Origin of the sequence: Nonomuraea purpurea (assembly GCF_042650645.1) — a bacterium.
GTDB classification, from domain to species: Bacteria; Actinomycetota; Actinomycetes; order Streptosporangiales; family Streptosporangiaceae; genus Nonomuraea; species Nonomuraea purpurea.
On sequence record NZ_JBHSBI010000003.1, the window covers coordinates 170492 to 226303 of the forward strand.

Genomic DNA, 55812 nt, shown 5'->3' on the forward strand with positions numbered 1-55812 from the left:
ACGCCGTCTATCAGCCGATAGAAACAAACGCTTTGACCTGCGCAAATCCCCCGGCGGACAGTGGAATCACCACAACCGACGAGGAGCAGGAACCATGGCGAAGGTGCTGTGCGTGCTGTACGACGACCCGATCGACGGATACCCGGCCTCCTACGCGCGAGACGGCCTGCCCGATCTGGCCGGCTACCCGGGCGGCCAGACGCTGCCCAGCCCGAAGGGCATCGACTTCACCCCCGGCCAGTTGCTCGGCAGCGTCTCGGGCGAGCTGGGGCTGCGCAGGTTCCTGGAGGGGCGCGGCCACACGCTGGTGGTCACCTCCGACAAGGACGGCGACGACTCGGTGTTCGACCGCGAACTGGCCGACGCGGACGTGGTGATCTCGCAGCCCTTCTGGCCCGCGTACCTGACGGCCGAGCGCATCGCCCGCGCGCCCAAGCTGAAGCTGGCCGTCACGGCCGGCATCGGCTCCGACCACGTGGACCTGGACGCGGCGATCGCCCGCGGCATCACGGTCGCCGAGGTCACCTACTGCAACAGCATCAGCGTCGCCGAACACGTCGTCATGATGATCCTGTCCCTGGTCCGCGACTACCTGCCCGCCCACCAGACCGTGCTGGACGGCGGCTGGAACATCGCCGACCGCGTCGCCCGCTCCTACGACCTGGAGGGCATGCACGTCGGAACGGTGGCCGCCGGCCGCATCGGGACGGCGGTCCTGCGCCGGCTCAAGCCGTTCGACGTGCACCTGCACTACACCGACCGGCACCGCCTGCCGGCCGAGGTCGAACAGGAGCTCGGGCTCACCTTCCACCCTGACGCCGCCGCCATGGTCCCGCACTGCGACGTGGTGACCGTCAACGCGCCGCTGCACCCCGAGACCGAAGGACTGTTCGGCGACGCGCTGATCGCCACGATGAAGCGCGGCGCGTACCTGATCAACACGGCCCGCGCGCGGATCGCCGACCGCGACGCGATCGTGCGCGCGCTGGAGAGCGGCCGGCTGGCCGGGTACGCCGGCGACGTCTGGTACCCCCAGCCCGCGCCGTCCGACCACCCCTGGCGGACGATGCCGCACCACGGGATGACGCCGCACATCTCCGGCTCGTCGCTGTCGGCGCAGACCCGTTACGCCGCGGGGACCCGCGAAATCTTGGAGGCGTGGCTGGACGGCACGCCGATCCGCGAGGAGTACCTGATCGTCGAGGGCGGCGCCCAGGCGGGCGCCGGCGCCCACTCCTACAGCACCAAGCGCTCATAAGCGACCCGGACCCAGCGGGAAAAACGCCTGAACACCAAGCGGGGCTCCTCACAAGTGACTGGCCACGCGTTCGTGGCCGGGGATCTCCACGACGACGTTGGTGGACTTGATCACGGCGACCGCCACCACCCCCACCTCCAGGCCCAGCTCGTCGGCGGCCTGGCGGCTCATCAGCGACACCACGCGGAACGGCCCGGCAGCGATCTCCACCTGCGCCATCACCGCATCGCGGATCACCTCGGTGACGATGCCGCGGAAGCGGTTGCGCGCCGACGAACGCCCGCCTTCGCCGGTCGACTCGACCTGGGCGCGGGCGAAGGCGGCCAGGTCGGCGCCGTCGACCCGGCGGTGACCGTTCTCGTCCCGCTCGGCCGTCAGCCGCCCCGAGTCCACCCAGCGGCGGACGGTGTCGGAGCTGACCCCGAGCAGCGCGGCGGCCTCGCTGATCCGAAATGTCGTCACAAACCTCACCATACCCTTCGCACCTGCCATCCTAGAAACGGCTATTCTGCCGCAACAGCGGCGTCATCAGCGACTCTGTCATGGCATCCACGAGGGATCGGCCCAGCGGATCAGTCATCTGTTCGACCGGAAGTGGTGCGCGACCGCGTAGGCGGCGACTTTCTTCCCGATTTTCGCGCCCTCCACGTCCGCCGTCCGCGTGTGGATTCCGCCCCAGATTCGGGCCTCGATCACCTCGGCGACCGCCTGCGAAAACCCGCGGAAATGCCGGGTGGTGCCCGAGTCGGCGCTGTATCCGCTGAAGGGGATGTCGTCCCGGCCGAAGAAATGCCTCAGCGCCGACATGCTGGCCGCGGTGAAGCAGGCGTGCCCGGAGGTGAAGTCGGGGTGTGGCGGCGTGACGAGCAACGGCGTCCAGGCGGAGTCGGCCTCCGTCGCCGGGTTGCCGTCGGTGTCGGCCAGCCGGATCGCGGTGACCGGCCGCCAGAAGGTCCACGCCGCCTTCTCGTTGAAGCAGGCGGTCGTGGCGTCGGCCTCGGCCAGGTCGACCATGGCGAACATCCGCGCCGTCTGCAGCGTGCTCAGCCGCTGTTTCGTGGCGAGGTCACGCTTGATCTGCCATTCGGCCAGGTGCCGGTCGTGCCACCAGATGGCCGCCTGCGTCTGGTCGGCGGTTCTCACCGTGCTGGCGGCCGCGCCGATCGTTTTGACCTCGTTGAAGTCGCGGGCGTACTGCCGGCTGGTCAGCGGGGGCGGGCCGGAGGTACGGAACATGGACGCGCTCGGGATGAGGAACGGCTTGAGGCCCGCGACCCACGCCCCGTCGGAGGCGAAGGCGGGAGGCGCGGGCCGCCACTGGCCTGGCCGGGTGCCCACGGGCCAGTTCGGGTCTCCGAACGCCCCGTCGTTCTCCCGCGCGGCGATCATCGCGTCGGCCGCCTGGGCGCCCACGGCGATTCCGCGCTGTTTGGCGGTGCCGTCGGAAATCGCGGCCAGCGCCTCGTCGTACTGCGTTTTCAGTCTTTCCCGCTGGGCGGGGAACAGCGCGTTCAGCACGCGGAAGCCCGCGGTCGCCACGGCCGCGTCCGTCGATTCGCCTCCGTTGGCGGTCGGTGCGATCAGGTACGGCTGGTACGGGGTGCCGGCGATGGCGTTGACCGCGTCGTAAACGGCTCCGTGCACCATCGCGAAACTCCGCGCCTGGACCTGCGGTTGCTGGCCCGCGACGTCCCAGATCGCGGTCTGGGCGTTTCTGTCCCAGACGATGACGGCATTGGGGGTGCGCGCGTGCGCGGTTGTGACACCCAGTCCGATCGGCGATGCGGCGGCGATGACCAGGCACGCGGCCAGGCGCGATAAGCGCGCAGCAGAAGATTTGACCATCAACGGAAAGTACTATGCGGGCCGCGTGCGTTACAGCGGCCGAATAGGTCGGAAACCCGCTAATGACATAACCGGAAACCGGCATTTCTCAGGCGGCGGGGCCGCTCCTGCCGGATCCGGTGGGGAGAGCGGGCCGGGCGGCGTGGCTGCCTTATTCGCGCCGTATATACGCTCAGAGTATAGTCAGCGATCATGAGCGTCCCCCTTGCGCTGCTCGGCCTCCTGGAACGGGAGCCGAGCCACGGATACGACCTGAAACGCGACTACGACACCTACCTCGGCGGAGGCAAGCCTCTGCCGTTCGGCCAGGTGTACGCCACGCTCGCCCGCCTGGCCAGAGACGGCAAGGTGAGCGCCGGGCAGAGCGAGCCGGGCGACGGCCCCGACCGCAAGCGCTACGCCATCACCCCGATCGGCAGGAACGAGGTCGGGGCCTGGCTGGCCGAGCCGGTGGCGGCCGAGCCGTTCCTGCAGACCGTGCTGTTCACCAAGGTCGTGCTGGCGCTGATGCTGGGCCGCGACGCGGCGGGCTACCTCGACGCCCAGCGCTCCACTCACCTGCGGCGCATGCGAGAGCTGTCCGAGGTCAAGCGGGGCGGCGCGCTGATCGACACGCTGCTGGCCGACCACGCCATGTTCCGCCTGGAGGCCGACCTGCGATGGATCGACGTCACCCAGGCCCGGCTGGGGGCGCTGGCGGAGAAGGTGCGCGAACGGTGATCGCCGACGCGCTGCTGCGGGCCGAGAACATCACCCGCTCGTACGGCAACACGCCCGCGGTGCGGGCGGCCAGCCTGTCGGTGACCGCCGGCGAGGTGCTGGCGATCATGGGGCCCAGCGGCTCGGGGAAGTCGACGCTGCTCCACTGCCTGGCCGGGATCTTCACCCCGGACAGCGGCGAGGTGTGGTTCGACGGACGCCGGATGGACACGCTGGACGACGCCCGCCGCAGCGAACTGCGGCGCACCGCCTTCGGGTTCGTCTTCCAGTTCGGCCAGCTCGTGCCCGAGCTGACCGTGACCGAGAACGTGGCGCTGCCCCTGCTGCTCGGCCGCGCCAAACGCAAGGACGCCCACGCGCGGGCCGCCTCCTGGCTGGAGCGGCTGGACCTGGCGAAGCTGGGCGGCCGCCATACCGGGGAACTGTCCGGCGGGCAGGCGCAGCGGGTGGCCATCGCCAGGGCGCTGGTGACGCGGCCGAGGGTCGTCTTCGCCGACGAGCCGACCGGCGCGCTCGACTCGCTCACCGGCGAGCACGTGATGGAGCTGCTGGTGGGCCTGGCCCGCGAGGAGGGCGTCACCGTGATCGTGGTGACGCACGACGCCAGGGTGGCCGCCGGCGCCGACCGGGAGGTCGTCGTCCGCGACGGCAAGGTGACCGACCCGTACGCCACCGGAATCGTGCGATGATCCTGCTGGGCCTGCGCCTGTCGCTGCGCGGCGGCCGTGAGGCGGCAGCCAGGCTGACGTTGATCGTCGCCGGGGTGGCGGTCGGCGTCGTGGTGCTGCTGGCCACGCTGTCGCTGTTCAACGCCTTCCAGGCCACCGGCGCGCGCCCCTGCTGGGAGTGCACGCGCGGCACCGCCCCCAGCGGCTGGGCCCTGGACGCCACCGCCGCCGGCGCGCTGTGGAACCTGCGCGAGGACTTCTACGCGGGCCAGACCATCAAGAGGCTGGACGCCGCCACGCTCGGCGCCTCGGGGCCGGTCATCCCCGGCCTGTCCCAGATGCCGGGCCCCGGCCGGTACTACGCCTCCCCCGCGCTGGCCAGGCTGCTGGACTCGGCGCCGCGCGAGCAACTCGCCGACCGCTTCCCGGGAACGCGGGCGGGCCTGATCGGCCGCGCCGCGCTGTCCGGGCCCGACGAACTGGTCATCGTCGTGGGACGCACGCCGCAGCAGGTCTCCGCCATGCTCGGCACCCGGCAGGTCGGCACGGTCGCCGGCGAGCCCGCGCGCGACGAGGGCGCGGAGGTCTACCGGTTCGGGTTCGGCATCGCCGCCGTCGGGCTGATCGTCCCGCTGCTGGTGCTGGTGGGCACCGCCACCCGGCTGGCCGCCGCCCGCCGCGAGACCCGCTTCGCCGCGATCAGGCTGGTCGGCGGCACCATCCGGCAGGTGAACACGCTGGCCGCGGTGGACGCGGCCGTGGGCGCGCTGCTCGGCGCGCTGGCCGGCGTCCTGCTCTTCCAGCCGCTGCGACCGGCCGTGGCCGAGGTGCGGATCACCGGTTCGCGCTTCTTCCCCGACCTGGCCGCCCCGAGCCTGTGGCAGTACGCGGCCGTGCTCGTCTGCGTGCCGCTCGTCGCCGCCGGCGCGGCCCTGTGGTCGCTGCGCCGGGTGCGGATCTCACCGCTGGGCGTGGCCAGGAAGACCGCGCCGCCGCCGCCGAGGGCGTGGCGGGTGATCCCGCTCCTGGCCGGGCTGGGGCTGTTCGCGGGACCGGCGTTCAAGGAGGGCAAACCCGACGCCCTGGTGGCCGACACCGCGATCGTGCTCATCATGGTCGGGCTCGTGCTGGCGGGGCCGTGGCTGACGCTGGTGGCCGCGCGCCTGACCGCCCGCCTGACCCGCGGCGCGGCGACGCTGCTGGCCGCGCAGCGGCTGGCAGCCGATCCGAAGACCGCTTTCAGGTCGGTGAGCGGGCTGGTGCTGGCGGTGTTCATCGGGACGGCGATCGCGGCCCTCGTGCCGGCGGTGGTCCAGGGCCAGCGGGCGGTGGCAGGGGGCACGCTCAACGACGTGCTGGGCGCCACGTTCTTGCGGCCGGGCAGCGCGGGACTGCCGTCGCGGGCGGGGGCGGAACTGCTCGAACGGCTGCGCGCCCACCCGGGCGTGAGCGTGATGCCGATCTACGCGCGGGCGGACCGGGACGCCGTCCTGCCGCCGCGCGATGACGGCCCGCCGCCGGCGACGTCCGTCGTCGAATGCGCGAGCCTGGCCCGCCACCCGGTGCTCGGCAGCTGCCCCGAGGGCGCGCGGGCCGTCATGGGGAACTTCGCCCGCGTCATCGGCGCCGACAACCCGCTCACCGTCGACAGGCTCCTCCCACTGGCGGGCCCGGCCAGCCCGCCCGCCTCCACCACCGCCGGGCTCGACCTGGAGGCCGTCCTGGTCAGCACGGACGAGGCGGCGACGCTGGAGCGGCTGCGCACCCTGCTGGCCGGCCACACCACCGAAGCGCCGATGACCTTCGCCGAGATCGCCCAGGTCAGGGCAGAGCTGTACACGCGGGCGGAGAACGTCGCCCTGGCCATGGTCGCGCTCACCCTGGTCACCGGCGGCTGCAGCCTCGTGGTCGCGGTCGGGGGCGGGCTGGTGGAGCGCAGGCGGCCGTTCACCCTGCTGCGCCTGGCCGGCACGCCCACCCGCACCCTGGCCGCGGTGGTGCTGCTGGAGTCGGCGCTGCCGCTGATCCTGGCCGCCGTACTCGCCGCCGGCGCCGGCTTCGGCGTGGCCGAGCCGGCCATCGGCCAGCTCGCGATGAAGGGGGCCACGCCGGCGATGCCGGGGCCGGTGTACTTCGCGGCCGTCGGCGCCGGGCTGGCCACCTGCCTGCTGGTGATCCTCACGACGCTGCCGCTGCTGCGGCGGCTGACCGCGCCCGACAACGCACGCTTCGAATAGGAGTCGCGATGAAACTCATCTTAAGACTGGCCATGGTGCTCGCCCTGGCCGCCGCGGGGGTGGTGCCCGCCGAGGCGCCCGCCCTGGCCGACGACGGCCGCTACACCGCCGAGATCCGGCGCACCGAGTACGGCATCCCGCACGTGTCCGCCCGCGACTACGGCGGGCTCGGATTCGGGTACGGCTACGCCTTCGCGCAGGACAACCTGTGCGTGCTGGCCTCATGGGTGGTGACCCTGCGGGGTGAGCGGTCCAGGCACTTCGGGCCGCAGGCCCAGTCCGACGACCCGGCCGGCCCGGTCGCCAACCTGGTCAGCGACGTCTACTACAAGAGCGTCGCCGACTCGGGCGTCGTGGCGCGGCTGCTGGCCCAGCCCGCGCCGGTGGGGCCGGGCCAGGAGCTGCGCGGGCTCGTCGACGGCTACGTCGCCGGGTACAACCGCTACCTGGAGGAGACCGGCGTGGCGAACCTGCCGGACCCCACGTGCCGGGGCAAGTCCTGGGTCGGCCCCATCACCGCCACCGACCTGTGGAACAACCTCCTCGACCTCAACCGCATGAGCAGCGGCGCCCGGTTCAAGGAGGAGATCGTCGGGGAGAGCGCGGCCGAGGGGCCGCGGCGCCGGATCGCCGCGGGCAGCAACGCGTGGGCGCTCGGCCGCGCGGCCACCCGCGACGGCGGCGGCATGCTGCTGGCCGACCCGCACTTCCCGTGGAACGGGATCCGCCGCTTCTACCAGGTGCAGCTCACCATTCCCGGCGTGCTCGACGTCTCCGGCGGCAGCCTGTACGGCACGCCGGTCGTCCAGATCGGCCACAACGCGACCATGGCCTGGACCCACACCGTCTCCCACGCCCAGCGCTTCACCCTCTACCGCCTCGACCTCGTGGCAGGCGATCCCACGAGCTATCGGGTGGACGGCGGGACCGAGCCGATGGGCCGCCAGGAGGTGCAGGTCACCCTGCGGGACGGCACCGTCGCCGGCCGCACGCTCTACACCTCGCGTTACGGCCCCGTGCTGGCCGCAGGGCGCACCGGCGAGGTCGCCTACGCGCTGGCCGACGCCAACGCCGCGAACCTGCGCGCGGCCGACGAATGGCTGGCCATGGCCAGGGCGAAGGACCTCACCCAGCTTCGCGCGGCCCAGGACAGGTATCAGGGCATGGCGTTCGTCCACACGCTGGCCACCGACGTCGGCGGGAGCGCCTCCTTCGCCGACGCCTCGGTCGTCCCCCACGTCACCGACGCCCAGGCGGAGCGCTGCGCCAAGCCCTCCCCCGTCCCGGGCCTTGAGGAGTACGTCCTGGACGGCTCGACCTCCGCGTGCCTGTGGGGCAGGGACGGCGACGCCGTCGTGCCCGGCATCTTCGGGCCGGCCGCCCAGCCGAGGCTGACCCGCGCCGACTACGTGGCCAACTCCAACAACACCTTCTGGATGACGAACCCGGCGGCGCCGCTGACCGGCTATGCGCGAGTGTGGGGCAAGGCGCGTACCGAGCCGGGGCCGCGTCCCCGCGTCAGCCTGGACATGATCGCCCGGCGGCTGTCCGGGGCCGACGGGCTCGGCGCGCCCGGCTTCACGCTGGAGACGTTGCAGGCCACCTCGGCCTCCAAGCGCAACCACACCTTCGAGCTCATGCGCCGGGACCTGCTCGCGCTGTGCCGTACCAGCACCGAGCTGGCCACGGCCTCCGGCGAGCGCGTGGACGTGCGTGCCGCCTGCGCGACGCTGCGCGACTGGGACGGGCGCGCCACGCTGGACGGCGAGGGGGCCATCCTGTGGCGCGAGTTCTTCACCCGGCTGGGGCGGCCCACCAGGCCGGGAGACCCCGTCTACAGCCCCTGGCGGGTGCCGTTCGACCCCGAGCGTCCGCTGAGCACGCCCCGGGGGCTCAAGCGCGACGACCCGGTGGTGCGGCAGGCGCTGGCCGAGGCCGTGTTCTCCTTCCAGAGCCGGGGCATCCCGCTGACCCTCACCCCGGGCCAGGCACAGCGCTACTCCGCGATCCCGATCCCCGGCTGCACAGAAGGCGAGGGCTGCTTCGACCGGGTACGCATGCGCGGCCCACTCGGCGCCGACGGGCGTTATCCGGAGGTGGACACCGGTTCCAGCTTCATGATGGCCGTCGACCTCACCCGCGGCGGCCCCCGTACGCGCACGATCTTGACCTATTCGCTGTCGGCCAACCCCGAATCGCCGCACCACACCGACCAGACCGCGCTGTTCTCGCGCGGCGGGTGGGTCACCGAACGGTTCACCGAGGCCGAGATCGCCGCGGACCCGCAACTGAAGAAGATCACGGTGAGCGGGGCGCGCGATTAACGAACGGGCGTCGTGGTAGGTGAGGCCTGGAGGTGGACGATGTCGCGAATTCTGGTGACCGGCGCCGCCGGCAGCGTCGGAGCGGTCGGCCGGACCGTCGTGGAGACGCTGCGACGTCAGAAGCTGCCGGTCCGGGCGCTGGTCCATCGCGAGGACGCACGCGCCGAGGCGCTGCGGGCCACGGGCGCCGAGGTCGTCGTCGCCGACATGACGCGCGCCGCCGACGTCGTGCCCGCCATGCGCGGCGTGGGCCGGGTGTTCTTCAGCATGAGCGTCTCGCCGTCCTATCTGGAGGCCGCCGTGGTGATGGCGACCGTGGCCCGCGAGAACCCGGACATCGAGGCGTTCGTCAACATCTCGCAGATGACCGTGTCCGGGATGACCACCGCGAGCACCGAAGAGTCACGCCAGCAGCGGCTGCACTGGCTGGCCGAGCAGGCGCTCGCCTGGTCGGGGCTGCCGCTAGTCGTCGTCCGGCCCACGGTGTTCCTCGAACATCCCTTCTTCACCCTCTTCGCCGCCGCCTCCATCGCCGGCCGGGACGAGATCCGCCTGCCGTTCGGGACGGCGCGGACCTCCCCGGTCGCGGCCCGCGACGTCGCGGACGTCGTCTCGGTCGTCCTGGCCGACCCGGCCCCGCACGTCGGGAAGGTGTACGAGCTGACCGGGCCGCGTTCTGAAGACATGAACGCCGTGGCGGCCGAGTACTCCGAGGCGCTGGGGCGGCCCATCACGTACGTGGACATGCCGCTGGAGCGGTGGCTGCAGGAGGACCTCCGCGCCGCGCGACTGCCGGAGCACCTGGCCGAGCACATCGCCACCATGGCGCGGCTGCACGCGCGCGGCCGCTACGCCCGCCTCACCGACGACGTCGAAACCATCACGGGACGGCCGGCGACGAGCATCCGGGACTTCGTCGTCGGCCACGCCGCCCTGTTCGGCGGGCGCGGAAATGGAACCAGGCCGGGCTGAGGCGCCGGTGGCGGCGTCCGCGCCGGAGTTCACCGCGGACGCCGTCCCGCGTCAGGGCGTCGCGATGCCGACCTGGGCCAGAACGCGCAGGTCCGCCAGCGTGTCACGAGGGGTGTCGGCCAGCGCCTGCACGCAGACGTGGTCCGCGCCCGCGTCCAGGTGGGCGCGGACCCGTTCGATGATCGTGTCTGGTTCACCCCAGGCCACGATGGCGTCGACGAGCGCGTCGCTGCCGCCGCCCGCCACGTCGTCCTCGCTCCAGCCCAGGTCGCGCAGGTTGTTGGTGTAGTTCGGCAGCCCCAGGTACAGCTTCATGAAGCGGCGGGCGGTCCGCCGCGCCCGTTCCGGGTCGGTGTCGAGCACGACGGTCTGCTCCGGCGCCAGCACGGGATCGGGGCCGAGTGCCGCACGGGCACGGGCCGTGTGCTCGGGCGTGACGAAATAGGGGTGCGCGCCGTGGGCGCGCTCGGCGGCGAGCTCCAGCATCCTGGTGCGCAGCGCCGCCAGCAGCCGGGGTGCGGGCTGCGGCAGCGGGCCCTCGTACTCGGTCGCGTCCATGGCGTCGAGGTAGGCGCGCATCGCCGACACCGGCTTCTCGTAGTCGTGTCCTCTCGCCGACACCGCCGGCGCGTGGCTCACTCCCAGGCCGAGCACGAACCTGCCGTCATACGCCTCGGCCAGGGCGCTGGCGCCGTTGGCGGCGGCGGTGGCGTCGCGGGCCCAGATGTTGGCGATGCCGGTCGCGATCGTCAGTCGTCGCGTGGCGCCCAGCAGGATCGCCGCGTGGGTGAGCGCCTCCTTGCTCTTCGGGGTCTCACCGATCCACAGCGCCCCGTAGCCGAGGCTTTCGAGCTCGGCGGCGGCCTCCCGTTCGAACGACGCCGGCTCCCCGCTCAACGTGCTGGTCCAAACCCCTACTCGTCCCAAACGCCGCTTCAGCGCCGCGATCTCGTCCCTACCGGCCATCACGCCTCATCACCTCTCGACACCTGCCATCTCACAGGTTTCACGATAGGAAGCTCATCGTCTGGGCCGGTCAACGCCCGATTCATGACTTTCCGTGTTCTCGGAGGGCGTCCAGGAGGATCTCGGTCATCCGGCCGGCGGGCCGGTCGGCGTCACGGGCGTGGCGTTCCATGGTGAGCGCGCCCGACAGCAGGACCCGCAGGTCGACGACGTCGATGCCGGCGCGGATGGCGCCGGCCCGCTGAGCTTCGCCGAGCAGGACGGAGAAGGCGTCCCAGATGTCGCCCTGGACGCCGTCGGACGGCTTGGCGGGCGAGCCCGCGGCCTCCAGGGCGTCGCACAGCGCCTTGTTCAGCATCGCCTGCTCGATCACCTGGGCCACGAACCTCTGGAACGCCTCTCCTGGCCGCTCGGCATCCGTGAGCGCGCGGGCGTCCTCGGCGAGTTGCCGGAGCCGGTCGTGGATCACCGCCTCGAACAGCGCCTCCTTGGTGGGGAAATGCCGGTAGACCGTGCCCGCGCCGACCCCCGCCCGGCGGGCGATCTCGTCCAAGGGCACCATCATGCCCTCGTCCGAGAACGCGGCCTCGGCGGCCTCCAGCACGCGGGCGCGGTTGCGGCGGGCGTCCGCGCGCAAGGGTTTGTCGGACGTCATCAGCGGGGTTCCCTCCACCCGGGCAGACAAACGGGGCGCACGTTCCGACTCTATTCCACCGTGGGATGCCCCGAGGGGCCCCGTTTCGCGGCTCCCATCCAGGTAAGTGCAGATTTCGATGAGGGGAGACGGCATGCCAAGGGGATCGAGCCAGAAACGGGAACGCCAATACGAGCACATCAAGGCCAGCGTCAAACAGCGGGGCACGAGCGAAGAGCTGGCCGAGGAGATCGCCGCCAGGACCGTGAACAAGGAACGCGCCAGGGCCGGCGAGTCGCGAACCGCCAGCCGCACCTCTGTCGAGGACATCTCCTCGAGCCGGCGCGGCGGCCTGCGCTCGCACTCCGGGGCGGGCGGCCGCACCCGCGACCAGCTCTACGCCGAGGCCAGACGCCGCAACATCAAGGGCCGCTCCAAGATGAGCAAGACCCAGTTGGAGAAGGCGCTCGGTTGAGGCGCTAGGCGCGGCGGCGGGCGCGGTAGGCGCTGGCCTTGGCGCGGTTCTGGCAGGACAGGCCGCAGAACCGGCGTGAGGCGTTCCTGGTGACGTCGAAGAACACGAGCTCGCATCCGCCCGCCTCGCACGTACGCAACCGGACACCCTGGCCGACGCCGATCACCATGGCCAGCGCCGTCCCGGCGTCGGCGGCCCAGGCGTCCACGAGGTCCGCCCCCGGGGCGTGGAAGGCCAGGATGGGCGGGTCGCCGTGCAGGTTGGGGACGGCGCCATGGCGTACCAGGAGCTGGTTGAGCCCGTCGGCGGCGCCGGTGAAGATCGGCCGGAGCTCGGCGGCCACCTCGGCGAGCCGATCAGCCTCTGCGCCGGTCAGCGCCGGCGGCCCCCCACCGCTGCCGGAGGCGGTGGTCGTCGGGGTCCAGCCGTGGGCGGCGAACGCCGACTCCAATGCGGCCCGGCGATCCGTGGGCGGGGGTACCGGGCGGCCGCGGGCGTGGGTGACGGCGAGTTCGTTCACCAGGAGGACGGCGAGCTCCGCCCACCTCCCGACATAACTGTCTATTTGCGATTGACCAGTGATGCGCCAAGCCTCTATCGTCACTGGCATAGCTTATCTAGACAGTGAGAGGGATCGCCATGAGCGCATCGTCCAGGCTCGCCCGCCGCATGTGGCACCAGCTCGAACCGGTCCACGCGGTGCTGTACTTCTCACCGCAGGCGTTCGCGGAGGCAGGGGCCCTCGGGTACGACGTGGAGTCGCGCTGGCCCAGCTACTTCGCCTACCGGACGGCCCCTCTCGGCCGGGCGGGGACGCGGCTGGCCATGGCCACGTACTACAGCTTCAGCCCTCAGATGATCGCCGAGCACGTCCCCACCGTCTGGGAGGTGGCCTCGCCCGAGCAGGTGCTGCGGACGCGGCTGACGGCGGTCGACCAGACCTATCGCCACCTGCTCGGCGGCAAGGTCACCGGGCCGGAGGCGGCCGAGGCGGCGGAGCTGGCCAGGCGGGCCGCCGAGAGCGTGACGGTGGCAGGACGCACGTTCGCCGCGGCGAACCTCGACCTGCCCTGGCCCGACGAGCCGCACCTGGTGTTGTGGCAGGCGGCCACCGTCCTGCGCGAGCACCGCGGCGACGGCCACCTCGTGGCGTTGCAGGCGGCCGGGCTGGACCCGTGCGAGTCTCTGGTGTCGTTCGCGGCCGTCGGGGCCGCCCCCGTGGCGAACTTCGCCGGACGCGGATGGAGTGACCAGGAGTGGGCCGCCGCCAGGGAACGGCTGGCCGCGCGCGGCCTCGTCGACTCCGAGGGGCGGGCCACCGACGAGGGGCGGGCGCTGCGCGATCAGGTGGAGCGCATGACGGACGAGCTGGCGGCGCAGCCGTGGCGACTGCTCGGCGAGGAGCGGTCCGAACGGCTGGCGCAGCTCAACTCGCCGTTCCTCGGCGCGGTCTTCGAGGCCGGGCTGCTGCCGATGACCAGCACCCTCGGCATCGCCACCGTGAAGGCCCCCGACTGACTTCCCCTTGGGTTTTGCCCAGGCCATTCCCACGCTCGCCACCGCACCTCCTCCAAGATTCCCGCCGCCCGACCTTCCGGATCCCCCGGACTGGCCGCCGGCCGTCCCGCGCCTATGAGGGGTTCGCACCTCCTATGCGAAGCCAGGCGCGGGCTCCCAAAGGCTGATGACCGTCCCCTGGTCGTCGGTGCAGGAGCAGCCACGTCCCGACTTGCTGCCGTGCACGTCGCTCGTACTGCCGCCCAACTCGCCCACCCGCTTCACCGCGGCGTCGACGTCGGTGACGTGGTAGTAGAGGTTCGGCTGCGACGAGGGCCCGTCCGCGACGAACCCCATCGGCACGGCGGTGTTGGTGACGTGCAGGTACCTCTCGTGCTCCCGCTTGAACTCCCAGCCGAACAAGCCCCCGTAGAAGGCGGCCGCCCGGTCGAGGTCGCGTACGGACAGGGTGTAGTAGCGCAGTTCGACAGCCATGTGCGTACCTCCGCAATAATTGCCTTTAGCGTTAAGCATCAACAGCCTAACGGAAGCAGGCAAATATTAACACCAACGTTAATGATCTGGACGCCACGCTGGCCGCGCTCGCCGACCCCACCCGGCGCAAGGTCATCGACCTGCTGCGCGAAGGGCCGCGCCCGGCGGGAGAACTGGCCCAGGCCGTACAGATGAGCGCCCCCGCACTGAGCAGGCACCTGCGCGTGCTGCGGGCGGGCGGCCTCGTGCAGGCCGAGGCCGGCGGGACCGACGCCCGGCAGCGGCTTTACACGCTGCGCCAGGAACCCTTCACGGCGCTGCAGGCGTGGCTGGACCAGGTGCAGGCGTTCTGGGCCGAGCAGCTCGGCTCGTTCAAGGAGCACGTCGAACGCAGCCACGCGGCCCACGCCGAGGAGACGGGCCCATGAGCGCGGCACCCGGCGACTCCGTGCAGGCCAGCGTCACCGTTCCCGTCGACCCCGCGACCGCGTTCCGGGTCTTCACCGACGAGATCGACCGCTGGTACGTACGCGGGCGCCACAGCTGGGTGAACCCCGCCCGCGCGGTGGGCATCCGGTTCGAGGACGGGTACCTGCGCGAGCTGTGGTCCGACGGCGGCCACGTCGACACCGGCAGGATCCTCACCTGGGAGCCGCCGCACCGCCTGAGCTGGGCCGACCTGATCAACGACACGGGGGCGATGGAGATCGAGGTGGCCTTCAGCCCGGTCGAGGGCGGCACCGAGGTGATGCTGGAACACCGGGGCCTCGACACGCTGCCATCGGAGGTGGCCGGGCGGATCAGACGCGGGTTCTCGTGGAACATCACCCTGCGGTGGTACGCCGACCAGTGGAAAGACGCCTGAACGACCGGTTGGCGCCAGAAGAACCACGGGCGGGCTCCGCCGAAGACCGGCCAGGGCATGGGCCCGTGCAGGAGGTGGGCCTAGCCTCGGCCGTACTTCTTGTGGACCGCCTGTTTGCTCACCCCGATGGCGTCGGCGATCTGCGACCACGCCAGCCCCGCCACCCTGGCCCGCCGTACCTGGACCGCCTCCAGACGCTCGACCTCGCGGCGCAGCGCGGTCGTGGCGTGCAGTGCCAGCAGCGGGTCGTCGTCCTGCGCCTGCCTCATGAGGGTCGCCAGGTCGTTCGTCATGGACCAAAGGTAGTCCAGACCGGCCGCGATCACCGCGTCTCGATCACCAGCCGGACGCCGAGCGCGATCAGCACCACGCCGGAGATCTGCTCCAGTCGCCGCCGGACCGCGGGCCGGCCGAGCCACTCCTTGGCCTTGGCGACGGTCCAGACGAGCAGGCCGTACCAGAGCAGGTCGACCAGCACCCACACCACGGCCAGCAGCACGAGTGTCGCGGGGACGTTCTGCCCGGCGGGAACGAACTGCGGCAGGAACGACATCGCGAACACCGCCGCCTTCGGATTGGCCAGGCACGTCCCGAGCCCCGCCAGGTACGGCCCACGACGGCCGGCGGCCACCGCCTCGTCAACCGGTGGCGCCCCCTTGCGGGCCTGCCACAGTGCCTGCGTGCCCATCACGACCAGCACCACCGCACCCACGACGCGCATCATGTCGTAGGCGAGCTGCGAAGCCGCCAGCAGTGCCGACAGGCCGAACGCGGCGGCCAGGCCCCACAGCAGGATCCCGGTCTCGTTGCCAAGCGTGGCGGCCATCCCGCTGCCGCGCCCGGCGCGCAGGGTCTGGCGCAGGATGATGGCGGTGCTGACGCCGGGGACCATGGCGATCAGGACGCACGAGCCGATGAAGGCGAGGAGGTACACAGGAGCATGTTGACAGAGCAGCACCCCCATATCGCCTGATTTAGAGGTCGCGCAGATAGGCCGGTTCGGATATGACCAGGTACGGAACGGCACAGACATCAGTCAGTGGTCATGAAGCCCGGGCAGCGGTCACAACCGGACGCTGGGCAGTATTGTGCGGTGCCATGACCGACTCCACACCGCCGCCGTGGGTTGATGATCTCTTTCCGTTTCCCACCCCGCCCGCACTCCGTGCGCTGGTGGACATCGCCTGGCAGCATGCTTACGACTTTTACCTGGACAATGAGTCCTACGATTACGGTCTGTTGGAAACCCACTACGATTTCATCTTCGACCTGGACATGTTTCCCCGCCCGCCCGATGGCTGCGACATCGATCCGGAGTTCTTCCGGCAGCCGTCAACGCCGTTGTATGCCACGCCGGAGTTCGTACCCTTCGGTGCCCTGGGCGACGGCGGGTACGTCGGCTGGCTGGTGCCCGCGCCGGAACTCGGGCGGCTGGATCATCCGGTTGCCCTGGCCAGCGGCCATGACTACGGGGTGACCCTGATCGGGGCGGACACCCGTTCCGGTCTGGAGTTCATGTTGTCGTGGGCGTTGCGGCGGTGGCGCGAGCGGCCGGCCATGGAGCCGCCTGCGTGGCGCGATCCGGATGTGTGGCGCGCCCAGAACCAGTACCGCATCGATGCGCGCGCCGAGGACCGGCGACTCCTCGATCGGCTGGCCGCCGAACTCGGCGTGCAGCCGAGCCCAGATCGGACGTACCCCGGGTCGTCCTGGCACGGCTCTAGCGTCTCGGAGGACACCGAGTTCGAGATCGTGTTCGACGTACTGGAGGGGTGGCGGCACGAGCCCGGCGAGGACGGCATCGGCGTGCTCGCCCCAGCCACCACGTACGCCGATCGGAAGCCGGTGGTCGTGGAGGACCCGCCGCTCGAACCAGAGCTGATCACCGCCGCACACTGGCTCGATGCCGGACAACCGGCGACCGCGTTGCTCGGGCTCAAGGACACGTTCGTCAACGGACCGAGCTGCTACTTCGCTGACCTCAAGCCGTTGTGGGCACGCGCGTACCGAGATCTCGGCCGGCCCGAATACGCGGAGCGCCTCGACCTGATGACGCCGATGTACCAAGATTCGTGCTACTGCCGCACCCCGCACTGACAAAAGGTCAAGGAGGACGGGTTGTGGATCATGGGCGTCGGTTAGGGCGCTTATCCCAGCGGTAGCGGGTCCATGCCTGCTTGATCAGGCGGCGTAGGGTGATAATCGCATCGGCGAGGTCGAAGAACTCGTCGATGACTCGTTCGATGCGTTCGTAGCAGCGTTGGAGCCGGTTGAACGCGTTGTGCCAGACATTCGTGCGCTCGACGTGCCAGCGTTGACCCACCTGGATAGGCGCCTTGTCTCCCTTGTGGGCGATCTCGCCGGTCAGGCCGCGCTCGGCGAGGGTTTCGCGGGTGACCGCGGAGTCGTAGCCGACATCCAAATGTACGGTGACCCGCTCCGGCAGCGGCCCCAGATCATCAAGCTCGTCGAGGGTAGGGGCGAGCAGCGGAGAGTCGTAACGGTTCGCTCCGGCCAGGACCCGGTCCGGTGGAATACCGTGCCCGTCGACCATGCTGGAGCGTTTCATGCCTGCTTGCCCCGGTCGACCGGGGATCGGCCAGCGACCTGGCCACCACCGGGCGCCTTGGTGATACACCCATCGACGGAAATCTCGCCAAGGATCAGACCGACCATCCGATCACAGGAGTCCAACACGATCGCTTTGAGCTGCGCGAATACGCCGAGTTGGATCCACTCGTCACGGCGGTTGCGGATCGTGCTGGCCGAACACGTCGTGTCCGCGATCGACTGGTAGGAGCATCCGAAGCGCAGGACCTGGATGAGCTTGTCGAACACGATCCGGTCCGATATCCGCCGGCGGTGGCAGCCCAGAGGGTGGGTTGGGTCGACGGCGGGTCGGCGGGGAAGCAGCGCGGCGAACTGGTCCCACAGCGGGGTAGCCAGCCATGATGGGACAGCGGGCACAGACCCTCCATCAATCACCAAGGCGTAAGTATCTTCATGATCACTGGCGGTGTGTGCCCGTTCCCGCCTGAGTCGGCCTATCTGCGCGACCTCTTATCCACCTAAAACAGCCGCCAGCACGTTCACCCGTACAGCTTGCCGAGGGCGGCGACCGCGTCCGCCATCAGCGTGCGCAGTTCCGGTGGCTCGAGCACCTCCACGTCGGCTCCCATGCGCAGCAGCAGCCACCGGGCGTGCGTGAGCGACTCCACCGGCACCGTGAGCGTGCGCCACCCCTCGGGGTCGGGCTCCGGCGCGGCGGCGAGCACGGCGCCGACGACGTCGGCGCCCATCGTGTACGCCAGCAGGTCCTCCCTGCCGGGGGCGAGCCTGATGACGGCCTCGGCGGTGTACATCCGCTCGCGGAACTCCTTGGCGTACTCATGCCAGAACCCGCCCAGATCAAACCCTTCAGGCCGCGGGAAGTGCCCGGACAGCGTCTCGAGGGTCAGGATGCGCGACACCCGGTACGTCCGGGGATCGCCGTCCGGCGGGGCCGCCACCAGGTACCAGGAGCCGCCTTTGAGCACCAGCCCGTACGGATGCACCACCCGATCGACCTCCCGTGGCCCCCACCGCCGGTAGGTCATGTGCAGCGGCCGCTGCGACCACACGGCCTCGGCCACCTGGCTCAGATGCGGGACGTCGTCGGCCGAGCGGTACCAGCCCGGCACGTCCAGCAGGAACCGCTCCCGCATCCGCGAGGCTTGCGAGCGCGGCTCGGGCGGCAGCGCGGCCAGCAGCTTCAGCTCGGCGTTGGCCGCCACCTCGGCCAGCCCCAGCTCGGCCGCGGGACCGGGCAGCCCCGCCAGGAACAGCGACGACGCCTCCTCGGAGGTCAGCCCGTTGAGCCTGGTGCGGTAGCCGTCGAGCAACTGGTAGCCGCCGGCGGGACCGCGGTCGGCGTAGACGGGGACACCGGCCGCCGACAGCGCCTCCACGTCACGGTAGACGGTGCGTATCGACACCTCCAGTTCCGCGGCCAGTTCGGGCGCGGTCATACGCCCGCGCGTCTGCAGGAGCAGAAGCAGCGAAAGCAGGCGGCTGGCACGCATACCGACCATTGTATTGCGAACATAGTTGGTGTTTGTATGAACACATGCAACGTTTGATGTCCATCATGAACGCCTTGCGCACCCAGGACAGCGTGTCGGTCGCCGAGCTGGCCGCCGAGCACGGGGTGTCGGAGATGACGATCCGGCGCGATCTGGACGAACTGGCCCAGCAGGGCGTGGTCCGCCGGGTCAGGGGCGGCGCGCTGTCGCTGCTGCTGCGCGGGGAGGAGCCGCCGTTCGGCGTGCGCGAACGCGAGGCCGTCGAGGCCAAGCAGCGCATCGGCGCCGAGGTGGCCGAACTCATCGCCGACGGCGAGGCGGTGGTGCTGGACGGCGGCACGACCGTGCTGGAGGTCGCCCGCTCCCTTCTCGGACGCCGCCTGACCGTGCTGCCGCTGGCCCTGCAGTCGGTGACGATGCTGGCGACGGCGCCGCGCGTACGGCTGGTGCTGCCCGGCGGCGAGGTGCGCCAGGGCGAGCTGAACTTCATGGGCCCCCTGACCGAGAGCTCGATCAGGGCGTTGCGCTTCGACACGGCGGTGATCGGCTGCTGCGGGCTGTCGTCTGAGCACGGGCTGACCGCCCACGACCTGCCCGAGGTCGCGATCAAACAGGCGGCCATCGCCTCGGCCCGGCGGGTGATCGTGGCGTGCGATTCGGGCAAGTTCTCGCGGACGGCGTTCGGGGCGGTGTGCCCGATCTCGCGGCTGGACGTCGTGGTGACGGATTCCGGCATACCGCAGGAGGAACGCGACGCGCTGGTGGCGGCGGGCGTGACGGTCAGGGTGGCCGCATGAGGACCGGCGACCCCGACCCGGCACACGAACACCCCACCGCCGAACCTGACCCGACGTACGGACACGCCAGCGCCGAGTCCGGCCCGGCGCATGAGCATCCCACCGCCGAACCCAGCCCGGCGTACGGACACCCCACCGCACAGCCCCGCCCTGCGCACGAACGCCCCGCTCCCGAGTCCGGCCCAGTGACCGTCGGGTTCCGGGCGTCCGGGCAGGGGGCAGGGAAGCCTCGGCTCATCCGCGAGCGTACGGCCGTCTACCTGCTGTTCTTCCTGGCCGGCGCGGCCATCGGCACCTGGACGGCCCGCATCCCCGCCATCAAGGAACGCCTCGCGCTCGGCGACGGCCAGCTCAGCCTGGCTCTGCTGGCCATCGCCGCCGGCGCCATGATCGGCATGACCGCGGTGGGCCGCCTGGTGGACCGGCACGGCAGCAGCCGCGTCATGATCCCGGCCGCGCTGTTGCAGGGCGTGGTGCTCATTCCGCCCGCCCACGCCCCCGACCTGGTGACGCTGGCCGGGACGCTGCTGGTGTTCGGGGTGGTGCACGGCGTCCTCGACGTTGCCATGAACGCCAACGCGGTGGAGGTGGAGCGGGCCCACGGGCGGCCCGTCATGTCGTCCTTCCACGCCGTCTACAGCGTCGGCGGGTTCGCGGGGGCCACGGCGGGCGGCCTGTTCGCGCACGCCGCTCTGGCGCCCTCGGTGACGTTCCTGTCGGTGGGCACGGTGATCGCGGCGCTGGCGGTCTGGGCGGCGCGCTGGGCGATGCGGTCGGCCCCGGACGGTGGTCCCGTGGCGGCTGGGCCCGCCGGGCGTCCCAGGGGGATCGTGTTCCTGGGCGTGCTGGCGTTCTGCTGCCTGGTGGGCGAGGGTGCGGCGGCCGACTGGAGTTCGGTCTACCTGCGCGAGGACCTGGCGGCCTCGCTCGGGTTCGCGGCGGCCGGGTACGCGGCGTTCTCGGTGATGATGACGGCGGGCCGGCTGGCGGGCGACCGGCTGGCGACCAGGTTCGGGCCGGTGCCGCTGGTGCGCTGCTGCGGGCTGCTGGCGGCCGTGGGGCTGGGGCTGGCGCTGCTGGGCGGGCATCCGGTGGCCGGGGTGGCCGGGTTCGCCTGCTTCGGGGCGGGGCTGTCGTGCATCGTGCCGCAGGTGTTCTCGGCGGCGGGGCATCGGGATCCGGCGTTCGCGGGGCGGGCGCTGGCGCGGGTGGCCTCCATCGGGTACATGGGGTTCCTGTCCGGGCCGGTGGTAATCGGAGGTGTGGCCGAACTGGTGGGACTGCCCCTGGCGCTGGCGGTCCCGGCGGTGCTGGCCGCGTTCGTGGCCCTGACGGCCACGGCCCTACGCGTCCGAACACCCACCGCATGAAGCAAGACCTCGCACGCACACACCGCACAAAACAACAACCCGAACACCCCCCGCATGAAGCAGCACCCCGTACGCGCGCACCGCACAAAGCGAACGCCCACCGTATGAAGCAACGCCCCGTACGCATGCCGCACGAAGCGACACCCCATACGCACACGCCGCTTGAAGGCGCGCGCCCGTGTCCGGGGTCAGCCGAACTGCTGCCAGCCCAATCTGATCACCATGGCCGCCACTACGCACAGCAGGACGACCCGCACGAAGGACGCGCCCCGCCGCAGCGCCATCCGCGCCCCGACCTGTGCCCCGGCCACGTTGCACACCGCCATGCCCAGCCCGAGCACCCAATGCACATGCCCCTGCGCCGCGAACACCGCCAGTGCCCCCAGGTTGGTGCCGATGTTGATGATCTTCGCTGAGGCGGAGGCGGAGACGAAGTCCAGACCGAGGATGGTGGTGAAGGCGATGATCAGGAACGTCCCCGTCCCCGGTCCCATGATGCCGTCGTAGAAGGCGATGACCACGCCCGCCGTCACCACCGCCGCGACCACCCGGGCGTTGGTCCGCAGGTGCGGCACGGGCACGGCGCCCATCGCCGGGCGGAGCGTCACGAACGCGGCCACGCCCAGCAGCACCACCATGACGGCCGGGCGCAGCACTTCGGCCGAGATCGCCGCAGCCGCCCACGCGCCGAGCCCGGCGCTCACCACGGCCATCGCGACGCCGGGCAACGCGACCTGGCGGTCGACCTTGGTGGAGCGCGTGTAGGCGACGGCCGCGGAGGTGGTGCCGAACACCGACGACAGCTTGGTCGTGGCCATCGCCTCGACGGTCGGCATGCCGGTCATCATGACGGCGGGAAGCTGGAGCAGCCCGCCGCCGCCGACGACCGCGTCGACCCACCCTGCCCCCGCCGCCGCGCACAGCAGAACGAGGATCTGCTCCAGCGGCACGCCACTCCCCCGATTCCCCCAAGAAATCCCCGGAAAGTGTACAAGTCACGCTTTATCGATTTTCGCCGCCCTCCCCCGGAACGGCTTTACGCCCGGGAGGCCCCGGCCAAGCCGAGAGCTGGCACGAGGTGCGAGCTGTCGTGAGGCGAGGACCGGTCCAGGCAGGGCCGGTACCACGCAGGACCGGTACCAGGCGGGCGTGCCGGCTCTCAGGCCCGGCGCGCAACCGGGCGTGCCGGACCTGAAAGACGGTCAGCCGGTGACGGCCAGGGTGCGTTTGCGGGAGGCGTAGATGTCGTCGATCAGCCGATAGGTGCGGGCCTGCTCGGCCGTGAAGATGCGATCCCGCTCGATGTCCTTCCTGATCTCCAGAACCCCCCGCCCCGTGTGCCGGGACAGGATCTCCTCCTGCTGGTCACGCATCCGCAGAATCTCCCTGGCGTGGATCTCCAGGTCGCTGCCCTGCCCGCGCCCGCCCTCGGTGTGGGGCTCGTGGAGCAGCACCCGGGCGTGCGGGAGCGCGGCGCGCTTGCCGGGGGTGCCGGCCGCCAGCAGCACGGCGGCGGCCGAGGAGGCCTCGCCGATGCAGACCGTGTGGATCTCCGGCCGGATGTACTGCATCGTGTCGTAGATGGCCGTCATGGCGGTGATCGAGCCGCCCGGGGAGTTGATGTAGATGTTGATGTCCTGGTCGGGGTCGATCGACTCCAGGGTGAGCAACTGGGCCATGATGTCGTTGGCCACGGTGTCGTCGATGGGCGTGCCCAGGAAGACGACCCGGTCCTCGAACAGCTTGGTGTAGGGGTTGAGCTCTCTGACGCCGTAGGAGGTGCGCTCGGAGAACGACGGGAGCACGTAGCGGCCGCTCATGTCAGTTCGTCCCTTCGGCGAGGTGGTCGACGATGCCGTACTCCAGGGCCTCCCGGGCGGTGAACCAGCGGTCGCGGTCGGAGTCGGCCTGGATGCGTTCCAAGGGCTGGCCCGTGTGGTGGGCGATGATCTCGGCCATGCGGCGCTTGGTGTAGATCATGTTGTCGGCCTGGATCTGGATGTCGCTGGCCGAGCCCCCGATGCCGCCCAGCGGCTGGTGCATCACGATGCGGGCGTTGGGCATGGCGTAGCGCTTGCCCTTGGCCCCGGCGGTCAGCAGCACCTGGCCCATGGACGCGGCGAACCCCATCGCCACCGTCGCCACGTCGCACGGAATGAACCGCATCATGTCGTAGAGCGCGAGCCCCGCCTGCACCGAGCCGCCCGGCGAATTGATGTAAAGCGTTATGTCACGATTGGGGTCTTCGGCCGCCAGCAAAAGCAGCTCCCCGCAGAGCCGATTGCAAATCTCGTCGTCGACTTCCTGGCCCAGGACGACGATGCGCTCCTTGAGCAGGCGCTGGCTGAGCTGGTCAGGCCAGACGGCACGCTGGGTCTCCGTCATAACCGATTGCCTTTCTGTGCGGGTATTACTGCGAAAAACGCTAGACCCGGACGGCCGGAATTAAGGACTCTTTTCGCTGGGGGCGCATTTCTCGCAGGGCGCATTCCACCGAGCGCGAAAAATCATCGACATATAATCACGGATGTGAGAGGGAACCTGCCCCGCCGATGGACGTGCCTCGTCCTGGGCGGCGCGCTGCTGATGCCGTACATGATGGCCGGGGTCCTGATCTCGGGCCTGTTGCAGGGCGAGTCGGCCAACCTGCTGATGCCCGTCAACATCGGCGTGTTCGCGGCGGTGCTGCCCGTGGTGGCCGTGACGGGGCTGTTCCTGCCGGTGCGCGCCCTGGAGGTGAACGCGGCCCAGGGCCTGCTCGGCGCGCACGTCGAGACCCCGCCGCGGCAGGCCGGCCGCTCCTGGCAGGAACGCCGCCGCACCGCCGCCTGGTACACGCTGCACCTGGCGATCGGCGGCGTGGTCAGCGGCTGCACGCTGGCGATCGTGCCGTTCACGCTGTTCACCCTGGTGCTGCCGGCCGTGGGCGACACCAAGCCGGTGCTCGGCGTGAGCGTCGAGCCGGGCTGGGGCTGGGTGGGATGGATACTGGCCGGCCTGGCGCTGCTGGTGCTCCTCGTCGCGCTGGCCGCGGGCGCGGGCGGGCTGCTGGCGCGACTGGCGCCGGTCCTGCTCGGCCCGACCCCGTCAGAACGCCTGGCCGCCGCCGAGGAGCACGCCCGCACGCTCGCCGAACGCAACCGCCTGGCCCGCGAGCTGCACGACTCGGTCGGGCACGCGCTCAGCGTCGTCACCCTGCAGGCCGCCGCGGCGGGACGCGTCCTCGACCGCGACCCTGACACGGCCAGGACCGCGCTTGGCGCCATCGAGCAGGCCGCCCGCTCCGCCCTGGACGACCTGGACCACGTCCTGGGCGTACTGCGCCAGGCGCGGGACGACCCCGCCGACCGCGCCCCCCAGCCCACGCTCGACGACCTCGACGACCTCGTCACGGCCTCCGGCGCCCAGGTGAGCAGGGAGGTGGGCGATCTGTCCGCAGTGCCCGCCGTGGTCTCCAGGGAGGCCTACCGCATCGTCCAGGAGGCCCTGACCAACGCCATCAAGCACGGCAGGGGCCCCGTGCGGCTGAGCGCCGCCGTGCAGGACGACGACCTGCGGCTGGAGGTCTCCAACCCGGCCGGAGGCGGCGGCGCCCACTCGGGAGGCCGGGGGGTGACGGGCATGCGCGAGCGTGTACGCCTGCTGCGCGGCGACCTCGAGGCCGGCCCCACGCGGACCGGCTGGACGGTCACCGTGCGCCTGCCGCTACGGTCGAGCCCATGACGCTGAAAGTCGTGATCGCCGACGACGAGGACCTCATCCGCGCGGGCCTGCGCATCATCATCGACGCCGAGCCGGACCTGAGCGTCGTCGGGGAGGCCGCCGACGGCGCCGCGGTCATGCCGGTCGTACGCCGTGAGCGGCCCGACGTCGTGCTGATGGACGTGCGGATGCCCGCCCTGGACGGCATCCAGGCCACCGCCAGGATCGTGGAGCTGGACGACCCGCCCAAGGTCCTGGTGGTGACCACGTTCGAGAACGACGACCACGTCTACGACGCGCTGCGGGCCGGGGCCAGCGGATTCCTGCTCAAACGCACCAGGCCCGACGACCTGGTGCAGGCGGTCAGGCTGGTCGCGGCCGGCGATTCGCTGCTGTTCCCCGCCGCGATCAGGGCGCTGGCCCGGCGCCGCCCCCAGGGTCCGGCGCGGGTGCCCGGCATCGACCGGCTGACCGGACGCGAGGGCGACGTGCTGCGCCTGATGACCAAGGGGATGTCCAACCACGAGATCGCCGCCGAGCTGGTCGTCAGCCAGGAGACGGTCAAGACGCACGTCGGCAACGTGCTGGCCAAGCTGCGCGCGCGCGACCGCACCCAGGCCGTGATCGCCGCCTACGAGTCGGGCTTCGTCTCCGCCCGCGGACGGTGAACGACGGCGGGCAGGTCAGAACGCAGCGGGTCACAAAACATCCTTTTAACCGTCCGAATCGCGGGATATGCTGCCGCCGGAGCCTTTTCGATCATGGCTTCGTGTGACCGATCACCCCCTGTTCATCGAAGGATGGATGACATGCGTGCCACACTCGCCATCGTCTTCGCCGCCGCCGGTATCGCGCTCCTGCCGGCGCCGGCGCAGGCCAGCTTCTGCCAGCCGAACTATTCCTGCACCAGCACGTACTACTCCGACGCCTCGAAGACGGAGGTCGTCGGCCGATACTCCGTCGACTGCCGCGGAACGGTCAGTGAGACCGGCACCCGCACTCCCTATTCGACGTACAACGCCTACCTCTGCGGTCATGGCGTAGGGTAACCGGCCACGTCACGTCCGGCCTGGGCCCGCGCCGTCCGTGCCCAGGCCCGGCGACGACGCCGACCTCACAGCGGCGACTCCTCGCCCTGGTCGTCCCCCGGCGAGCGGCCCGGCGTGCCCCGCCCCGACTCGGTCGGCGACGACGACACCGACGGCGAGGGCTGCGGCTCAGGAGACTGCGGCGTCGGCGGCGGCGTCGGCACGAACACCGTCGGCGGCAACTGCCGGGGCTGCGGCTCGCTTTCGCGCCGGCCCAGCAGCAACAGCAGCAGGATCGCCGTCACGAGCATCAGCAGCAGCACCAGCGCCAGCGCGGCCATCAGCACCCGCTTGCGCGTCTCGGTCGCCGGGTTGCGCCGCCGCGCGGGCGAGGGCAGCGCGGGCGCGCGGTCGGTCAGCCAGTACGGGACGAAGTCGGGCCCGTGTGCCTCCCCGATGAACGTCCCGCCCACCATCACCGGCTCGAGGAACCGCTCCGCGCCCGGCCGCCCCGGCAGGTACGGCACCGCCACCCACGGCGCCGGCCCGTCGGCCAGGTCGAGCACCTCGGGAGCGCCCTCGATCACCGAGCCGCGCGAGCGCCCGGCCCGGCCCAGCCAGGCCCGCACCCCCGACCGCTCGCCCACGGCCTCTCTGGCGGCCGCCAGGAACCGCTCGCGGGCCGCGGCGTCGAGCGCGGCCCCTCGCGTCAGGACGGCCAGCGACACCGCACGCCCGTCGGGCGCCTGGCCGAGGTACACGAATCCGGCGGGAGCCGTCTGCAGGCGCGCCTGCACCACATAGGGCCCCAGCCGGGGTGGATCGCCGTACTGCAGGGGACTTGCCACGTTTGCCATGAAAGCACAGACGTGGCGTCGTGCACGTTTGCGGCGCGTTTGGTGGAATGGCGTCATGAGCGTCGCCGAAGAGTTGCCAGGCGGAACCGACGCGGCACAACTGCGTCAGAGTCTCGACGAGGTCCGGCGGGTCATCGTCGGGCAAGACCATATGGTCGAAAGACTCGTCGTGGCCCTGCTGGCGCGCGGGCACTGCCTGCTCGAAGGGGTGCCGGGCGTCGCCAAGACCCTCGCCGCCTCCACCCTGGCCACCGTCGTGGGCGGCACGTTCGCCCGGATCCAGTTCACCCCCGACCTCGTGCCGAGCGACATCGTCGGCACCCGCGTCTTCCACCCCTCCAACGAGAAGTTCGATGTCGAGCTCGGCCCCGTGTTCGTCAACTTCCTGCTCGCCGACGAGATCAACCGCGCCCCCGCCAAGGTCCAGTCCGCGCTGCTGGAGGTCATGGCCGAGCGCCAGGTCACCCTCGCCGGCATCACCCACCCCCTGCCCAGGCCGTTCATCGTGCTCGCCACCCAGAACCCCATCGAGTCCGAGGGCGTCTACCCTCTGCCCGAGGTGCAGCGCGACCGGTTCCTGTTCCGGGTGCGGGTCCCCCATCCGACCGCGCACGAGGAGCTGGAGATCCTCCACCGCATGAGCGTCACCCCGCCCGTCCCCGAACGGGTGCTCGACCCTGACCGGCTCCTGGCCCTGCAGGAGGCGGCCGAGCAGGTCTCGGTGCACCAGCTCGTCGCCGACTACGTCGTGCGGCTGGTCATGTCCACCCGCAACCCCGCCGAGTACGGCCTGTCCGACCTTGCCGAGACCATCGAGATCGGCGTCAGCCCCCGGGCCACGCTGGGGCTCGTCTCGGCCGGGCGGGCGCTGGCCCTGCTGCGCGGGCGCGACTACCTGCTGCCGGACGACGTCCGCGACGTGGCCGTGGACGTCATGTCGCACCGGCTGATGCTGACCTTCGACGCCCTGGCCGACGGCGTCGACCCGGAACAGGTCGTCCGCCAGATCCTGCAGGCCGTCCCCCCGCCCCTCGTCGTCTGGAACCAGAACCGTTGACCACCACAGCAGAGCAGGCGCTGCGCAGACTGGAGCTGACCGTCACCCGGCGGCTGGACGGACTGCTGCACGGCGCCCACCAGGGCCTGCTGCCCGGCCCGGGCAGCGAGGCCGGCGACAGCCGCGTGTACGTCCCCGGCGAGGACGACGTGCGCCGCATGGACTGGTCCGTCACCGCCCGCACCACCATCCCCCACGTCCGCGACCTGATCGCCGACCGCGAACTCGAGACCTGGGCCCTGGCCGACCTGTCGCCCAGCATGGACTTCGGCACCGCCGACACCGACAAACGCGACCTGGTCGTGGCCGCGATCGGCGCGATCGGGTTCCTGTCGAGCCGGATGGGTGACAGGTTCGGCGCGCTGGTGCTGCACGATGAGTACGTGCACCGCATGCCCGCCCGCACCGGCCGCCCCGCGCTCTACGGGCTGCTCCATTCCCTCATGGACGCCCCGCGCGGCCGCGTCGTGCCCGACCCGCCCGACCTGGCCGAGGGCATCGAGGTGTTGTCGGCCAGCCGGCGGCGGCGCGGCATGCGGCTGATCGTCTCCGACTTCCTCGACGCCCGGCCCGAACTCGACCCCGACGCAGAACGCCCATGGGAGCGCCCCATCAGACGACTGGCCGCCCGCCACCAGGTCCTGGCCGTGGAGGTGATCGACCCGCGCGAGCTCGAACTGCCCGACGTGGGCCGGGTCGCGTTCGCCGACCCCGAGACCGGGAACGTACGCGAAGTGCATCTTTCTCCCAAAGTCCGGCAAGCGTATGCGGAAGCGGCCGCGCTGCAGCGTGATGGCACCCGCCTCGCCCTGCGCCGCGCCGGCATCGCCCACCTCGTGCTGCGGACCGACCGGGACTGGGTGTTCGACGTCGCGCAGTTCGTCCTGCGCCAGCGCCGGATGAGCCACATCGCCCATCGGAGGCCGAGGTGACTTTTCTCGCCCCCGGCTGGTTGTGGCTTTTCCTGCTGATGGGGTTGCTCGTGGCCGGCTACGTCGTGGCCATGTTCGCCCGCCGCCGCTACACCGTGCGCTTCACCAACCTGGCCCTGCTCAACCTGGTCGCCCCCGCGGGGCCCGGCTGGCGGCGTCACGTCGCGCCCGCGCTCTTCCTCGTCATGATGTCGCTCCTGGTCGTCGGCGCCGCCAAACCCGCCGACCAGGTACGCGTCCCCCGCGACCGCGCCACCATCATGATCGCCCTGGACGTGTCCCTGTCCATGGACGCCGACGACGTCCAGCCCGACAGGATCAGCGCCGCCAAGGCCGCCGCGCAGGCGTTCGCCAAGGAGCTGCCCGACCGCTTCAACGTCGGCGTGGTCTCCTTCGCCCGCTCGGCCAACGTCGTCATCTCCCCCACCACCGACCACCAGGCCGTGGTCACCGCCATCGGCAACCTGTCCACCCGACCGGGCACCGCGATCGGCGAGGCCGTCTTCAACTCCCTCGACTCGCTGCGCTCGTTCGACCAGCAGGCCGCCACCGACCCGCCGCCGGCCGCGGTCGTGCTGCTCTCCGACGGCGACAACACCTCGGGCCGGTCGGTGAACGAGGCCATCGAGGCCGCCCAGCAGGCCCGCGTGCCCGTCTCCACCATCGCGTACGGCACCCAGGAGGGCACCGTCAGCATCGACGGCAGGCCGGTCAACGTTCCGGTCAACAAGCAGACCCTCCAGTCGCTGTCCGACGGCACCAGCGGCCGGGCCTACACCGCCGAGTCCGGCAGCGAGTTGCGCGAGGTCTACGAGCAGATCGGCACCTCGCTCGGCTACAAGCTGGTCAACCAGGAGATCACCCAGTGGTTCATCGTGGCCGCGATCGTGGCCGGGCTGCTGGTGGCCGGTGCGGCGGTCATGTTCGGTTCCCGGATCCCGTAACGTTTTGCCACGTGGCCCACTACTTCTCCGAGCGGCCCGAGACCGCGCGCAGGCCGGGCTCGGCCGATCTGGTCCTGCCCGACCTGCATCTGCGGCTGGAGACCGACAGCGGGATGTTCTCGCCCGACCGGGTCGACGTCGGCACGCGGATCCTGCTGGAGACCGTCCCGCCGCCGCCCCAGGAGGGCGACCTGCTCGACCTGGGCTGCGGTTACGGCCCGATCGCGCTGACGATGGCGACGCGGGCGCCGGAGGCGACGGTGTGGGCCGTCGATGTGAACAGGCGCGCTCTGGAGCTGACCGCGAGAAATGCCCAGGCCGCGCGCCTTTACAAAGTAAGGTCAGTACATGTCGATGAAGTGCCAGAAGATGTGAAATTTCGAGCTATCTGGTCTAATCCCGCGATCAGAATTGGAAAGCAGGCACTGCACGACATGCTCACCAGGTGGCTGACGAGGCTCACGCCCGACGGCGTCGCCTACCTGGTCGTCCAGAAACACCTCGGCTCCGACTCCCTGCAGCGCTGGCTCGGCGAGCAGGGCTGGCAGGTCTCCCGCGAGGCCGGCCGGGCCGCCTACCGCATCCTGAAGGTGACCCGATGAGAAGGCAACTGCGCCCCACCGACGTCAAGCGGCTCAACCGCACCTGGCGCAGGAACACCGGCAACCGCGTCGGCCTGATCATCGAGTCGGTCACCGGCCCGTTCAACGTCGGCTCGATCTTCCGCAGCGCCGCGGCGTTCGGCGTGGACGAGATCTGGCTGGCCGGCAACGCCACCCCGCCGACCAACCCCAAGGCCGGCAAGACCGCGCTCGGCACCGAACGCCTGGTCACCTGGCACGAGCCCGTGCCCGCCGTCGAGGCCGTCAAGGCCGCGCGCGAGTCCGGCTACGCCGTGCTGGCCATCGAACTGACCGCCGAGGCCATCCCGCTGCACAGGGCCGATCTCGGCCGCGACGTGTGCCTGGTGGTCGGCAGCGAGGACCACGGCTGCTCGCCCGCCCTGCTCGACGCCGTCGACGGCGCCTGCTACATCCCGCAGGTCGGCCGGGTCGGCTCGTTCAACGTGGCGGTGGCCGCGGCCATCGCGCTGGCCGAGACCCGCCGCCAGGAATGGGAGAATCTCCCTGACTCATAACTAATCCGTTCCGCCACGAAGGGCATACTTCAGGACGTGCTGAGCCGCCGTTTCGCCTTTCTCGACCATCCGGGCCCGCTCGCCTTCGCCCACCGCGGAGGCGCCGCGGAGGGCGCGGAGAACTCCGTCGCGGCCTTCGAGCGGGCGGTGGCGCTCGGCTACACCTACCTGGAGACCGACGCGCACGCCACCTCCGACGGCGTCCTGGTCGCCTTCCACGACCACACCCTCGACCGGGTGACCGATCATCGGGGCCGCATCTCCGAACTGCCCTACCGGGCGGTCAAGCGGGCCCGCATCGGCGGCGTCCACGAGATCCCGCTCCTGGAGGACCTGCTCGGCGCCTGGCCGGAGATCCGGTTCAACATCGACGTCAAGGAGTCCGTCGCCATCGCCCCGCTGGCGCAGGCGATCCGGCGCACCGACGCCTACGACCGCATCTGCCTGACGTCCTTCTCCGACGAGCGCCTGACGCTGGCCAGGGCGGCCATGGGCAGGCAGGTGTGCTCGGCGCTCGGCCCGCGCGGCGTGGCCGCGCTGCGCGCCGCCGCCGCCACCTCCGGCTACGGCCGCCTGCTGACCCGCCTGTCGCGCGCCGGCGTCCCGTGCGCCCAGGTGCCCCTGGGCTTCCGCGGCCTGCGGATGGCCAACAGGCGCCTGGTGAGCACCGCGCACGCCATCGGCATGCAGGTGCACGTGTGGACGGTCAACGACGACACCCGCATGGAGCACCTGCTCGACCTGGGCGTGGACGGCATCATGACCGACAACATCACCGGACTCCGTCACGTACTCGACCGCCGGGGACAGTGGCATCCCGGCGGCCTGGCAGCCTGACAGGTCATCTCGCGCAACGCGGCCTCCCGGCGCTCGCCGAACGAGTTCGTCCCATGACGGCTCCATTGGCAGACGATGGTGGCGTCTTGCCTGCCCGGTTAAACGGCGTCGTACAAGGGGATGATCTCCCCGTTGTCCTTGGCCAGCACTGTCCGCACGTGCCAGCCGATGGCTGCCGCGTAGCGGCCGACCAATTCCATGGTGGCCACGTCGCCCCGCTCGATCTGGGAAACTCGCCCCTTGGTGACGCCCATGCGCTCGGCCACCTGGGCCTGCGTCAGCCCCTCACGCTTGCGCTGTTCGGCAAGCCGATGACCGACCACGTAGGCGTCGATCTCACGCCGCGCCTGCGCCCGTTCCTCCGGCGTGAACTGGGCCGCGACCGCTTCCCGGTCCCACCTGCTGTGTCCGCTCACCGCTGCCCCTCTTCCGCTTCCCGTTCCTTCAAGTACTGCTCGTAGCGCGCTTCCGCCCAGGGGATCCATTCGCGGTACCAGCCCGCCCAGTTGCCGGATTTGTCGCCACCGATCAACAAGATCGCCTCGCGCCACGGGTCGAACGCCTGCGCCCCGGCGATCCCGGCCTTGAGGTTGGCTACCTGAGCGTCCTTCAGGGTATCCACCAGAGGTCGCCCCGGAGCTGGGCCGGTCTCGGCGAGCAGGTCGATGGCCTCGTTGATCGGGGCAGGGGTTGAGCCTTTTCGCCGGGAAGGTGATCATTGTATGGTCATTTGCACGACACACGGATTTCAATGGCGAGCTGCGAAAATAGGCCGTGCGTCACGCTTGATCGACAACGTCACCGGCCCGCGCGACGTGCTGCGGCGTCGCGGGCAGTGGCATCCCGGCCCTCCGGCCGCCTGACAGCACTCTCATATCCCGGCCGTCCGGCCGCATAGGAGCGACACGACACCATGCCCGTACCCGCGCCCCCCGCGGCCCTCGACGACTCCCCCGCAGCACGCAGGCGCGAGCAACGCGGCTGGTACTTCTACGACTGGGCCAACTCCGCCTTCTACACCACGATCATCTCGGTCTTCCTCGGCCCCTACCTGATCCCGGTCGCCAAGACCGCGGCCTGCGCCCAGGACTTCCCCGGCGTGGCCTCCGAGACCTGCGTGCGCGACTTCGACAAGCTCGCCGCGGCCAGCCCGGGCCTGGGCTACGTCGACGTGCTGGGCGCCGACATCAGGCCGGCCGCCTTCTTCGGGCTGACGCTGACGATCGCGGTGTTCCTGCAGATCGTGATGTTGCCGATCGTGGGCGCGCTGGCCGACCACACCGGACGCAAGCGCGAGATGCTCGGCGGCTTCGCCTACGTCGGCGCGCTGGCCACGATGGGCCTGTTCTTCGTCGAAGGCGACCGCTACCTGCTGGGCGGCGTGCTGTTCATCCTGGCCAACCTGGCCTACGGGGCCTCGGTCGTGGTCTACGACTCCTTCCTGCCGCAGATCTCCACCTCTCAGGAGCGCGACGGGGTCTCCTCGCGCGGCTGGGCCATCGGCTACCTGGGCGGCGGCCTGCTGCTGGCCCTCAACCTGGTGCTCTACCTGCAGCACGAGAGCCTGGGCCTGAGCGAGGGCATGGCCGTGCGCATCTGCATGCTCTCGGCCGGTCTGTGGTGGGCGACGTTCACGATCATCCCGCTGCTGCGGCTGCGCAACCGGCCCGTGCCCGCGCACGAGACCACGGCGCTGCGCTCGATGGGCGGCAGTTTCCGCCAGCTCGGCCGCACCCTGTCCGAGCTGCGCAAATACCCGCTGACGTTGCTGTTCCTGGTGGCTTACCTGGTCTACAACGACGGGGTTCAGACCGTCATCGGCAACAGCGCGGCCTTCGCCTCCGAGGCGCTCAAACTGGACACGACCGTGCAGATCACCGCGATCCTGATGGTGCAGTTCGTGGCGTTCTTCGGCGCGCTGCTGCTCGGGTGGCTGGCCCGCAGCTTCGGCACCAAGCGCACGGTCCTGGCGAGCCTGGTGCTGTGGACGGCGATCGTGGCCGCGGCCATGTTCGTCGCCGAGGGGCAGGCGCTGCAGTTCTACCTGATGGCCTTCGCGATCGCGATCGTGCTCGGCGGCACGCAGGCGCTGTCGCGCTCGCTGTTCTCTCAGGTCATCCCGAAGGGGCGCGAGGCCGAGTACTTCAGCCTGCTGCAGATCAGCGACAAGGGGTCGGCGTTCATCGGCTCACTGACGGTCACGATCGCGCTGCAGGTCAGCAACAGCTACCGGATCGCGATCCTCTCGATGATCATCTTCTTCGTCGTCGGATTCGTGCTGCTGGCCATCACCAACCTGCCCAAGGCCATCCGCGCCGCGGGCAACGAGGTCCCCGACCGAATCTGACCCCCGGTTCGGAGCAATCACCCGCAAACCCCGGCGGGGCTCCCTGATGATCACCGTGTGGGGCGTCGGCGTGCCCTCCCCATCGCCCACGGGAGCGTCCGACGCCTCTGGAAGCGTGCCGGCCGGCCTGGGGGCGATGGGGTGGCTGTGGCCGGTGGGTTACGCCACCGTGGTCGTCGGGGGGCCGGTGAAGCCGATGCGCCGGTACCACTCGTTCGACAACATCACCGCGCGGGCCGGTTCGGGCAGGGCGGTCAGCAGCGTCATCGAGGCGCCGCGGCCTACCTCTGACTCGTGCGCCTGCAGGGCCGCCCACTTGCGCTCGGCCCACGGCGAGACGTCGATGTGGGCGGAGACGTGGTCGTCGGGCACGCCGGGCAGCATCTGGCCGGGCTGCGGGTCGGCGCCGAAGACGTCCCGCCACTGCGCCAGCACGACGGAACGCGGCATGGTCGCCAGGTAGAGGGCGTGGGGTCGCCAGGGCTCGCCGGTGCCGGGGTAGAGCTGGTCGTATCCGGCCGCCTCGACCGCGGCCATCGTCACCCGGTGGGCGTAGACGTGCTCGGGGTGGCCGTAGGAGCCGTAGCCGTCGTAGGTGAGGACCACGTCGGGCCGTACGTCCCTGATGTGCTCGACCACCCGGCCCACCGCCTCGTCGAACGGCACGTCGAGGAAGCGCGGAGCGCCGGGCGCGGACTCGGCCTTGCCCCCGTCGGCGTAGCCGAGCAGCCGGGGTTCGCCCGCGCCGAGGATCTCCAGTGAGTTCGCCAGTTCCTTCGCCCGTACGGTCCCTTCGGCCCAGGTGCAGGTCACCACCGCGGTCTTGGCACCCTCTTCGGCGTATTTGGCCAGGGTTCCGCCGGTCCAGATCGCCTCGTCGTCGGGGTGGGCATGAACGCACAGCACGCTGAAGTCCGTCATGGCCGTTCACCTTAGCGTCCATATCGCCGCTTCAAACCGAGAGCACCGCTCTTGACAGTGCTCGGCCGTATGCGAGAGCATCGCTCTTGCTAAAGAGCAACGCACTCACTCAGGAGCACTGATGGCACTCCGCCTCACCTCTGCGGCCTTCGCCGCCGGAGGCGTCCTGTTTTTCATTTATCCGGCGATCCGCCCCTCCGGCGATGACGCCGCCGCCATAGCCTCCACCGCCTGGGTAGCCGGGCACGCTGCCGCGATGCTCGGTTTCGTGCTGATCGGATTGGCCGTACTCGGGCTGCACCAGGTGCTCGGCGACCGGACATCGCTGCGCGCCGCCGCGGTGACCTGGGCCGGCGCCGGGCTGACGCTGCCCTATTACGGCGCCGAGACCTTCGGGCTCAACGTGATCGCCCAGCGCTCCCTGCGCGACCAGGCGCCGGCGCTGATGGAACTGGCCAACCAGTTCAGGTTCGAGCCCCTGGCCGCCACCATGTTCGCCGTCGGCCTCCTCCTGCTCGCCGCCGGAGCGATCATGGCGGCGGTGGCGGTCTGGCGCTCGGACGTACTGCCACGGTGGAGCGCAATCGCGCTCGCGTCGGGGTTCGCGCTGTTCATTCCGCAGTTCTTCGGCCCGTATCCGCTGCGGATCGCCCACGGCGCACTCATCATGATCGGTGGGCTCTGGCTGGCAGGCGCGCTGGTGAAGGCCACTTCCCCGGCCGCCGCGGGAACCCGGTGAAGAACCGACGCCCCAAGCGCGATTGGATCACCCCGCGGGTGGGAATCCCATCACGGTACCAAGCGTTAGACACCGTGGGAGACAGACCCCCCACGCAAGGGGGCCCTGTAGGAGGCATTTAGACATGGGCGAGCGCGCGCTTCGTGGCACCCGGCTCGGGGCAACCAGCTACGAGAACGACCGTAACACGGATCTGGCTCCGCGCCAGGAGGTGTCCTACACCTGTCCCAAGGGACATCGTTTCGAGGTTCCGCTTGCAGCCGAAGCTGAAATTCCCGCGACGTGGGAGTGCCGCATGTGCGGCGTGACCGCGGTCCGTGTGGACGGCGAGCAGCCGGAGTCGAAGAAGACGAAGCCACCGCGGACTCACTGGGACATGCTTCTGGAACGGCGGTCCATCGAAGACCTTGAGGAGGTGCTCAACGAGCGGCTCGCCGTTTTGCGGGCACAGCGTCGTAAGAGCGCCTGACGACCTCTCACGGTGTAACCCCCGGGTCGAGACGCCCGGGGGTTCTTCTTGCGTGCCGAGAAAGGCGGCGCACGCCGTGCAGGTGGGGTGCGCCGCCCGAGGTGGCCCTACTCGGCGGCGTCCTCAGGGTCGCACGTCTCGGTGAGACCCGCGCCGAATCCCTCGATGGGCGTGGCCCGCTTGAGCTCGTCCATCAGGGCATCGATCTTCTGACCGGCCAGCTTCTCGGCGAGCGCCTCGCCGGAGGTCTTCTGGGCTATGAGCGCTCTGTTCTGCGCGGCGGTACGGACCTCGCCTTCGTATTCCCCTTGGCCGATGATCTCGCTGTCGAACGGCAGGATCGCCCCGGAACCGAGACTTCCCCAGCTTCCCTTGCCCGGGTCGTCAGAGCAGGGATCGTCCCGCCAGCGAAGGGCCGCGATGTAGGTGTGCCCGACCTCGACACGAGGCCGGCCCTCAAGGGCGAACTTGGATTTGCCCGGCCCGTCGTTGTCGTTGAACGCGAAGCCGTACGTGGTGAAGTTCCAGGCCCCCTCGGGAGGCTTGCGCGCGCCGTCCTTGGACCACAGGACCTTGTCGATGCGGGTATGAACGGTTCGGTAGGTCAGACCTTCCTCCCGCTCGACCTCGACCTGCTGTGGCGGCTGCTCGGTCTCCTGGCTCACAGTGTAAACAACGACGTGCTCGGCGCCCGACACCCAGTGATCGGCGGTCTCGCTCTGAATGATCTCCAGGCCATGGCCCATGACGGTGGGGTTGCCGCTGTCGGCCACCGGCCGAGCGGCCTGGGGGGAACCGGCGGCCATCACGCTTGGGATGAAGACCCCGCCGGCCAGGACCACCGCGCCCGCCAGCGCCGAGAGCGAGATCTTGGAAATGCGGTTCATGGATGCTCCTCCAGCGGGCTCAGTAGACCTCGTTGATGAACTGCCGGTTGTTGCTCCCGAGCGAGCCCGGGGGGATCATGCCGGTCACCATGCACCCCAGGCGACTGTCCTGGTAGTGGATCTCGGGATCGGTGTCGAAGCCGTGCAGGAGGCCCACCACATGGCCGGTCTCGTGGCAGGTGACGCCGTTCTTCTGGTAGTAGCCGTGGCCCTTGATGCGGACGTAGGTCTGGTCGCACCGCCAGTCGTTGCCGTTGACCCGGTCGTTGCACCACGCCACGCCGATGGCGCCGTCGAGATCCTTGCTGTCCTCCTGATAGACGATGTCGGTCTCACCGCCGCCCGAGAAGACCGGGCTGTAGTCGTACTGGACCTGGAGGTTGGTGGGGTCGTACTGGTCGTACAGCATCTCGCCGAGTTTCAGCTTGTCGAGATCTTCCAGCTTTCCAAATCCCGAAGAGTCGGCGTAATACCACAGGTCGCTGTTGTCGGTGAGGCACACAGTGGCAGCGCTGGTCGGGTTCCCTCCGAGATCCGCGCACTTCGGCCGGTATCTGTCGTTGGGATAGATGCCGTCGTAGTCGGGCGCGGCAGCGGAGGCCTGCGCAGGGGCCAGCACGGCGACCACGCTGATGAGCACGGCGGCGATTCTGGAGGACGCGGATCCGGTGAGGCGCGCAGCCGCCGCTGCGGCATGCTTGACGTACTCGTGGAGCAAGGCGACGTTCCTTTCAGGCAGCGCGTCGGGCAACAGTGCGCACGAGCTCGTGGTGAAGGCCGGCCAGCCGACAGGGACCCGCGGGAAGGCGCGCCGTAGCGGGCTCCGTCGGCGTTGCGCGTGGAGATCTTGATGGCCGGACAAAGAGATCTGATCACTAGGTGATCAGGCCCGTCAAGATCCTCTTTGTTGGCCAAAAAGCCAACTATCCAGGGGTTTAATTTCATCCCAGCGCAGACGGCTCGTTCTCATCGCAACGGTGCTTCGGCCGTGGCCGTGTTCATGACGGCGGACGGCCGCTGCCAGGCCGGCCTGAGCGCTTCTCGGGCGCCGGGGAATTCGGGCTCAGCGGAGCGTTCCGACCGAACGCTCCGTGCGGACGAGACTACTCTCGATCTTCCCGGATGACCTCGCCGTGCACCACCCGGCCGCCGTTCGGCGTCGGTCCCGGTTCCTGGTGGGTCGGGTAGAGGTTCGCGTACGGCGAAGTCGCCGCGAGCCGCTTGATCCTGCGCTCGAAGAACCACGCCCCCAGGCGGCGCATCAGCGGCCGGGTGAACGGCACGATGCACAGCAACCCGACCACGTCCGTGAGGAACCCGGGGACCAGCAGCAGCGCGCCGCCCGCCAGGACCACGATGTTGCCGGCCAGCTCGCGGTCGTCGGGCATCCCGCCGGACTGCAGCGTGTTCTGCAGCACCCGCCAGGCCCTGCGGCCCTCGCGGCGCATCAGCCAGGCCCCCAGCAGGCTGCCGGCGATGAGCAGGCCCACGGTCGCGAGCCCGCCGATCGCCGAGCCGACCTGGAACAAGATCCAGATCTCCAGGACGGGGACGACCAGGAAGGCCAGGAAGAGCAGCAGCCGCATCGTTTCCTCGATTCCGCACAAGCGCGTACAGCACGAACAACGCCTGACGGACGCAAAGCGTTCCGGCTGTAGGTGATCTTGCTGGATTGGCTGCTCGTGAGCAGGGTCAGGCGCGAGCACTCCCTGACGGACACCTTTGCGAGCGGGCCGCCCCAGGTGAAGGAAATCAACCCATAGAGGCAGGGCCGCTCCGGGCGGTCAGGAGCGGGCGTCGCCGCCGGAGCCGTCCCCGCGAAGGCGTTTGGGCAGGCCCGTGACGCCCCACAGGCCGATCCGCCACAGCGCCTCCGACATGACCTTCCCGCTCATCTTGCTCTTGCCCACCGTCCGTTCCACGAACGTGATCGGCACCTCCACCACCCGGAACCCGTGCCGGGACGTACGGAGCGTGAGGTCGACCTGGAAGCAGTAGCCCTGCGACTCCACGCCCGACAGCCCCACCTTCTCCAGCGTGGCGGCGCGGTAGGCGCGAAAGCCGGCGGTGGCGTCGCGTACGGGCAGGCCGAGCATGACCCGGGTGTAGATGTTGGCGCCCTTGGACAGCATTTCGCGCCGGTGCGGCCAGTTGACCACCTTGCCTCCGGGCACGTAGCGCGAGCCGATCGCCAGGTCGGCGCCGTCGGCCAGCGCTTCGAGCAGCTTGGGCAGTTCCTCTGGCTGGTGCGAGCCGTCGGCGTCCATCTCGACGAGGACGTCGTAGCCCTCGCCCAGCCCCCATCTGAACCCGGCGATGTAGGCCGCGCCGAGCCCTTGCTTGCCGGGGCGGTGCAGGACGTGCACCTGTTCGTCGGCGGCGGCGAGTTCGTCGGCGACCTGGCCGGTGCCGTCGGGGCTGTTGTCGTCGGCGACCAGTACGTGGGCCTCCGGCACGGCCGCCCGAACCCGCTCGACGATCGTGGGCAGGTTGTCGCGCTCGTTGTAGGTCGGTACGACGACGAGCACCCGGCCGAGAGTCTCCATCTTCACTCGTTCCTCATCCGGTCGCCTCGCCTTCTGCCACGCCAAGCGGCGAATCCGGCGGCTGCGGCTCCCATCACCATCAATGCCCATTCAGGCAATGCGCCCACCTTTGTGGCGAGTGTTTCTTGCGTGCGTACGGGCACTTTGACCACGTTCATGTCCGCCACCAGTTCGCGCGTCTGCCAGGAGACCTTACCGTCAGGCGTGACGTAGGCGGAGATGCCCGTGGTGGCGGCGGCCACGACGGCCCGGTTGTGCTCGACCGCGCGCAGCTTGTACATGGCCAGTTGCTGGGTCGGCAGGTCGGACTGGGCGTAGCTGGCGTTGTTGGCCTGGACGACGAGCGGGGTGCCTCCGGCTCGGACGGTACCGCGCACGGTGGAGTCGTAGGCCACCTCGTAGCAGTTGACCGCCCCGATCGTGACCGGCCCCATCTTCAGGTCGCCCGGTTTGTCGCCAGGCACCGACTGCCTGCCGACCAGACTGGCCCGCTCCCACAGCGCCAGCACGAGCTCCTTGAACGGCGTGTACTCCCCGAACGGCACCAGGTTCTGCTTGTCGTAGTAGTCTCCCGCGCCGGTGACCGGGTCCCAGACCAGGCTGCGGGTGGCGCGTTCCGTCTCGCCGATCGCGACGACGGCGCCGATGAGCGTGGGCACGCCGACGTCCCTGACGGAGTCGTGGATGATCTCTCGCGCGAACTCGTCCCGGTAGGGGTCGATGTCAGTGGAGTTCTCCGGCAGGACGACAATGTCGGGCTTAGGGAGTTTGCCGTCCCGTGCGGCCTGGGCGAGGCGTTTCGTCTCATTCGAATGATTTTTCAGGACAACGGCGGGTTCGTCGCCCAGGACGTACATGCCCCGGCCCGGGACGTTCCCCTGCACGATCCCGACGTTGACCGTACGGCCCTCGTCGCCCGGCCTGGGCACCGCGAAGCTCAACACGGGCACCGCCAGCGCCAGCGCCACCGGCACCGCCCTGCGCAGAGGTGGCCGCCGCCTTCCGAGGCACGCGTGGGCGAGCAGCGCACCGCACAGGGCGACCGCGAACGACACCAGCGGCGCGCCGCCGAGAGCCGCGTACGAGGTGAACAGCGACTCCCCCTGACTGAACGCCACCCGCGCCCACGGGAACCCGCCGATGGGGATCAGACTGCGCGCCCACTCCATCGCCACCCAAAGCCCGCCGAACCACAACGGCCACCACGGCAACCTGAACACCAGCGCCACCAGAGCGGCCATGGCGGCGTAGAACACGCTCTCGATGGCGACCAGCATCAGCCAGACGTCGTCGCCGATCGTGCGGACCCAGGCCAGGGTGGGAAACAGGAACACCGCGGCGCCCAGGTAGCCGAGCCAGGCTGCGCGCCGGGGGCGGGCGCCGTAAAGGGAGGCGACGATCAGCGCTATGCCCAGGGGGGCGCACAGCCACCAGTTGAGTGAGGGGAAGGCGGCGTACAACGCCAACCCGCCGGCCACGGCCGCCACGACCCTGGCCAGCAGCACCCACCCCGGCTCCCGCCCCGCCCCACCGGCCTTCGGCCCCCCTGCGGTCCCTCGGGGCGCGGCCCCAGACACGGGCCGATCCTCGGACAGGGTTGGTTCCTTCATGGCGGATTCAGCGCCATCAGCGGCGGTCCGGGACTCAGACCCAGACATCGGGCCAGGCTCAGCGGCGAACTGACCCTCGGTATCGGGCGAGCCGGGGAAGGCGGGCGTGTCGGAAGCGGGCGTGCCGTCCCCAGTGGACGCCTCCGGCTCCGGAGCGGGCGCCCCAGGGCCTTCCGGCGAGGTGGACGGGTCCGAGGTGGGAGGCGTGGCAGGGCCGCCGGCCCGGGCCGGATCGGGCCCGGCGGTGGGCGGAAGGCTCGTTCGGTCCTGAACCACTCCGGGATCTCCTCGCCAAGAATTCGCACGCCTGCTTGCGGAAACGCTACCGCCCCACGACGGCGCTCAGGGCCAACGCGGCACGAGAAGACGAGGAAAGGGGCGACAGGGTGATCCCGCGACCCGCGGGATCACCCGACGCACTGGCGGTCCGGCGCACGAGAGCGGGAAGAGGGCCCGGAAACCCTTCGGACCGGACCCGTCTCGTCGGCGGCGAGCTCGGAATTCCGTTGTCTACTGGGCTCCCGGGCCCGTCCCGGGTCCAACCCCCCGCCCGGTTGGGGTGCCCCGACTCGACGGACCGACGGCCCTGCACCTGGCTGTGTGGACGGAGTCACGCTCCGTCACGGACGCAGGATCCGACGATGTCAGAGACGGCCAACCGGCCAAGTCCCGTGCTGGACTGCGCAGCAAACTACCGACTCCACCTCAGATGTCAACCGTGTCCCGATCAGCAGAAACATCAAGTTTTCGCAGGTAGGACATGTGAGGTAAACGGATCAAAGCCCATTTGCCGGTGCCTGCGAGCGGCTTGGCAAGCCCCGGAGGGCCTGCGACAGCGGCCGCTCGTGTACGACCCCGAGCCGTTGTGTGGCGCGGGTAAGAGCAACATACAGGTCGCTCGGCCCTCGTGGCGACTGGGCGGCGATGAGGTCGGGCTCGGCCACGATGACCGAGTCGAATTCGAGCCCTTTGGCGTCCGTCACCCCCATCACGGCCACCGGCGCGTCCAGGGCGGCCGCTCCCCTGGCCCGCCCGTCCCCCGGGGCGACCACGACGGCCCCCTCCACCACGGAGACGACGTGGTCGCCGAGCGTGGACAGCAGTTCGTCGGGCACCACGACGGCGATCTTCCCGCCTTCTCCGACCTCCTCCTTGGCCAGCTCGCCCAGGGCCGAAAGCGGCGCCGACCAGGGCTCGACGCCCAGTTCGCGCACCGAGGCGGGCGCCTGAAGAGCGGGGTCGATGGTGGCCAGGACGCGGGCGGCCAGCGCCATCAGCTCGACGGGCGTGCGGTAGTTGACGGTCAGCCGTTCCTGACGCCAGCGCCCTGCCACGTACGGGTCGAGCACCTCCTCCCACGACCGCGCTCCTGCCGCGGACCCGGTCTGGGCGATGTCGCCGACGATCGTCATGGAACGCGTCGGGCAGCGCCGCATCACCGCCCGCCAGGCCATCGGCGACAACTCCTGCGCCTCGTCCACGATCACGTGCCCGTAGGCCCAGGTGCGGTCGGCGGCGGCCCGTTCTGCGGTGGTGAGGTAGGGGCCATCGCCGCGCTGGCGTTCGGCCAGGCGCTCGGCCTCCATGACGTCCGACAGGCCCGTCAGCTCCAGCACCTCGCGGGCGTAGGAGAGCTCGGCCTCGCGTTCGCGCTCCTCGGCCTGGCGGGCGGCGGCCAGCTCCTCCTCGGCCTGCAGGGCGCTGGCCCGCAGCACCTGCTCGTCGATCTCGCCGAGGAGTTCGGCTGCCTCGTCGAGCAGCGGAACGTCCGACTCTGTCCACGGGCCGCCGTCGCGGCGCAGCAGGGCGCGCTCGTGCGGGGTCAGGTCGGAGGCGGCGTAGCCGAGGCGTTCCGGGGAGCCGTAGAGGCCGAGCAGCAGGCGCTGCGGGGTCAGGTACGGCCACAGCCGGTTGAGCGCCGACTTGACCACCGGCTCGGTGCGCAGCTCCTCGCGCAGGTCGGCCAGCTCCTCCTCGTCGATGAGCCCCTTGCCGATCTTGCGGGCCTGCTGCCTGGCCAGGGCGTTCAGCAGCGACCTGACGAACACGGCGCGGGCCTGGTTGTGCGGGCGGCGCGCGCGGGTGGCCTTGTTCCTGGCGGCCTCCAGCATGGAGCGGTCGACGGTGAGCGTGAGGCGGCCGATCGTGAGCTCGATGGGCTTGCGCGGCACCTTCTGCCGGTCGCGTACGGCCCTGGCGATCACCTCGGCCATGCGCGGGTCGCCCTTGAGCGCGGCGACCTCGGGGCGTTCCCTGGCGGTGGCGGTCACGCCGGGGTAGAGCTCGCCGACCGTGGACAGCAGCACGTCGGTCTCGCCCAGCGAGGGCAGGACCTGCTCGATGTAGCGCAGGAACGTCAGGTTGGGGCCGAGGATGAGCACGCCGCGGCGCTCCAGGCGCTCCCTGTGGGTGTACAGCAGGTAGGCGGCGCGGTGGAGGGCCACGACGGTCTTGCCGGTGCCGGGCCCGCCCTGCACGACCAGGACGCCGCCCAGGTCGCTGCGGATGACGCGGTCCTGTTCTGACTGGATGGTGGCCACGATGTCGCGCATGCGGCCCGTGCGGCGCTCGTCGAGCGCGGCCAGCAGCGCGGCCTCGCCGTTGAGCGTGGCGCGGTCGTCGTCGGTGAGCGAGTCGAGGTCGAGCAGGTCGTCGTCCACGCCGACCACCGCGCGGCCCTTGGTCTGCAGGTGACGGCGCCTGGTCACGCCCATCGAGACGGCCGGGGTGGCGCGGTAGAACGGCTGCGCCACGGGGGCGCGCCAGTCGATGAGCAGGCGCAGCTGCTCGTCGTCGGTGAGGCCGAGCTTGCCGATGTAGAGCCGGCCTTCGTCGAGGTGGTCCAGACGACCGAAAACCAGGCCGCGCTCGACCGCCCAGAGCCGGGCGAGTCTGGAGGCGTACATGTCGGCGAACGTGTCGCGCTCCGACCTGTTCTGCATCGTACCGACGGCGCCCGTGGCCAGCACTTCTTTGAGCTGCCGCTGGGTGCGCTCGCGGAGCTGGTCGAGCCTGTCGTACAGTGCGGTGACGTACGACTGCTCTTTCGCGAGCTCTGTTTGACGAGTTGCCGCCTGACCATTAATGTGGTTAATGGGACACTCCGGGCCATTCTGCTTGTTGTTACGACAAACGACGACATTAGCATGCCCGTCGAGGCACTCCCATCTCTTTCCCGTTAACCCCCTTTCGGTTACGTCTTCGTCTCGGCTCTTGACCATCGCGCGGGCACCTTCTTATGTTCGTCGCAGTTAGGAAAGTTTCCTAACTCACATGAAGGAGTTGCCGTGAGCGGTCCGGTTCCCGGGACCCCCAGTCTGCTACGCGCCATCAATGATCGCGCCGCTTTGCGGGCCCTTCTGGAACGCGGGCCGCTGACCCGCCCCGAGATCGGGGCCCTGACCGGATTGTCCAAGCCGACCGCGTCCCAGCTCCTGTCCCGGCTGCAGGAGGCGGGGCTGGTCGTGCTCGACGGCATCAGGGAGGGCCTGCCGGGCCGCACGGCGGAGGTCTACCGGATCAACCCCGCGGCGGCGTACGTGGGCGCGCTCGACGTCACCCCCGACCGGATCGAGGCCAAGGTGGCCGACCTCACCGGCACGGTCGTGGGCGAGCACACGCTGCCGACGCCACGCCGGCCGCACGGCGAGCTGGTCGACCGCCTCAACGCGGCGATCGAGGGCGCGAACCCGCCCGACAAGCTGCGCCGGGTCGTGATCGGCGTGCAGGCCGCGATCGACCCGTCCACCGGCAGGCTCGGCTACGCCGCGGCCAAGGACGTGCCGGGCTGGCGCATCCCCGACCTGGTCCCCACGCTCAGCGCCGGGCTGGGCGTGCCCGTGGACGTGGAGAACAACGTCAACCTCGTCGCCCTGGCCGAGCAGGCGCACGGGGCGGCCAAGGGTCACCCCGACTTCGTGCTGCTGTGGGCGGACGAGGGCATCGGCTCGGCCCTCGTGCTCGGCGGGCGGATGCACCGGGGCGCGACCGGCGGCGCGGGCGAGGTGGGCTACATGCCGACCCCGGGCGCGCCGACGGCCCGCGAGTGCGGGCGCTACGCCAACCACGGCTACCAGGCGCTCACCGGCGGCCCGGCGGTGCTGAAGCTGCTGCGCTCGTACGGGGTGCGCGGCGCCGACTTCCGTCAGGCCGTCGCCGGCGCCGTGCGGGCGGCCGAGGGCGACGGCCAGAAGGCCGACGACGCCAGGGCCGGGCTGCGCGACATCGCCGCCCGCCTGGCCGTGGGCCTGGCGGCCGTCTACATGGTCGTCGACCCTGGACTGATCGTGCTGACCGGCGGCGTGGTGCTGCCGGGCGGCGAGACCCTGCGCGAGCTGGTCGAGCACGAGCTGCACGCGCTCACCATCCCGCGTCCCCACGTCCGCCTGTCGAGCGTCGAGGGCAACCCCGTCCTGGCCGGCGCGCTCGACCTCGCCCTCGACACCGTGCGTGACGAGGTGTTCAGCTCAACCGTTCCCTCTTGATCGGAGGCACCCCCCGTGCGCTTGGTCCCCTTGGCGGTCGCCGCGGTTGTCGCGGTGAGCGCCTGCACCGCCTGCACCGCGGGCCGTCAGGCCGCGCCCTCGCTCGGCGCCCAGCCGCGCCCGTCGGGGTCGGCCTCACAGGCCCTGCCGGCCGCCACGCTGGAGCTGTGGCACGGCTTCTCCACCGACGCCGAGGTCAAGGCGTTCGAGGAGGCCATCGCCTCTTTCAACACCAAGTTCGCGCAGATCACCGTCAAGGCCACCAAGGGCGTGCAGGACGACCAGATCACCCAGGCCATCCGCGGCGGCAAGGCGCCCGACGTGGCGGCCTCGTTCACCACGGACAACGTCGCACAATGGTGCAGGTCGGGATCGTTCCAGGACCTCACCCCGGTGATCGAGCAGGACGGGATCGACCTGTCGGTGCTGCCGGAGGTCGCGCGCGCCTACACGCGGTTCGAAGGCAGGCAGTGCACGCTGCCGCTGCTGGCGGACGCGTACGGGCTCTACTACAACAAGGCCCTGATGAAGGGGGAGCAACCGCCCAGGACGCTGAGCGAGCTGACCGCGCTGACCAAGAAGCTCACGGTCCGCGACGCGAAAGGCGAGATCAAGGTGGCGGGTTTCATCCCCAGCGTCCAGTACTACGAGAACAGCCCCAGTCACCTCGGCCCCATGGTGGGTGCGACGTGGTACAACGACGACGGCACCTCGGCCATCGGCTCCGACCCGGCCTGGAAGCGGCTGCTGACCTGGCAGAAGGAGCTCATCGACTGGTACGGGCACGACAAGCTGGAGCGCTTCCGCAAGGGTCTGGGCGACGAGTGGAGCGCCGAGCACCCGTTCTTCAAGGGCAAGGTCGCGATGATCCTCGACGGCGAGTGGCGCAACGCCATGATCGCGGGCGAGGCCAAGGGCCTCGACTACGGCACCGCTCCCCTGCCGGTCGCCGACGACCGCCCCGACCTGTACGGCAGCGGTTTCACCGCCGGCACCGTGATCGGGGTGCCGAAGGGCGCCAAGCACCCGCAGCAGGCGTGGGAGCTGGTCAAGCACCTGAGCACGGACACCGATTCGCTGGTGACGCTGTCGAACGCGCTGCGCAACGTCCCGACGACGAAGGCGTCGATGGAGTCGCCCAAGCTCAGTAAAAACGCAAATTTCCAGACATTTCTGGATATCTTTGCCCATCCGAAGACCTCGACCCTCCCTGCCAGCGTGAACAGCGTCTTCAACCAGGAGGCCATGGCCGCCTTCATGGCCAAATGGGAGAAAGGCTCCGCCCCTGACCTCGACGCCGGGCTCAAAGGCGTCGACAAGCTCATCAACGACAAGCTGAAGCTGTCCGGAGGCTGAGGTGGCCGCCCTCACCCACGTGTGGCGGCGCAACGAGGGCCTGCGCGCCCTGGTGTGGTTGTCCCCGTGGATCGCCGGCGTGTCGATCTTCTTCGTCTACCCGCTGCTGTCCACGGTGTACTTCTCCTTCCACCGCTACGACATGTACACCCTCGAGTTCGTCGGCCTGGACAACTACCGCTACCTCCTGCGGGACCCCCGGGTGGCCACCTCGGCGCGCAACACGCTCTGGCTGGTGCTCGTCATGGTCCCGGCGACCGTGCTGTTCTCCCTGGCGCTCGCGCAACTGGTGGTCAGGCTGAAGGCCGGGGCGAGCCTGTTCCGGACGATCTTCTACCTGCCCTCGCTGGTGCCGCTGGCGGCGGGCACGATCACGTTCGTGTTCCTGATGAACCCGGCCACGGGGCCGTGGAACCAGTTCCTCGCCCTGTTCGGGATCACGGGACCCGACTGGTTCGGCGACCCGGCCTGGTCCAAGCCGAGCCTGACGCTGCTGTCGCTGTGGGGCTGCGGCCAGCTCGTCGTGATCTTCATGGCGGCGCTGCTCGACGTGCCCAGACACCTGTACGAGGCGGCGGCCATCGACGGCGCGGGCCCGTGGCGGCGCTTCCGCAGCGTGACGCTGCCGATGATCTCCCCGGTGCTGATGTTCTCCCTGGTCACGAACGTCATCTACGCCCTGCAGTACTTCACGCAGGCGATGATCGCCTCCCGGGTCGCCTCGGGCGCGACCGACTCCGCCGGCAGCTCGTTCACGCCGGGCTATCCGGAGGAGTCGCTGCTCACGCTGCCGCAGTGGCTCTTCCAGGCCGGCTTCCGCGACTACAGCATGGGTTACGCCTGCGTGCTCGCGCTGCTGCTGTTCGCCACCTCGATGATCTTCACGTTGATCCTGCTGCGCCAGTTCCGGCGGGCGGAGGACCCCTCATGAGCGCCGCCGTCACCGCCCGCGAGAGCGTGCGGGCCCGCAGGAGGCGCGTCCTGGTGTGGATCGCCACCCACGCGCTGGCCATCGCGCTGGCGCTGATGTTCCTGGCACCCGTGGTGTTCATCGCGCTCACCGCGCTGATGACCGACCAGCAGGCGCTGACCAGCGAGCTGTGGCCGCGCTCCTGGAACTGGGAGAACTTCGCCGAGGTCTTCGAGAAGTCGATGCTGCTGCGGTGGACGGCCAACACGCTCATGTACGCGCTGCTCGGCACGCTGTTCACCGTGGTGTCGTCGGTGCCGGTGGCCTACGCGCTGGCCAGGTTCCGCTTTCGCGGCCGGCGGCTCGCGTTCCTGCTGGTGATCACCGCCATGATGCTCCCGCCGCAGGTCATCGCGGTGCCGATCTACCTGGTGTGGGCGCGGCTGGGGCTGACCGACAGCCTGTGGCCGCTGATCCTGCCGCTGCTGCTCGGCGACGCCTTCTCCATCTTCCTGCTGCGCCAGTTCCTGGTCACGATCCCGCGCGACTACACCGACGCGGCGAAGGTGGACGGCTGCTCCGACCTGCGCACGCTGCTGCGGGTGATCCTGCCGATGGCCCGCCCCGCCGTGGCGGCCGTGGCGCTGTTCCAGTTCTTCTACTGCTGGAACGACTACTACGGGCCGCTGCTGTACGCCGGCGTCGAGCAGGACCACCTGACGCTCTCGCTGGGCCTGGCCACCTTCAAGGCCTTCCACAGCGTGCAGTGGAACCTCACCATGGCCGCCACGCTCCTGGTGACGGCCCCGGTGATCATCGTGTTCTTCTTCGCCCAGAGGGTGTTCATCGAGGGCGTGACTTTGACGGGGGTGAAGGGTTGAAACTGGCCGTGGTCGGGGGCGGCTCGACGTACACGCCGGAGCTGATCGACGGGATCGCCCGGCTGCGCGAGGAGCTGCCGGTGTCGGAGATCGCCCTGATCGACCCCGACGCAAAGCGCCTGGAACTGGTCGCGGGCATCTCGCGGCGGATGCTGGCCCACGCCGGGCATCCGGCGCGGGTGCTGGCCACCTCCTCGGTGGCCGAGGGCGCCGAGGGGGCGCGGGCGGTGCTGTTCCAGCTCAGAGTGGGCGGGCAGGCGGCCCGCGAGGTGGATGAGACGCTGCCCCTGCGCTGCGGCTGCGTGGGGCAGGAGACGACGGGCGCGGGCGGGCTGGCCAAGGCGCTGCGCACGGTGCCGGTCGTGCTGGAGATCGCCTCGGCCGTACGCTCGGTCGCGCCGCACGCGTGGATCGTCGACTTCACCAACCCCGTCGGCATCGTCACCAGGGCGCTGCTGGACGCCGGCCACCGCGCGATCGGACTGTGCAACGTGGCGATCGGCTTCCAGCGCCGATTCGCCGCCTGGCTCGACGTCGATCCCGGCCGGGTCGCGCTCGGCCACGTCGGGCTGAACCACCTGACCTGGGAGCGCTCGGTCTGCCTCGACGGCGAGGACGTCCTGCCCGCCCTGCTGGCCGCGCACGGCCAGGAGATCGCCGACAGCCTCGGCCTGCGCCCCGGCCTGCTGCGGCGGCTCGGCGCGGTGCCCTCCTACTACCTGCGCTACTTCTACGCCCACGACGCGGTGGTGCGCGAGCAGCGCTCGCAGCCCTCGCGGGCGGCGCAGGTGGCGGCGATGGAGGCGCGGTTGCTGGAGCTGTACGCCGACCCGGCCGTGGTGACCAAGCCGGAGCTGCTGTCGCGGCGGGGCGGGGCGTTCTACTCCGAGGCGGCCGTCGCGCTGGTCGCCTCGCTGCTCGGTGACCGGGGCGACGCCCAGATCGTGAACGTGCGCAACGCGGGCACGCTGCCGTTCCTGCCGGACGAGGCGGTGATCGAGGTCCCTGCGGCCGTGGGGGCGGGCGGGGCCGTGCCGCTGCCGGTGCCCACCGTGGAGCCGCTGTTCGCGGGGCTGATCGCGCACGTGTCGGCGTACGAGAGCCTCGCCCTGGAGGCGGCCCTGCACGGCGGAGCGGACCGGGTGCGCGACGCGCTGCTGGCCCATCCGCTGATCGGGCAGGACGAGACCGCGCAGGAGCTGGCGGAGCTGCTGCTGCGGGCCAACCACGCCCACCTGCCGTGGGCGGTGGGCCGGTGAGGCGCGCCAGGCTCGTGCTGGCCGTCGACGGCGGCAACAGCAAGACCGACCTGGCGGTGGTCTCGGAGGACGGCGAGGTGCTCGCCACGGGCCGCTCGGGGGCGTTCGCGCCGCAGCGGGACGGGGCGGCCGCGGCCGTGGACGTGGTCGAGCGGGCGCTGCCGTCCGGCGGCGTGTTCGACCACGTGTCGGCCTGCCTGGCGGGCGCGGATCTGCCCATGGAGGAGGAGGCGCTGGCCGGGGAGTTCGCGGCGCGGAGCTTCTGCGGTGACGTCGTCGTCCGCAACGACACCTTCGCGCTGCTGCGCGCGGGCGCGTCGGCGGCGTGGGGTGTGGCGGTGGTGTGCGGGGCCGGCATCAACGCGGTCGGCGTCTCCCCCACCGGCGCCGTCGCCCGCTTCCCCGCCCTGGGCCGCCTCAGCGGCGACTGGGGCGGCGGCCAGGGGCTGGCGGAGGAGGCGCTGTGGCACGCGGCCCGCGCCGAGGACGGCCGCGGCGCTCCGACCGCCCTGACAGGCCTGGTCACCTCCCACTTCGGCACGGCGACGGTGGAGGAACTGGTGCTGGAGGTGCACTTCGGGCGGCTGGACGAGGAGCGGCTGCACGAGCTGGCCCCGGGGGTGCTGGCGGCGGCCGGTGACGGCGACGCGGTGGCCAGGGCGCTGGTCGAGCGGCAGGCCGAGGAGGTGACGGTGCTGGCCGAGGTGTGCCTGCGGCGGCTCGGGCTGCTGGAGACGCCGTCGGAGGTGGTGCTGGGCGGCGGACTGCTGACGGCCAGGGACCCGCTGCTGACGTCGCTGCTGGACGCGGGGTTCGCGCTGCGGGCGCCGCGGGCCAAGCTCGTGGTCTGCGACGTGCCGCCGGTGCTGGGCGCCGCCCTGCTGGGCCTGGAACGCCTCAGGGCGCCGGAGTCGGCCAAGGCCCGGCTCCGTGCCCACTACGACCCATCGGCGCCTCCCTGAGCCCGCTGAGGGCCGCGCTGCTCCGTAACGTATCGCCCGCCTGCCGACGCCACACCCACCGCTTCCCCACACAGGACCGCCCACCTATCGACGTCACACCCGCCCCTCCCCAAAGACCCCGCCGAAGTACGGCGGGGTGAAGAACAACCGTGCTGAGGGGTCAGTCCTGCGCCCCAAAGACCCCGCCGAAGTACGGCGGGGTGGGGAACAGCGGGCAGTCGTGGTGAGGGGTCAGTCCTGGGTGATGTCGGGGGCGGGGTCGGGCTCGCCCGCCAGGTGGGGGACGCGGTGCTCGTAGGGGGTGCTCAGCACGACCGTGGTGCGTGTGGAGACGTTGGCCGAGGCGCGGATCTGCTGCAGCAGGTCCTCCAGCGCCACCGGCGAGGCCACACGCACCTTGAGGATGTAGCTCTCGTCGCCGGCCACGCTGTGGCAGGCCTCGATGGCCCGCAGGTGGGACAGCCGGTCGGGGGCGTCGTCAGGCGCGGCGGGATCGATCGGCTTGATCGACACGAACGCGGTCAACGGCAGCCCGACCGCGTCATGATCGATGATCGCGGCGTATCCGCGGACGACCCCGCGTTTCTCCAGCCGCCGCACGCGCTGGTGCACCGCTGAAACCGAGAGCCCGGTCTCCCTGGCCAGGTCGGTGAAACTCATGCGGCCGTCTTGCGCCAGCAGCGTGACGATCCGGCGGTCGATCTCCTCCATCGGTCAAAGGTAGCCGGTCGCCGTCACGACATGGTCCCGACCGGGGTGACGCCTCTGCTGATCGCGTGCTCCACGAGCGTGATGAGCACCTCCCGGCCCGAGTCGGGCCGGCGGGCGTCGCAGCGCACGATGGGGATGTCCGGCTCCAGGCCGATCGCCGAGCGCACCTCGCCGACGGTGAAGGGCATGATGCCGTCGAAGGCGTTGAGCGCCACGATGAACGGCTGGTCGCGCTTTTCGAAGTAGTCGACGGCCGGGAAACAGTCGTCCAGGCGTCTGGTGTCGGCCAGCACCACGGCGCCCAGAGCGCCCATGGCCAGCTCGTCCCAGACGAACCAGAACCGTTCCTGACCCGGCGTGCCGAACAGGTACAGCATGTAGTCGTTGCGGATCGTGATCCGGCCGAAGTCCATGGCCACCGTCGTGGTCAGCTTGCGCTCGACGCCGGATAAGTCGTCGATGTGCGTGCCGACCTGGGTGAGCGCCTCTTCCGTGCGCAGAGGTTTGGTCTCTGAGACGGCACTCACCATGGTGGTCTTGCCCGCGCCGAAACCCCCGGCGACCAAGATCTTGATCGCCGTCGGCAGCCGCCAATGGTCTGAGCGACCGAATTCCATCCAGCACCGCCCGTACATATCCCGCGCATGTACAACCCCACCCCAGAGGTGCCGTGGTCAGTGGTACCTGTCAAGGCGCGTTGAGGAGATCGATCCACATGCCTGGCATCGAGACACCCTAGCAACGCCACATTTTCCACTCAAGCCGCAACTATTTACAAGAAACCAAATGTCACGGTTTGTGGTCTCTAGCTCTGTTATTCGCTTGCCTGACACAGCAAGAGTCAAGATGGTTTGTCATGATTTCCGACAGGGCCCTTAATCGTAGCCGGAGCTAGCCGGAAATCCCGTTGAACCCGGCGTGGAATCCCATCTGTCGTCGCAGGTAGGCCGCCGCGCGGGGGCTCTTCTGGCAGACCGGCTCGATCAGGTGGGCGGCCTCGCGGGCCAGCTCGTCCATCGCGCCGGCGACCTCGGCGCGGCTGACACCGAGCGTCAGCACGTTCAGGTCGCCCCAGCTCACGTCCTTGCGATAGGAGGCGACGTCGCCGAGCAGGTGCAGATACCGCTGCACGTGCCTGCTGACGGCCCGCAACTCCTCCAGGTGCGCCCTGGCCCAGTCGTCGGCCGTGTAGATCCAGTGGGACAGGTCCACGAAGGACGAGCCGCGGCTGTCGGCGTTGTCGAGGTAGCGGGCCAGCGTGGGCGCCTCCCGCGTGTCGCGCCATACCCATGCCCTGGCCATGCCGTCCAGCATCCTGGCGAGCTGGTCGCGCCAGAGCCACCACGCGTTCTCGAACTCCTCGACCGTGGCCAGCTCATCGCGCAGGTCGGCCAGGAAACGGGTGAGCGCCGCGCGGGGCACGGCGCCGTCGGCGACCGACAGGCATTCGCGGGTGAGGCGGTCGACCTGCTCGCGGGTGGTGGCGGTGTGGTCGACGAGCCGGTCCAGGGCCAGCACCCACAACGCGCACCTGTTGAGCACTTTCAGCCGGGGAGCGGTGGCCCAGGGGGCGCTGAAGGCCGTGCCCAGGGTGAGGGCGGTGTAGGTGTCGGCGGTGAAGGCGGCCTGCGGGAACAACCCGCCGTACATCTGGGCGCAGTGACGCAGGTCCCTGCGGCACTCGGCGGCCAGTGCGCACGTCGTGCCGAGCTCGAACGCCTCATCCAGCTCGTCGCCGTGCACCCTAGGGCCGCTCGATCGGCTCGCGGATCATGGGCGAGTGACCCCCCAACACCCCGGATACACACCTTCTGGAGAATTGTTTCATGATCACGTACTATCGATCAAGGTATCACCATTGTGGCCGTTCGGCCTGCTCAGATGACTGCCGGCGACACCTCGGGTTCCCATCAGCTCGGGTTCCCATCAGGAGGTCTCGCCGAAAGTGGCGAGCTTGGCGGCCAGGGCGACGCGGGAGCCGATGCCGAGCTTGGTATAGATCTTGCCGATGTGGTACTCGACGGTCTTGACGCTGATCAGCAGCTCCCGGGCGATCTGGCGGTTGGTCAGCCCGCCGGCCACCAGCATGGCGGTGCTCAGCTCCTGGGGCGTCAGCCCGAGGCGGACGGTGGCGGGCGGCTCCAGCCCGCACGCCTCCAACTCGTGCGCGCACCGGTCCACGAGGGGCCGCGCCTCCAGCCGTTCGAAGATCGCGCGGGCGGCGGCGAGCTGTTCGGCGGCGGCCTTGCGCCGGCCGGTGCGGCGCAGGAGCCTGCCGAGGTCGAGCAGCACCCGCGCCTCTTCCAGCGGGCACACCCCCGACTCCACCAGGGCCAGCGCGCGGCGGAAACTCTCCTCCGCCTGTTTTGGAACGTTCCTGGCGGCAAGCAGGAGCCCGTCGAGCCTGATCCGCTCGGCCTGCCCGCGCGGACCCGTGCGCCGCGCCGCCCCGCTCTCGTCGAACGCGGCCAGCGTCTTGCCCGCCTCCTCCAGCCGCCCGTCGGCGACCAGCGCCTCGATCCTGCCGGGCCGGGGGTCGGGCACGAACGCGTCCCAGTCCCCCGCGGGTGCGCTTTCATCGCCGAGCAGCGCCGCGGCCAGGTCGGCCTGGTGCGCGCCGAGCGCATGGCCGAGCTCGCGGGCGGCGTCCCTGGCGGCGGCCAGGTGGGCGCGGGCCCGCTCGTGCTCGCCCACGGCCGCCAGCGGCGCCACGCACGCCGCCTCCAGGCACGGCAGCAGCCACCGCTGGCCGAGCCAGGCCGCCTCCGCGCCGGCGTGCTCGGCGGGGGCGGCGGCGCCGTCCCAGTGGGCGGCGCGGTGTTCGGCGGCGGCCAGCAGCGCGGTGGCCAGCAGCCGGTGGTGCGGCACAGCGGCCTTTGCCACGACCCTGCGCAGCACCGCGCCCGCCCGCTCGGCCTCGTCCGCCGCCAGGTGCCCGACAGCCGCCGCCAAGCTGTCGGAGGGCGCGCCGGCGCCTGGCGCCCCTCCCAGCGCCAGCACGTCGTACGGCCTGGCGACCGCGCCCTCGATGGGCTGCTCGATCGCCAGGCGGGCCCAGCTCACCGCCGCCGCCCGGTCCCCCGTGACCAGGTGCAGCCAGGCGAGCTGCTCGGCCACGTCGGCGGCGAACCCGGGCTCTCTGTGCCCCCACGCCTCGGCCAGCAGCTCCGACGCCTCCTCGAAGCGTCCTGCCGCCAGCGCGAGCCGTCCCAGCACGTACCGGCGAACCGGACGCGGGTCGGCGTTGCGCGCGGCGGCGAGCTCGGCGGCCCGGACCACATCGCCCCCGACGAGGACGTGTTCCAGCACGGCCGTGCGCAGCTCGTCGCGCCGCGCCGCCGACTCCGTGAGCCCGGCGGCCAGGTCCAGATGGGCGGCCGCCTCCTGCCACTGCCCGTGTTGCGCGGCCTTGGCGGCGAACCCGACCAGCTCCTCGGCCAGCGCCTCGTCGGGGCCGCCCGCGGCGGCGGCCCGGTGGCGCAGGGCGGTGCCGGTGTCGTCGGCCAGCAGGGAGGCGGCCAGGTGCAGGCGCGCCCTGGCGCCCGCGCCGAGACTGTCGTAGGCGGCGGCCCGCGCCAGCGGCTCGGGGAAGTCGATCAGGCGGCCGGGCAGCTCGCGCAGCACGCCGGCGGCGACGGCCTCCTCCAGGGCGTTCAGCGGCTCGTCCACGCCGGTGGCGACGGCGGCGGCCACGTGCAGCGGGCAGGGTCCGCCGAGGACGGCGCAGGCCGCCACGAGCTGCCTGGCCGCGCCGCCGCACGCGCCGAGGCGGCGCATGAAGGGCCGCAGGTAGGTGGCGGGGGCGGGCAGCCGCGTGCCCGGATCGTCCAGAACCCCGGCGGGCACGGCGGCCAGGAGGGCACGGGCGTGCAGCGGATTGCCCAGCGTGTGCGCATGCAACCGCACCGCCGCCACCTCCGACAACCCACCCGCAGCCCACTCACCGCAACCACCCATCGCCCGTCCCCCATCCCAACCCACCCCCGACGCACCTACCGCCCGTCCCGCCCCCGCCGATCCGGCCGCCCACTCGGCGATCCGACCGGGCTCC

Annotated in this window: 56 protein-coding genes and 2 pseudogenes (1 of these 58 running past the window's edge); 31 read left to right on the plus strand and 27 right to left on the minus strand. The window is 70.7% G+C overall.

The window, feature by feature from the left end; translation table 11 throughout:
* Window positions 1-94: 94 nt before the first annotated feature.
* Complete coding sequence (locus tag ACFOY2_RS07245; RefSeq protein WP_379527155.1) at window positions 95-1258, plus strand: NAD-dependent formate dehydrogenase; 1164 nt, start codon at window positions 95-97, stop codon at window positions 1256-1258.
* A gap of 48 nt (window positions 1259-1306) precedes the next feature.
* Here the strand turns inward: ACFOY2_RS07245 and ACFOY2_RS07250 are convergent, their stop codons facing one another.
* Window positions 1307-1720 carry a TOBE domain-containing protein gene (locus tag ACFOY2_RS07250; protein WP_379527156.1) on the minus strand — a complete coding sequence of 138 codons (414 nt, stop codon included), beginning with the start codon at window positions 1718-1720 and terminating at the stop codon, window positions 1307-1309.
* Between the two features lie 114 nt (window positions 1721-1834).
* Window positions 1835-3103 (minus strand): vanadium-dependent haloperoxidase, encoded by a 1269-nt coding sequence (locus ACFOY2_RS07255; protein WP_379527157.1) that lies wholly within the window; start codon window positions 3101-3103, stop codon window positions 1835-1837.
* A gap of 192 nt (window positions 3104-3295) precedes the next feature.
* Between ACFOY2_RS07255 and ACFOY2_RS07260 the strand changes: the two genes are divergently transcribed.
* Genes ACFOY2_RS07260 through ACFOY2_RS07280 form a run of 5 tightly spaced genes read left to right on the plus strand, consistent with a single transcriptional unit; the run spans window position 3296 to window position 10024 of the window.
* Window positions 3296-3823, plus strand: a complete 528-nt coding sequence (locus ACFOY2_RS07260) for a PadR family transcriptional regulator (RefSeq protein WP_379527158.1) — start codon at window positions 3296-3298, stop codon at window positions 3821-3823.
* A complete protein-coding gene (locus ACFOY2_RS07265; protein ID WP_379527159.1) occupies window positions 3820-4512 on the plus strand; it encodes an ABC transporter ATP-binding protein in 693 nt (230 codons plus the stop codon). The genes ACFOY2_RS07260 and ACFOY2_RS07265 overlap by 4 nt, the downstream gene beginning before the upstream one ends.
* The gene (locus ACFOY2_RS07270; protein ID WP_379527160.1) at window positions 4509-6728 is read left to right on the plus strand and encodes an FtsX-like permease family protein; all 2220 of its coding nucleotides are present in this window, start codon (window positions 4509-4511) and stop codon (window positions 6726-6728) included. Before ACFOY2_RS07265 ends, ACFOY2_RS07270 begins: the two co-directional genes overlap by 4 nt.
* An 8-nt stretch (window positions 6729-6736) precedes the next feature.
* Window positions 6737-9052: a penicillin acylase family protein gene (locus ACFOY2_RS07275; protein ID WP_379527161.1), complete on the plus strand. Its 2316-nt coding sequence runs from the start codon at window positions 6737-6739 to the stop codon at window positions 9050-9052.
* Window positions 9053-9091: 39 nt separating this feature from the next.
* Window positions 9092-10024 (plus strand): NmrA family NAD(P)-binding protein, encoded by a 933-nt coding sequence (locus ACFOY2_RS07280; protein ID WP_379527162.1) that lies wholly within the window; start codon window positions 9092-9094, stop codon window positions 10022-10024.
* Window positions 10025-10075: 51 nt separating this feature from the next.
* Here ACFOY2_RS07280 and ACFOY2_RS07285 read toward each other — a convergent pair whose 3' ends face one another.
* Both ACFOY2_RS07285 and ACFOY2_RS07290 read right to left on the minus strand, forming a co-directional pair.
* On the minus strand, window positions 10076-10990 hold the full coding sequence (locus tag ACFOY2_RS07285; protein ID WP_379527451.1) for an LLM class F420-dependent oxidoreductase: 915 nt from the start codon (window positions 10988-10990) through the stop codon (window positions 10076-10078).
* Window positions 10991-11072: 82 nt separating this feature from the next.
* Window positions 11073-11645: a TetR/AcrR family transcriptional regulator gene (locus ACFOY2_RS07290; RefSeq protein WP_379527163.1), complete on the minus strand. Its 573-nt coding sequence runs from the start codon at window positions 11643-11645 to the stop codon at window positions 11073-11075.
* 133 nt (window positions 11646-11778) lie between these two features.
* On the opposite strand from ACFOY2_RS07290, the gene ACFOY2_RS07295 reads away from it, so the two are divergent.
* Window positions 11779-12099, plus strand: a complete 321-nt coding sequence (locus ACFOY2_RS07295) for a plasmid stabilization protein (RefSeq protein WP_379527164.1) — start codon at window positions 11779-11781, stop codon at window positions 12097-12099.
* Between the two features lie 4 nt (window positions 12100-12103).
* On the opposite strand, the gene ACFOY2_RS07300 is transcribed toward ACFOY2_RS07295, so the two are convergent.
* Entirely contained in the window at window positions 12104-12619 is a 516-nt protein-coding gene (locus ACFOY2_RS07300) for a CGNR zinc finger domain-containing protein (protein ID WP_379527165.1), read from the minus strand.
* A 119-nt stretch (window positions 12620-12738) separates the two neighbouring features.
* On the opposite strand from ACFOY2_RS07300, the gene ACFOY2_RS07305 reads away from it, so the two are divergent.
* Entirely contained in the window at window positions 12739-13617 is an 879-nt protein-coding gene (locus ACFOY2_RS07305) for an SCO6745 family protein (protein ID WP_379527166.1), read from the plus strand.
* A gap of 132 nt (window positions 13618-13749) precedes the next feature.
* On the opposite strand, the gene ACFOY2_RS07310 is transcribed toward ACFOY2_RS07305, so the two are convergent.
* Window positions 13750-14091, minus strand: coding sequence for a VOC family protein (locus ACFOY2_RS07310; RefSeq protein ID WP_379527167.1), 342 nt, complete (start codon window positions 14089-14091; stop codon window positions 13750-13752).
* 98 nt (window positions 14092-14189) lie between these two features.
* On the opposite strand from ACFOY2_RS07310, the gene ACFOY2_RS07315 reads away from it, so the two are divergent.
* A complete protein-coding gene (locus ACFOY2_RS07315) occupies window positions 14190-14519 on the plus strand; it encodes an ArsR/SmtB family transcription factor (protein WP_379527452.1) in 330 nt (109 codons plus the stop codon).
* Window positions 14516-14956 carry an SRPBCC domain-containing protein gene (locus tag ACFOY2_RS07320; RefSeq protein WP_379527168.1) on the plus strand — a complete coding sequence of 147 codons (441 nt, stop codon included), beginning with the start codon at window positions 14516-14518 and terminating at the stop codon, window positions 14954-14956. Before ACFOY2_RS07315 ends, ACFOY2_RS07320 begins: the two co-directional genes overlap by 4 nt.
* 80 nt (window positions 14957-15036) lie before the next feature.
* Here ACFOY2_RS07320 and ACFOY2_RS07325 read toward each other — a convergent pair whose 3' ends face one another.
* Entirely contained in the window at window positions 15037-15249 is a 213-nt protein-coding gene (locus ACFOY2_RS07325) for a hypothetical protein (protein ID WP_357821707.1), read from the minus strand.
* Window positions 15250-15278: 29 nt separating this feature from the next.
* The gene (locus ACFOY2_RS07330; protein ID WP_379527169.1) at window positions 15279-15890 is read right to left on the minus strand and encodes a LysE family translocator; all 612 of its coding nucleotides are present in this window, start codon (window positions 15888-15890) and stop codon (window positions 15279-15281) included.
* 164 nt (window positions 15891-16054) lie between these two features.
* Between ACFOY2_RS07330 and ACFOY2_RS07335 the strand changes: the two genes are divergently transcribed.
* Window positions 16055-17053, plus strand: a complete 999-nt coding sequence (locus ACFOY2_RS07335; protein ID WP_379527170.1) for a hypothetical protein — start codon at window positions 16055-16057, stop codon at window positions 17051-17053.
* Window positions 17054-17081: 28 nt separating this feature from the next.
* On the opposite strand, the pseudogene ACFOY2_RS07340 reads toward ACFOY2_RS07335, so the two are convergent.
* Window positions 17082-17923, minus strand: a pseudogene (locus ACFOY2_RS07340) (IS5 family transposase).
* A 122-nt stretch (window positions 17924-18045) separates the two neighbouring features.
* Window positions 18046-19017 carry a helix-turn-helix transcriptional regulator gene (locus tag ACFOY2_RS07345; RefSeq protein ID WP_379527171.1) on the minus strand — a complete coding sequence of 324 codons (972 nt, stop codon included), beginning with the start codon at window positions 19015-19017 and terminating at the stop codon, window positions 18046-18048.
* A 44-nt stretch (window positions 19018-19061) separates the two neighbouring features.
* Between ACFOY2_RS07345 and ACFOY2_RS07350 the strand changes: the two genes are divergently transcribed.
* Together ACFOY2_RS07350 and ACFOY2_RS07355 are read left to right on the plus strand one after the other, a co-directional pair.
* The gene (locus tag ACFOY2_RS07350; protein WP_379527172.1) at window positions 19062-19814 is read left to right on the plus strand and encodes a DeoR/GlpR family DNA-binding transcription regulator; all 753 of its coding nucleotides are present in this window, start codon (window positions 19062-19064) and stop codon (window positions 19812-19814) included.
* Window positions 19811-21184, plus strand: coding sequence for an MFS transporter (locus tag ACFOY2_RS07355; RefSeq protein WP_379527173.1), 1374 nt, complete (start codon window positions 19811-19813; stop codon window positions 21182-21184). The genes ACFOY2_RS07350 and ACFOY2_RS07355 overlap by 4 nt, the downstream gene beginning before the upstream one ends.
* A 188-nt stretch (window positions 21185-21372) precedes the next feature.
* On the opposite strand, the gene ACFOY2_RS07360 is transcribed toward ACFOY2_RS07355, so the two are convergent.
* From ACFOY2_RS07360 to ACFOY2_RS07370, 3 genes and pseudogenes are all read right to left on the minus strand, one after another.
* Window positions 21373-22134: a TSUP family transporter gene (locus tag ACFOY2_RS07360; RefSeq protein ID WP_379527174.1), complete on the minus strand. Its 762-nt coding sequence runs from the start codon at window positions 22132-22134 to the stop codon at window positions 21373-21375.
* Between the two features lie 252 nt (window positions 22135-22386).
* On the minus strand, window positions 22387-23004 hold the full coding sequence (locus tag ACFOY2_RS07365) for an ATP-dependent Clp protease proteolytic subunit (RefSeq protein ID WP_379527175.1): 618 nt from the start codon (window positions 23002-23004) through the stop codon (window positions 22387-22389).
* A gap of 1 nt (window position 23005) precedes the next feature.
* Window positions 23006-23611: pseudogene (locus tag ACFOY2_RS07370) on the minus strand (ClpP family protease); the annotation flags it as partial.
* 102 nt (window positions 23612-23713) lie between these two features.
* Between ACFOY2_RS07370 and ACFOY2_RS07375 the strand changes: the two are divergent.
* From ACFOY2_RS07375 to ACFOY2_RS07385, 3 genes are all read left to right on the plus strand, one after another.
* The gene (locus tag ACFOY2_RS07375; protein WP_379527176.1) at window positions 23714-24907 is read left to right on the plus strand and encodes a sensor histidine kinase; all 1194 of its coding nucleotides are present in this window, start codon (window positions 23714-23716) and stop codon (window positions 24905-24907) included.
* On the plus strand, window positions 24904-25554 hold the full coding sequence (locus tag ACFOY2_RS07380; RefSeq protein ID WP_379527177.1) for a response regulator: 651 nt from the start codon (window positions 24904-24906) through the stop codon (window positions 25552-25554). Before ACFOY2_RS07375 ends, ACFOY2_RS07380 begins: the two co-directional genes overlap by 4 nt.
* Before the next feature lie 141 nt (window positions 25555-25695).
* A complete protein-coding gene (locus ACFOY2_RS07385) occupies window positions 25696-25935 on the plus strand; it encodes a DUF6289 family protein (protein WP_379527178.1) in 240 nt (79 codons plus the stop codon).
* A gap of 65 nt (window positions 25936-26000) precedes the next feature.
* Here the strand turns inward: ACFOY2_RS07385 and ACFOY2_RS07390 are convergent, their stop codons facing one another.
* Window positions 26001-26771, minus strand: coding sequence for a hypothetical protein (locus tag ACFOY2_RS07390; RefSeq protein WP_379527179.1), 771 nt, complete (start codon window positions 26769-26771; stop codon window positions 26001-26003).
* 55 nt (window positions 26772-26826) lie between these two features.
* Between ACFOY2_RS07390 and ACFOY2_RS07395 the strand changes: the two genes are divergently transcribed.
* The 6 genes from ACFOY2_RS07395 to ACFOY2_RS07420 are packed head-to-tail and all read left to right on the plus strand — an operon-like array spanning window position 26827 to window position 31679.
* The gene (locus ACFOY2_RS07395; RefSeq protein ID WP_379527180.1) at window positions 26827-27828 is read left to right on the plus strand and encodes an AAA family ATPase; all 1002 of its coding nucleotides are present in this window, start codon (window positions 26827-26829) and stop codon (window positions 27826-27828) included.
* On the plus strand, window positions 27825-28760 hold the full coding sequence (locus tag ACFOY2_RS07400; RefSeq protein WP_379527181.1) for a DUF58 domain-containing protein: 936 nt from the start codon (window positions 27825-27827) through the stop codon (window positions 28758-28760). Before ACFOY2_RS07395 ends, ACFOY2_RS07400 begins: the two co-directional genes overlap by 4 nt.
* On the plus strand, window positions 28757-29704 hold the full coding sequence (locus ACFOY2_RS07405) for a VWA domain-containing protein (RefSeq protein WP_357821682.1): 948 nt from the start codon (window positions 28757-28759) through the stop codon (window positions 29702-29704). Before ACFOY2_RS07400 ends, ACFOY2_RS07405 begins: the two co-directional genes overlap by 4 nt.
* 11 nt (window positions 29705-29715) lie before the next feature.
* Window positions 29716-30306, plus strand: coding sequence for a class I SAM-dependent methyltransferase (locus ACFOY2_RS07410; RefSeq protein WP_379527182.1), 591 nt, complete (start codon window positions 29716-29718; stop codon window positions 30304-30306).
* The gene (locus ACFOY2_RS07415) at window positions 30303-30842 is read left to right on the plus strand and encodes a TrmH family RNA methyltransferase (protein WP_379527183.1); all 540 of its coding nucleotides are present in this window, start codon (window positions 30303-30305) and stop codon (window positions 30840-30842) included. Before ACFOY2_RS07410 ends, ACFOY2_RS07415 begins: the two co-directional genes overlap by 4 nt.
* A gap of 39 nt (window positions 30843-30881) precedes the next feature.
* Window positions 30882-31679 (plus strand): glycerophosphodiester phosphodiesterase family protein, encoded by a 798-nt coding sequence (locus tag ACFOY2_RS07420; protein WP_379527453.1) that lies wholly within the window; start codon window positions 30882-30884, stop codon window positions 31677-31679.
* 98 nt (window positions 31680-31777) lie between these two features.
* On the opposite strand, the gene ACFOY2_RS07425 is transcribed toward ACFOY2_RS07420, so the two are convergent.
* A complete protein-coding gene (locus tag ACFOY2_RS07425) occupies window positions 31778-32095 on the minus strand; it encodes a helix-turn-helix domain-containing protein (RefSeq protein ID WP_379527184.1) in 318 nt (105 codons plus the stop codon).
* The gene (locus ACFOY2_RS07430; RefSeq protein WP_379527454.1) at window positions 32092-32358 is read right to left on the minus strand and encodes a type II toxin-antitoxin system RelE/ParE family toxin; all 267 of its coding nucleotides are present in this window, start codon (window positions 32356-32358) and stop codon (window positions 32092-32094) included. The genes ACFOY2_RS07425 and ACFOY2_RS07430 overlap by 4 nt, the downstream gene beginning before the upstream one ends.
* 234 nt (window positions 32359-32592) lie before the next feature.
* On the opposite strand from ACFOY2_RS07430, the gene ACFOY2_RS07435 reads away from it, so the two are divergent.
* Complete coding sequence (locus tag ACFOY2_RS07435; RefSeq protein WP_379527185.1) at window positions 32593-34026, plus strand: MFS transporter; 1434 nt, start codon at window positions 32593-32595, stop codon at window positions 34024-34026.
* A gap of 159 nt (window positions 34027-34185) precedes the next feature.
* On the opposite strand, the gene ACFOY2_RS07440 is transcribed toward ACFOY2_RS07435, so the two are convergent.
* Window positions 34186-34947 (minus strand): PIG-L family deacetylase, encoded by a 762-nt coding sequence (locus tag ACFOY2_RS07440; RefSeq protein WP_379527186.1) that lies wholly within the window; start codon window positions 34945-34947, stop codon window positions 34186-34188.
* Between the two features lie 121 nt (window positions 34948-35068).
* On the opposite strand from ACFOY2_RS07440, the gene ACFOY2_RS07445 reads away from it, so the two are divergent.
* Together ACFOY2_RS07445 and ACFOY2_RS07450 are read left to right on the plus strand one after the other, a co-directional pair.
* Window positions 35069-35686 carry a hypothetical protein gene (locus ACFOY2_RS07445; protein ID WP_379527187.1) on the plus strand — a complete coding sequence of 206 codons (618 nt, stop codon included), beginning with the start codon at window positions 35069-35071 and terminating at the stop codon, window positions 35684-35686.
* 124 nt (window positions 35687-35810) lie between these two features.
* On the plus strand, window positions 35811-36155 hold the full coding sequence (locus ACFOY2_RS07450) for an RNA polymerase-binding protein RbpA (protein ID WP_125637410.1): 345 nt from the start codon (window positions 35811-35813) through the stop codon (window positions 36153-36155).
* A 107-nt stretch (window positions 36156-36262) separates the two neighbouring features.
* On the opposite strand, the gene ACFOY2_RS07455 is transcribed toward ACFOY2_RS07450, so the two are convergent.
* From ACFOY2_RS07455 to ACFOY2_RS07480, 6 genes are all read right to left on the minus strand, one after another.
* Window positions 36263-37042 carry a hypothetical protein gene (locus tag ACFOY2_RS07455; protein ID WP_379527188.1) on the minus strand — a complete coding sequence of 260 codons (780 nt, stop codon included), beginning with the start codon at window positions 37040-37042 and terminating at the stop codon, window positions 36263-36265.
* Between the two features lie 19 nt (window positions 37043-37061).
* Window positions 37062-37760 (minus strand): hypothetical protein, encoded by a 699-nt coding sequence (locus tag ACFOY2_RS07460; protein WP_379527189.1) that lies wholly within the window; start codon window positions 37758-37760, stop codon window positions 37062-37064.
* A gap of 385 nt (window positions 37761-38145) precedes the next feature.
* Window positions 38146-38628 carry an FxsA family protein gene (locus ACFOY2_RS07465; protein WP_379527190.1) on the minus strand — a complete coding sequence of 161 codons (483 nt, stop codon included), beginning with the start codon at window positions 38626-38628 and terminating at the stop codon, window positions 38146-38148.
* Window positions 38629-38826: 198 nt separating this feature from the next.
* A complete protein-coding gene (locus ACFOY2_RS07470; RefSeq protein ID WP_379527455.1) occupies window positions 38827-39588 on the minus strand; it encodes a polyprenol monophosphomannose synthase in 762 nt (253 codons plus the stop codon).
* A gap of 2 nt (window positions 39589-39590) precedes the next feature.
* On the minus strand, window positions 39591-41198 hold the full coding sequence (gene lnt, locus ACFOY2_RS07475) for an apolipoprotein N-acyltransferase (protein WP_379527191.1): 1608 nt from the start codon (window positions 41196-41198) through the stop codon (window positions 39591-39593).
* A 776-nt stretch (window positions 41199-41974) separates the two neighbouring features.
* On the minus strand, window positions 41975-44140 hold the full coding sequence (locus tag ACFOY2_RS07480; protein ID WP_379527192.1) for a HelD family protein: 2166 nt from the start codon (window positions 44138-44140) through the stop codon (window positions 41975-41977).
* A 345-nt stretch (window positions 44141-44485) separates the two neighbouring features.
* On the opposite strand from ACFOY2_RS07480, the gene ACFOY2_RS07485 reads away from it, so the two are divergent.
* From ACFOY2_RS07485 to ACFOY2_RS07510, 6 genes are read left to right on the plus strand one after another with little or no spacing between them, the layout of a single operon-like run.
* Window positions 44486-45682, plus strand: a complete 1197-nt coding sequence (locus ACFOY2_RS07485) for an ROK family transcriptional regulator (protein WP_379527193.1) — start codon at window positions 44486-44488, stop codon at window positions 45680-45682.
* A 15-nt stretch (window positions 45683-45697) separates the two neighbouring features.
* Complete coding sequence (locus ACFOY2_RS07490; protein ID WP_379527194.1) at window positions 45698-47038, plus strand: ABC transporter substrate-binding protein; 1341 nt, start codon at window positions 45698-45700, stop codon at window positions 47036-47038.
* A gap of 1 nt (window position 47039) precedes the next feature.
* The gene (locus ACFOY2_RS07495) at window positions 47040-47969 is read left to right on the plus strand and encodes a carbohydrate ABC transporter permease (RefSeq protein ID WP_357821650.1); all 930 of its coding nucleotides are present in this window, start codon (window positions 47040-47042) and stop codon (window positions 47967-47969) included.
* On the plus strand, window positions 47966-48829 hold the full coding sequence (locus tag ACFOY2_RS07500) for a carbohydrate ABC transporter permease (protein WP_379527195.1): 864 nt from the start codon (window positions 47966-47968) through the stop codon (window positions 48827-48829). The genes ACFOY2_RS07495 and ACFOY2_RS07500 overlap by 4 nt, the downstream gene beginning before the upstream one ends.
* A complete protein-coding gene (locus ACFOY2_RS07505) occupies window positions 48826-50088 on the plus strand; it encodes a 6-phospho-beta-glucosidase (RefSeq protein WP_379527196.1) in 1263 nt (420 codons plus the stop codon). Before ACFOY2_RS07500 ends, ACFOY2_RS07505 begins: the two co-directional genes overlap by 4 nt.
* On the plus strand, window positions 50085-51050 hold the full coding sequence (locus ACFOY2_RS07510) for an N-acetylglucosamine kinase (RefSeq protein WP_379527197.1): 966 nt from the start codon (window positions 50085-50087) through the stop codon (window positions 51048-51050). The genes ACFOY2_RS07505 and ACFOY2_RS07510 overlap by 4 nt, the downstream gene beginning before the upstream one ends.
* A gap of 231 nt (window positions 51051-51281) precedes the next feature.
* Here ACFOY2_RS07510 and ACFOY2_RS07515 read toward each other — a convergent pair whose 3' ends face one another.
* The 4 genes from ACFOY2_RS07515 to ACFOY2_RS07530 all read right to left on the minus strand — a co-directional run.
* On the minus strand, window positions 51282-51761 hold the full coding sequence (locus tag ACFOY2_RS07515; protein WP_379527198.1) for an Lrp/AsnC family transcriptional regulator: 480 nt from the start codon (window positions 51759-51761) through the stop codon (window positions 51282-51284).
* 23 nt (window positions 51762-51784) lie between these two features.
* A complete protein-coding gene (locus tag ACFOY2_RS07520) occupies window positions 51785-52378 on the minus strand; it encodes a GTP-binding protein (protein ID WP_379527199.1) in 594 nt (197 codons plus the stop codon).
* Window positions 52379-52652: 274 nt separating this feature from the next.
* The gene (locus ACFOY2_RS07525; protein ID WP_379527200.1) at window positions 52653-53504 is read right to left on the minus strand and encodes a terpene synthase family protein; all 852 of its coding nucleotides are present in this window, start codon (window positions 53502-53504) and stop codon (window positions 52653-52655) included.
* A gap of 183 nt (window positions 53505-53687) precedes the next feature.
* Window positions 53688-55812: the 3' portion of a helix-turn-helix transcriptional regulator gene (locus ACFOY2_RS07530; protein ID WP_379527201.1), read on the minus strand. It continues 887 nt past the right edge of the window; 2125 of the gene's 3012 nt are visible here — the last part of the coding sequence; its start codon lies beyond the right edge, outside the window; the stop codon is at window positions 53688-53690.

Bases quoted from the DNA above. Each gene is read 5' to 3' on its own strand.
- ACFOY2_RS07245 (WP_379527155.1), top strand. From the start codon at position 95: ATGGCGAAGGTGCTGTGCGTGCTGTACGACGACCCGATCGACGGATAC.
- ACFOY2_RS07255 (WP_379527157.1), bottom strand. From the start codon at position 3,103: ATGGTCAAATCTTCTGCTGCGCGCTTATCGCGCCTGGCCGCGTGCCTG.
- ACFOY2_RS07260 (WP_379527158.1), top strand. From the start codon at position 3,296: ATGAGCGTCCCCCTTGCGCTGCTCGGCCTCCTGGAACGGGAGCCGAGC.
- ACFOY2_RS07270 (WP_379527160.1), top strand. From the start codon at position 4,509: ATGATCCTGCTGGGCCTGCGCCTGTCGCTGCGCGGCGGCCGTGAGGCG.
- ACFOY2_RS07275 (WP_379527161.1), top strand. From the start codon at position 6,737: ATGAAACTCATCTTAAGACTGGCCATGGTGCTCGCCCTGGCCGCCGCG.
- ACFOY2_RS07280 (WP_379527162.1), top strand. From the start codon at position 9,092: ATGTCGCGAATTCTGGTGACCGGCGCCGCCGGCAGCGTCGGAGCGGTC.
- ACFOY2_RS07285 (WP_379527451.1), bottom strand. From the start codon at position 10,990: ATGGCCGGTAGGGACGAGATCGCGGCGCTGAAGCGGCGTTTGGGACGA.
- ACFOY2_RS07290 (WP_379527163.1), bottom strand. From the start codon at position 11,645: ATGACGTCCGACAAACCCTTGCGCGCGGACGCCCGCCGCAACCGCGCC.
- ACFOY2_RS07295 (WP_379527164.1), top strand. From the start codon at position 11,779: ATGCCAAGGGGATCGAGCCAGAAACGGGAACGCCAATACGAGCACATC.
- ACFOY2_RS07305 (WP_379527166.1), top strand. From the start codon at position 12,739: ATGAGCGCATCGTCCAGGCTCGCCCGCCGCATGTGGCACCAGCTCGAA.
- ACFOY2_RS07310 (WP_379527167.1), bottom strand. From the start codon at position 14,091: ATGGCTGTCGAACTGCGCTACTACACCCTGTCCGTACGCGACCTCGAC.
- ACFOY2_RS07320 (WP_379527168.1), top strand. From the start codon at position 14,516: ATGAGCGCGGCACCCGGCGACTCCGTGCAGGCCAGCGTCACCGTTCCC.
- ACFOY2_RS07325 (WP_357821707.1), bottom strand. From the start codon at position 15,249: ATGACGAACGACCTGGCGACCCTCATGAGGCAGGCGCAGGACGACGAC.
- ACFOY2_RS07335 (WP_379527170.1), top strand. From the start codon at position 16,055: ATGACCGACTCCACACCGCCGCCGTGGGTTGATGATCTCTTTCCGTTT.
- ACFOY2_RS07345 (WP_379527171.1), bottom strand. From the start codon at position 19,017: ATGCGTGCCAGCCGCCTGCTTTCGCTGCTTCTGCTCCTGCAGACGCGC.
- ACFOY2_RS07350 (WP_379527172.1), top strand. From the start codon at position 19,062: ATGCAACGTTTGATGTCCATCATGAACGCCTTGCGCACCCAGGACAGC.
- ACFOY2_RS07355 (WP_379527173.1), top strand. From the start codon at position 19,811: ATGAGGACCGGCGACCCCGACCCGGCACACGAACACCCCACCGCCGAA.
- ACFOY2_RS07365 (WP_379527175.1), bottom strand. From the start codon at position 23,004: ATGAGCGGCCGCTACGTGCTCCCGTCGTTCTCCGAGCGCACCTCCTAC.
- ACFOY2_RS07380 (WP_379527177.1), top strand. From the start codon at position 24,904: ATGACGCTGAAAGTCGTGATCGCCGACGACGAGGACCTCATCCGCGCG.
- ACFOY2_RS07385 (WP_379527178.1), top strand. From the start codon at position 25,696: ATGCGTGCCACACTCGCCATCGTCTTCGCCGCCGCCGGTATCGCGCTC.
- ACFOY2_RS07390 (WP_379527179.1), bottom strand. From the start codon at position 26,771: ATGGCAAACGTGGCAAGTCCCCTGCAGTACGGCGATCCACCCCGGCTG.
- ACFOY2_RS07395 (WP_379527180.1), top strand. From the start codon at position 26,827: ATGAGCGTCGCCGAAGAGTTGCCAGGCGGAACCGACGCGGCACAACTG.
- ACFOY2_RS07415 (WP_379527183.1), top strand. From the start codon at position 30,303: ATGAGAAGGCAACTGCGCCCCACCGACGTCAAGCGGCTCAACCGCACC.
- ACFOY2_RS07435 (WP_379527185.1), top strand. From the start codon at position 32,593: ATGCCCGTACCCGCGCCCCCCGCGGCCCTCGACGACTCCCCCGCAGCA.
- ACFOY2_RS07440 (WP_379527186.1), bottom strand. From the start codon at position 34,947: ATGACGGACTTCAGCGTGCTGTGCGTTCATGCCCACCCCGACGACGAG.
- ACFOY2_RS07445 (WP_379527187.1), top strand. From the start codon at position 35,069: ATGGCACTCCGCCTCACCTCTGCGGCCTTCGCCGCCGGAGGCGTCCTG.
- ACFOY2_RS07450 (WP_125637410.1), top strand. From the start codon at position 35,811: ATGGGCGAGCGCGCGCTTCGTGGCACCCGGCTCGGGGCAACCAGCTAC.
- ACFOY2_RS07455 (WP_379527188.1), bottom strand. From the start codon at position 37,042: ATGAACCGCATTTCCAAGATCTCGCTCTCGGCGCTGGCGGGCGCGGTG.
- ACFOY2_RS07465 (WP_379527190.1), bottom strand. From the start codon at position 38,628: ATGCGGCTGCTGCTCTTCCTGGCCTTCCTGGTCGTCCCCGTCCTGGAG.
- ACFOY2_RS07470 (WP_379527455.1), bottom strand. From the start codon at position 39,588: ATGGAGACTCTCGGCCGGGTGCTCGTCGTCGTACCGACCTACAACGAG.
- lnt (WP_379527191.1), bottom strand. From the start codon at position 41,198: ATGAAGGAACCAACCCTGTCCGAGGATCGGCCCGTGTCTGGGGCCGCG.
- ACFOY2_RS07480 (WP_379527192.1), bottom strand. From the start codon at position 44,140: ATGCAGAACAGGTCGGAGCGCGACACGTTCGCCGACATGTACGCCTCC.
- ACFOY2_RS07500 (WP_379527195.1), top strand. From the start codon at position 47,966: ATGAGCGCCGCCGTCACCGCCCGCGAGAGCGTGCGGGCCCGCAGGAGG.
- ACFOY2_RS07515 (WP_379527198.1), bottom strand. From the start codon at position 51,761: ATGGAGGAGATCGACCGCCGGATCGTCACGCTGCTGGCGCAAGACGGC.
- ACFOY2_RS07520 (WP_379527199.1), bottom strand. From the start codon at position 52,378: ATGGAATTCGGTCGCTCAGACCATTGGCGGCTGCCGACGGCGATCAAG.